Genomic DNA, 57671 nt, shown 5'->3' on the forward strand with positions numbered 1-57671 from the left:
TGGACAATTTCATGATGGGCCAATGCCTGACCTGCCAGTTCTTCCGCCGTGCGGCGATAGACGATTTTTCCCAGCAGCGTATCCAGATCGGTATGTCTCCCATCGGAACGGTCCGGTGTGGCGGTGAGGCCAAGCCGGTAGGGTGCAATGGCGTATTCGGCGATCACTCGGTTAAAGTCGCTGGGTAGATGATGGCATTCGTCGCAGATCAGCAGTGCATAGCGATTGCCCAAGGATTCGACATGAATCGCCGCACTGTCGTAGGTGGCCACTAAAATCGGCGTCCGGTCCCGCGAGCCTCCTCCCAGCAACCCCACTTCCGCATCGGGAAAGGCTGCCAGCAGATGGGCATACCACTGATGCATCAAATCCAGCGTGGGTACGGTAATCAAGGTACTGCACGAGGCCACCTGCATCGCCATCTGGGCCAGATAGGTTTTTCCAGCCGCCGTCGGCAACACAACAACGCCTCGCTGTCCCGCGAGCTGCCAAGCTTCTAGCGCCTCCTGCTGATGTGGATAGGGCTGTCGCGCTAGGGTGACGTCTAGATCCACTGGGGCAAAGTCAGAGGCTTCGTCTTTAAACGAGTTACCTTCCTGTTCCAGGGTCTGCTTCAGCGCCCGATACTGACTGGCCGGAATCCGAAACCGCTCAATCCGATCATCCCAAGTAGCATAGTCGATCCACGCTTTCCCTTTGGGAGGTGGATGCAAAATCAGCGTACCGCGATCGAACTTGAGGGTAGGAGTGCGACCCATGAGCAGGAAAGGAACGACTGTTGATTAGTATAGAGGCAGACAGGAGCTAGGAGTTTTCGATCATAGGAGCATTGCTTTTTGCACCATGAATTTTATCCTGACGACTGAACGCCTCCACCTACAACCCTGCGGCGCTGACGACTTGATGCGTCTGCATAGGCTATGGACAAATCAGCATATTCGCTATTTCTTGTTTGATGACCGCATCATTTCTGAGGATGAAGCACGCTCATTCATTCAGGCAAGCCTGGACAGCTTCAATCGATATAATTATGGGTTATGGCTTGTCTATTGTCAGAATCAGTGTATTGGTTTTGCTGGCTTCCTGGATGCTGAGGAAGCACCTAACCTAATTTACGGTATTCATCCCGACTGCTGGGGGCAAGGATATGCAACTGAAGCTGCTAGAGCTGTTTTAACTTACGGTTTAGAAACGTTGAGCCTGCCTAGAGTGAATGCAGATGTAGATGAACCAAATACAGCGTCTATACGGGTGCTGCAAAAACTAGGCATGAAGCAAGTGGGTCATGCCATTGTCAATCATCATCCGCTACTGTATTTCACCACCTATTCGTAGCCAATTTGAAACATAGAATTGCAACCAATTACTGGTTGATAGAATGTGGAGTGTCTGGTGAACGTTTGAGCCAAGTTCCACGTCGTAGCTTCGATGTCCAATTGGAATAATTCCGATTGGAATCATAATTGGAATCATAAGGCTATGGCGGGGATTATTGGCTTCAGGGAGATTGGGCCATGAATTGCGGTAATCAGCAAGAATACCTTCCAACCCGATCGGAAGCTGTTGAATAGGGTTTTTTCGAGAATTTTAACATCGTTTGTATAGCAGCGATGGCTCTACGAATCGCTTTAGGATCTGCACCGTCCCCTAGCCCATCCCCATTCCTCAACTCCAACCGAAACTTCAGAACCGGGCTGCACATTCCCGCCCGACAGATCGATCAGCGTGACGGCGGTTGCAGCCTGGAAACTTCCCCTATAGATCGGTTGTCCTTGAGCGTTAGTGCCACTGCTGCTCAGATTCGTCGTTTGCGGCGGTTGCCCAGAGCGTTGCCAGCGGATCAGGCTAAATCGTCTATCGGTATATTCGGCAGTGTAAGCCCAACCGTTCTTCATACGTCCATCGCAGAAGAGTTGTTGGGGAGGCTGGGGAGACGGCGCACTTCCACCTGAAGAGAGACCGCAGGTTCCCGTTGAGGTTCCCCACTCTTCGACACTGACAGAAATCTGTGAACCGGGATTTACATTGCCACCAGAGAGATCGGTCAGAGTGACTGTGGTTGCGGCTTGAAAAGCGCCGGTATAAATCGGTTGTCCTTGAGCGTTGGTATTGCTAAAGGTCAGATTTGTGGTTTGCGGTGGTTGCCCAGAGCGCTGCCAGCGAATCTGAGTGAAGCGCCCATCCAGAAACTCAGCCGTATAAGCCCAACCGTTATTCATGCTGCCATTACAGAAGAGTTGCTGGGCCGCATGGGCAGATTGTTGGTCTACCACCAGCAACCCGAGCGTGATTAACCCGGTTGCCAAAGCGGTCGTGCAGCCTTGCAGGTTCTTCAAACCGATGCTCATTGCTTTTTCGCCTTTTACTAACTTTTACTAATTTGACTCATATAGACGACGAACATCTCAGTATACAGAATAAATCTATGAAAATAATAGGATTTGAGAGTGGTGTAATAGTAATCTTTTATACGTAGACCATCAATATACTGATCAAAACGAAGTGGTTGAGAAGAATGTAATTCCAGATTCTACAGCGTTTTTCACTCATGTTTTCACTCATGTGAGGTATGGATGGTATGTGGGCGAAGCCCTGACGCAGGGGCACTGCACCCCGTTTTTCGTACTTCACTAGCCTGAAAAAGGCTGTATGTCAAAAGTATCCGACCGGACACCATGCTTGGACAGAGCAAAGAACAGAGCAAGGAAATGAAGAAGTGGGCCAACATCGTCGAGTTTGGTCGGAGTGTGATGTGAGCAACTCGTGGCATGGAGAGGTGGCATGGAGAGTCAGATCTGGAGTTGACGATGCTGGATCTTCAGTACTTCGTTTCGCCTATTTGCAAAAACTTAATCGCTGCTGCGAGAATCTCATTCCGTCCTTCAATACTCATTGTGATTGCACAACTCCTGCTTTGGGCCGCGACTGCTCTAGCTTCTGAAGCAATTGATTGTTGTTCAATCCTATCCCGGCATTGCTAGCTAGTTGGCCTAGGGGTAGCAGCATTAACTGAACACACTCAACTGCAAGTCTTGCGAGAGTTGCTGGACTAATGCTAAAGCGGCAACCGGATTGCCTATATCATCGAGGGCAGGACTGTAACAGGCGATTGCACCTTGGCGCGGCACTACGGCCAGCAAGGCACCGCTAATCCCCGATTTCAGCGGCAAGCCAATTTCAACGGCATACCGTCCAGAGGTGGCATAGAGTCCGCAGGTCAGCATCACGGCATTGACGATCTGCCGATGCTGGGGCAAAAGAGGCTGAGCAGGCTGGGCAGTTCCGGCTAGCAACTGGCCGAGTTGGACTAAATCTGCCACCTGACCGGATAAGCAGCAAATTTGTTCGTAGGTGTCTAGTGCCAGAGACGGGTTGTGCAGAACGTTGCAGGCAGCCAAATAATCGACCAAAGCAAGATTGGCCGATCGGTCGCTCTGGCGCACGGCGGTTAGCACCGTTGCATCGAGACGGAGTGTGACATTGGCCTGCTGATTTAGCCATTGGCAGAGGGCGGTACAGCGTTCGGTAGCGGTGGTTCCCGGCAGTTTGTCGGCTAGGGCAATGGCTCCGCTATTAATCATGGGATTGCGAGGAAACCCTTGGTCGGCCCTGAGTTGCTCTAGCGAATTGAAGGGCATATCCGAGGGCTGCATTCCTACCCACTGCCGCACCGAGTCGGTGCCGCAGTGGTGCAGCAAAAACAGCAGCGAAAACGGCTTGATCACGCTCATCAAGGGAAAGCGACAGGCCGTATTGCCGTAGCTGGAGGAGTGGTGTTCGCTGCAAATATACACCGCTAACTCATTGGGATTTGCACTCGCTAGTGGATCAATTCTGCCAATCACTTTGCCCTTGATGGCTTGGGCTTGCGCGATCTGGGCGTAGGTTGCGAGTTGGGTGGCGCTGAGGGAGGTGAGGGGGGGCATGGGGGTGAGGGGAAGGGGGGGTGAATTGAAACTTTTAATAGCTTGCTGAGAGCGAAGATTTTGTAGCGGGTTTAGCGGACAAATGGAGCGTCTTAACCTGTAAAGCAGGAATCATTAAAGTTCTCATAGCCAAACCTTTAACTGTCAGTGTTACCTTGCTTGGCAGGGTGTAAATCATGTCGAGAAACAAACGAAAGATTCCGCAGTTTTTCTTAACACTTTTTGGATTGCTTTTGGATCGCTGCGTTCACCACAACGTTTTTTAATTTGTCCTTTTCAGGAGTGCATTGCTGTTGCGTTGGTTTTTAGATGCGGATCCAGGGAGATAGATTCGGCCCTTGGTTCTCTGTTTTCAGCGATTTGAATACCAACTTGATATCAGTTCTCTTACTTGAGCTGTATTTACCGTCATCACCCGCCCTATCCAAACCCTGGGGAGTTTGCATGTCTACCGAATCCATTCGTTTTGCTCAGTTCAATGCCTCGCTCAACCGTCGGGCCGAGGGGCAACTCGTGACTGATCTGTCTGATCCCAATGCGGCGACACCCGGTACGGCCCAAGCAAAAGCAATTGCGGAAATTATTCAGCGTACCAATCCGGATGTGGTGCTGATCAATGAGTTTGATTATTTTGCCACCGATCCGAGCTTGGCAGTGAAGCTGTTTCTGCAAAACTATCTGGCGGTGGGGCAAAATGAAGCGTCGCCAGTCGAGTATCCCTATTTCTACATCGCGCCTTCCAATACGGGAATTCCGTCAGGCTTTGATTTAGATAATAATGGCAGCATTGTGACGACACCAGGTCAGGCCGGATACGGTAACGATGCTTTTGGGTTCGGCAACTATCCCGGTCAGTTTGGCATGTTGCTGCTCTCAAAGTATCCGATTGATACGGCGAATGTGCGCACGTTTCAGAAGTTTCTCTGGCAGGATATGCCCGGTTCGCTGCTGCCAACGATTGCTCTTCCCGATGCGGCTGAGCCTTGGTATTCGCCAGAAGAGCAGGCGGCGCTACGGCTTTCCTCGAAGAGCCACTGGGATGTGCCGATTCAGGTCAATGGGAAAACCGTGCATGCCTTGGTCAGTCACCCGACACCCCCCGTATTTGATGGAGCAGAAGACCGCAACGGCAAACGCAACCACGATGAGATTCGCTTTTGGGCTGACTACGTTACACCCGGTCAAGGCAGCTACATCTACGACGATCAGGGGCGCAAGGGCGGGCTGACGCCGGAAGCTAGCTTTGTGATCATGGGCGATCAGAATGCCGATCCGTTCGATGGCGATAGTTTTCAGCAGGCGATTCTGCAATTGCTCGATAATTCCCGTATCAATACATCCGTGACGCCTACAAGTGCCGGAGGTCCCGATGCGGCTCAGCGCCAGCACCGAATTAATAACCAGCATCGAGGCAATCCAGCCTTTGATACGGCAGATTTTAACGACACTGCACCAGGCAATTTACGTGTTGATTATGTCCTGCCTTCACAGGATCTGGCGATTACTGATGCTCAAGTGTTCTGGCCTGCTCAGGATGATCCGCTGTTCCGCTTGGTGGGTGATTTTGATCCGAACTTTCCGCCCGAAGGGTTTCCCAGTTCCGATCACCGCTTGGTTTGGGTGGATGTGCACGATCCGCGTCGGCCTCTGCCAAACTCGCTGCTTGGGGTTGCCAGCGGGGATACAAACCAAACCTCGACGGTGCTATGGGCATGGAGCACTTTTACTGGAAATGTCAAGTTTGAGTTCTCGATCTTCCCCGATTTCCAATATATTTTTGGCTACAACACGGTGAACGTCACCGATCCAACGGTTCCAGTCAAAGTGAGCTTTGGCGGCCTGACGCCGGGACAGACCTACTACTACCGCGTCACCGATGCAGCAGGTGCCGTTGCCACTGGACAATTTCAAACGCCCAATCCCCTCGATGTCCAGGCTGGTTTACGGTTTGGCGTCACAGGGGACTGGCAGCAGGCTCCTCCATTTCCATCGCTCTCGAATGCGGACGAACGCGATCTGGCCTTCTTCCTGAAACTGGGCGATACCATCTATGCCGATACCGAAACGCCAGCACTGCCGGGAGTGACTCAGTCCCGCACCTTGTCAGAATTTCGCACCAAACAGGCAGAAAACGTCAGCGAGCGGTTTGGCTTAAACACGCTAAAGGATCTGTACGCTTCTACCTCGATTTTTGCCACGATTGACGACCATGAACTGGTCGATAACTTTGCTGGCGGTGCCGCCCCCGGAGAATCCCCCGATGCGCCGGATATCGGTTCTTCTCCCGATCCGTTGTTTACCGATGCAGTCCGCTATGTCAACGACACTCGCGCTTACGAAGAGGCACTGCAAGCCTTTCAGGAATACCATCCAATCAACGATCGATTCTATGGTGAAACGGGCGATGATCGCACTGCTGGTGAACGTCAGCTATACCGTTACACGACTTACGGTAAAGATGCGGCGATGATGGTTCTGGATACGCGCTCGTTCCGAGATGCCCAACTCGCACCTGCCGATCTGAATAATCCCTTACCCTTCTTGGCCCAGACGTTTGACCCATCCCGTACCCTATTGGGCAAGGCCCAGTTGAACGACCTGAAGCGAGATTTGCTGACAGCAGAGCAGAACGGCATCACCTGGAAGTTTGTAGCCGTCCCGGAACCGATCCAGAACTTTGGCATCGTCAATGCGGAAGATCGGTTTGAGGGCTACGCAGCTGAGCGCACCGAGTTGCTCAAATTTATCGACGACAACAATATCGATAATGTCATCTTCTTGGCTGGTGACTTCCACGGTACGCTAGTGAACAACCTCACCTATCAGCTCGCGCCCGGTCAACCCCAGATCGCCACGAACGCCTTTGAGGTGGTGACGGGACCCGCCGCCTTTTTTGACGGGGTGTTTGGTCGCGCCGTGGTGGACATCTCTACCCGCACGGGACTGATCACCGCCGAGCAACGCGCCTTCTACAACCAACTGCCGATTGCGCCCGACAGCGATAGTTTAATGAACGATCGGGATGATTTTATTAAGCAGCTCTTGGTCGAGCAAACCAACCTACTCGGCTACGACCCCATCGGCTTAAACAACAACCTGCCCCAAGCTGATGGGCTAATCCAGGCCAATCTACTCCAGGGTGACTATGTCTCGGTGCATACCTACGGCTGGACTGAATTCGATATCGACCCCCAAACCCAAAAACTCACAGTCACAACCTATGGCATCAACAACTACAGCGAAACCGAGCTGTTGCAGGATCCGGGTGCAATTACTGGCCTGACACCGAGGGTGGTGAGTCAGTTTGAGGTGACGCCGGTGGTGTGAGTGGATGGGTGGATGGGCTTCGCCGTGAGCGGCTCAGCCGAACGGTGGATGGGTGGATGAGATACCGAAACAGTTGAACCGCTCATTCACCCAACTGCTCCTACCTAGAGCGACGCTGCGCATAGACAATGCCTATCTGCAGGACATCCCCAGAAGGCAGCTAGGGGCAGTGCGCTCGCGTCGAAGCCCCCTACCCCTCACCCCTCACCCCTTACCCCCCACCCCTCACCCCCCACCCATCCACCCATTTCACTTGAAAGGAGCTATTTCATGTCTGCATTTCGCCCAATCGATCCCAATACCCAGAATTTCACAAACCTCAGCCAGACTGATGCTGCGCTGAAAAAGATTGGCAGCTTCACCGGACCGGGCGCGGAAATCTCGGCCTATGATCCGGACACAAAGCGGCTGTTTGTGGTGTCAGGGGGCGCGGAAATTCAGGTCTTGGATCTGAGCGACCCTAGCCAGCCCAAACTGTTGCAAACGTTGGATTTGTCTCAGTATGGTGGGGCGGCTAATAGCGTCGCGGTTAGTCATGGCATTGTGGCCGTAGCGATGGCAGCAGATCCCAGCACGGATCCAGGGCAGGTTGTATTTCTGGATGCTAACGGTACTGTTCAGAAGACTGTGGAGGTAGGAGCACTGCCAGACATGCTCACCTTTACGCCCGATGGTCAGAAAGTGCTGGTAGCCAACGAAGGGGAACCGAGCAGCTACAATCAACCCGATTCCATCGATCCGGTCGGTTCTGTTAGCGTTATTGATTTAACGAAGGGCGTGACCAATGCCACCGTCGCCACGGCTGGATTTGAGAGTTTTAATGCCCAGAAAGCCGATCTGCAAGCCAAGGGTGTGCGGATTTTTGGTCCCAATGCCACAGTGGCGCAAGACTTGGAGCCAGAATACATCACGGTGACAGCAGATGGCAAAACCGCCTATGTAACGCTACAAGAAAATAATGCGTTAGCCGTGGTCGATATTGCCACCGCTCAAGTAACAGCAATCGTGCCTCTAGGCTTGAAAGACTTCAGCAAAGGGTTGCCTACTGTCAAAACCTACGACTGGAACGAGCGTCCGCTGCTGGGCCAAACTCCTGCCGGACAGGAAATTTTGCTAGGCGGATTCTCTGGCCTGTTTTTTGAGGGCAAGGCAGCAAACGGCAATCTCCGATTCATCACCCATACCGATCGCGGCCCCAATGCCGAACCCACTGACCTGCTGCCCGATGTCCCCGGCAACGAGCGTCCCTTTGCTCTGCCCGAATTCCAGCCGCGCCTGATCCGGTTTGAACTTAACCCCAGCACTGGCCAGATCAGCCTCACCGAACAAATTGGCCTCAGTCGAGCCGATGGCACACCCCTGACCGGATTGCCCAACCTGCAAAGCGGTGCGACTGGAACCGCCTACACCGACGAAGTGCCGGTAGACCTGAACGGCAAACGCCTGATCAACGATCCGCTGGGCGGCGACTTTGAGGGAATTGTAGTGGCCCCAGACGGCACTTTCTGGCTGGTGGATGAATATCGTCCGGCGATTTACCACTTTGATGCGCAGGGCAAACTCATTGACCGTTTCATTCCTCAAGGCGAACCGACCGCCGACGGCAGTTTTGGCACACCCGTTCTGCCCGCAGTCTACGCCCAGCGACGCGCCAATCGCGGCTTTGAGGCTGTGGCGCTAGAAGGGAACAAGCTCTACGCCTTTATCCAGAGCGCCCTCGACAACCCCGATACCGCCAACGATGCCACTTCCCGCGCCTCTCGCAATCTGCGAATTCTAGAATTCGATGTGGTCAGCAAACAGGTGACGGGCGAGTATCTGTATATCCTGAACGACATCAGCGGTAGCGGCAATGCCAGAACCGACAAAATCGGCGATGCCGTTTCCTTGGGCAACGGTAAGTTTCTGGTGGTGGAGCGGGATGATCGCAGCGGAGTCAACGCCAACAAGCTAATCTACGAAATTGATCTTCAGGGTGCATCGAACATTAGCGGTCAAGCGCCTACCGACAAAACCATCGAGCAGCTCTCGGTGGCAGAGTTGGCGGCTTTGGGGCTAAATCCGGTTGAAAAGCGGCTCGTCACCAATGCGGCAGCAATTGGCTATACCGGCGTCGAGAAGCTGGAAGGCTTAGCGCTAGTCGATCAAAATACAATCGCGATTATTAACGATAATGATTTTGGTATCGGAGGCGCAGAAACCAAAGGAGACGGAACGCTGACGAATCCAACCGTGCCGGATGCCATCAAGTTGGGCTTGGTGCAATTCAACCAAAGCAACGGACTCGACCCCAGCGACCGCGATGGAACCGACGGCAAAGGTGCAATCAATATCCAGTTCCATCCCGTGTTTGGTATTTACCAACCGGACGCTATCGCCAGTTTCAGCATCAATGGTCAGACCTATCTAGTGACGGCCAACGAAGGCGATACGCGCGACTATGAAGGCTTTAACGAAGAAATTCGCGTTGGCAGTGATGAGTACAAACTAGATGCGACGGTTTTTCCCAATGCAGCCGAGCTGAAAAAAGACGCGGTGCTGGGTCGCCTTACCGTCACAAACGCTTCTGGCGATATGGATGGGGATGGCGAATTTGAACGCATTGAGATGCCGGGTGCCCGCTCTTTCTCGGTGTGGGACAGCAGCGGTAATCTGATTTTCGACAGCGGCAATCAGTTCGAGCAGATTACGGCCAAAGCCGTTCCGATGCTATTCAACTCTAACGGTACGGCTGATACGTTTGACACCCGCAGCGACAATAAAGGTCCCGAACCCGAAGGCATCGTGGTTGGAGCCGTCAACGGACGCACCTATGCCTTTATTGGACTGGAACGCACTGGTGGCGTCATGGTGTACGAGGTAACGAATCCCAACAAACCCGTGTTCGTCGAATATGTGAATACAGAGGGAGATGTCAGCCCAGAGGGATTAACCTTTATCAGTGCAGCCGATAGTCCTAATGGCAAACCCCTACTGATCACCACCAATGAAGTCAGCCAAACAGTCGCGATTTTTGAATTCACGCCTCCGACGCGGATCAGCGATGTGCAGGGAGCCAGTCAGGTTTCGCCGCTACTCGGACAGACCGTCAGCGTCGCCGGAGTCGTTACGGCAGTCACGTCCAATGGTTTCTATCTGCAAGACCCCAATCCAGATGCCAATCCAGCCACATCTGAGGGCATTTTTGTCTTCCGAGGTGGGTCGGGCAGCAAGCCTGCCGTGGGCGATTCGGTGCGGGTTAACGGCAAGGTCGAAGAGTTTCGTGGTATTCCGGCTCGCAACAACGATCTATCGGTGACGCAACTCAATGCCAGCAGTGATACTGCCGGATTCACGGTGCTCTCTAGCGGCAATCCCTTACCCGCCGCAACTGTCATCGGCCAAGGCGGGCGGGTTCCTCCCAACCAAATTATTAGCAACGATGCGGTGAATGGCAGTGTGGAAGGCAGCCCGTTTGATCCGGACGAAGACGGCATCGACTTCTACGAAAGCCTAGAAGGAATGCGGGTGCAGGTGAACAACGCGGTTGCGGTCGGTCCGACTAACAACTTTGGCGAAATTCCGGTGCTAGCCGATAATGGTGCCAACGCCGGAGAACGCACCAGTCGCGGTGGGATTTATATTCGCCCCGATGACTTCAATCCAGAACGGATTATCATCGATGATCTGATTATTAGAGATGAACCGAAAGTGAATGTTGGCGATCGCTTCACCAGCCCGATTGTCGGTGTGTTGGACTATAGCTTTAGCAACTTCAAATTGTTGAATAGCGAAGCACTTCAAGTCGCATCGGGCAACCTAGAACGGGAAGTCACCAACCTTACCGGCACAGAAAATCAGCTCACGGTTGCCACCTTCAATGTCGAAAACCTTGATCCGAAAAAAGAAGACCGCGCGAAGGTGGATCGACAGAGCGCGAGCAATGTGGATGATGATCTGGGAGATGGCAAGTTTACAGCCCTAGCCAAACAAATTGTCGAGAATCTAAAATCGCCGGACATCATTTCTCTACAAGAGATCCAGGACAATACGGGAGCTGAAATCAATGATGGGGTAGTAGATGCTTCAGAAACCTATCAAATTCTGATTCAGGCAATCAAAGCAGCCGGTGGACCTACTTACGAATTCCGGGATGTGAGTCCAGTCGAGGGGCAGGACGGCGGCCAGCCGGGTGGCAATATCCGCGTTGGTTTTCTGTTCAATCCAGATCGGGTCAGCTTTGTCGACCGTCCGGGCGGAGGAGCCACCGTCAACACCACCGTGACGAAAGACGGTATTTCCGTCAGTCCCGGTCGCCTGATCGACACCGATCTGAGTGACGGAGATGCCTTTGAAGACAGCCGTAAGCCAGTGGTGGGCGAGTTTCTGTTTCAGGGAAACCGGGTGTTTGTGATTGGCAATCACTTCAACTCAAAGGGAGGTGATCAGCCGTTGTTTGGCCGCTTCCAGCCGCCTGCCCTCAGCAGCGCAGCGCAGCGGCTCCAGCAAACTCAAATTGTCCGCCAGTTCGTTGATGATTTGCTGGGCATCAACCCCAACGCGAATGTAATTGTTGCCGGAGATTTAAATGACTTCCAGTTCTCTAAGCCACTGGATGTTCTGACGCAAGGCGGTGCGTTGACTAATTTGATCAACACTCTGCCCGCGAACGAGCAGTACAACTACAACTTCGAGGGCAATGCACAGGTACTGGATCACATTCTGGTCAGCCAAAACCTGCGTCCGCTAGCTGAAATCGATGTGGTGCACACCAACTCGGAATTCGCCCAGCAGGACAGCGACCATGACCCGATTGTGGCCCGCTTTAGCTTCAGTGCTCCAATTGCTCCATCAAACCTATAATTAGCAACACAAGCTGGATAGTGCGGCAAAAAATCAATCGGGCAGAACGTGATTATAAAATTAAGATCGGCAAGGAGTTTGTTCTCAAAAAGATGAACGAGCGACCTTTTCGATAGGTATCCGATTGTCGGAGATGATTTCAAATGTCAAAACTGCTTGAACGGATCACGGTCAATCCTAGACAGTGCGGTGGTCGCCCTTGTATTCGCGGTATGAGAATTCGAGTGTCTGATGTTTTGGATCTGTTTGCAGCAGGGCTGACTGCTGAACAGATCTTGGAGGAACTACCCGATCTGGAAATGGAGGATTTGAAGGCAGTATTTACCTATGCTGCACGTAAACTCAATCATCCTGTGTTGGTTGCATGACAACTATCTGGATTGATGCACACTTGTCACCTGCGATTGCGACTTGGATTACAAGTACGTTTGAAGTTACAGCAATAGCTTTACGGGATCTTGGGTTAAGAGATGCTGAAGATCCTGAAATTTTTGAGGCAGCAAAATCTCAAGGAGTAATATTTATGACTAAAGATAGTGACTTCGTTGATTTGGTTGAACGTCTCGAAGCACCACCACAAATTATTTGGCTGACATGTGGAAATACATCGAATGCTCGACTACGTGAAATTTTACTGGCAACCTTGCCAAGGGCATTGGAACTCCTCAGTTCAGGAGAGAAACTGGTAGAGATTCGAGGAGATTAGCACAGCAACACAACACTCAATAACCAGCAAATGGCTTCAGCATTCCCCAAAACTCTGATTCGTCTGCACAAGCACACTGCAACCCATACAGTTGAGAGTACTGCTAAGCCACGGCTGCAACGGCTTCCTGGCCATGCTTTCGCAGCAGATCCATCAGCTCATCGCGGTAGTCGTGGAAAACTGAGTTGCGTTTAACAGTATGGGAGCGGTTCGGCAGATTGATCGTCATCACCTTGCGCACTGTACCCGGACGAGCACCCAAGGCAAAGATACGATTCGAGAGGAACACCGCTTCTTCCACATCATGCGTGATCATAAAAATCGTGATGCCCGTGCGCTGCCATAAATCCAGCATAAATTCATGCATCGATTCTTTGGTATGAATATCGAGCGCACCAAACGGCTCATCCATTAGCAGCACTTTCGGTTCTGAAGCCAGAGCACGCGCAATTGCCACTCGCTGCTTCATTCCACCCGACAGTTCCTTCGGCAACGATTGAGCAAATCGGGTCAACCCCACTACATTCAGGTAGTAGCTAGCCTGCTCTCGCCGTACATGCTTGGGAACGCCTTGCAGTTTCAGACCAAATTCGGTGTTTTCCTGCACCGTCATCCAGGGATAGAGCGTGTAGTGCTGGAACACCATACCCCGATCCGGCCCCGGTCCATGCACAGGTTTACCGTCAATTGTTACTTCGCCGCTGGTTGGAGTATCCAATCCGGCAATTTGGCGCAGCAGCGTAGATTTACCTGAGCCAGAAGCCCCAACAGCACAGACAAACTCACCCTGCTCGATGTTCATGGTGATATCTTTGAGAACAACTAGTGTACCTTTGGATGTCGTAAAATTCTTATTCAGGTTATTAATTTGTAGAAACATAGTTGAAGCCTCTGGATAGGGAAGGAATAACGAACAGTCAATCTCGATCGGCAACTAGCGCTTTTGACTAGCCCACTTACAGGACACCCGCAGTAGATACTGGAACAGCAAATCGAACATCAAACCAATCACGCCAATCACAATCAATCCGACAAAAATCTCATCGGTGCGCAGAAAACGACCGGCCACGCTGATTCGTCGTCCCAACCCCTCGGTAGCCGCAATTAGCTCCGAGACAATCACCAACTGCCATGCCGCAGCCAAGTTGATCCGACAGGCATCGATAATTCCCGGCAACACATGGGGCAGAATGACTTGCGTCAGCGTTTCCCAACGATTGCCCCCCAGCATGTAGGTCGCTTCAATCAAATCCTTGGGTACAAATTTGACCGTATCCATCACCATCAGCGAATTAAAGAAGAACACGCCGATGAAAATTAGGGCAATCTTCGGTTCCTCCCCGATCCCAAGATAAAGAATCAGCAGCGGAATAAAGGCCGGAGCTGGCATATACCGCATCAAGCCAAACAGTGGCTCCAGCAGCGCGCGAATACTGGGAAAACTGCCCATCAACACGCCCACTGGAATCGACAGCAAGGCGGCCCAGAAAAACCCAACCCCCACCCGCCAGAGACTCGCGACCGTATCCTTCAGCAGTTCACGAGTGCTCCACAATCGGCCAAACGCGGCCAGAACATCAGCCGGTGAGGGCAAAAATTTTGGATCAATATTACCGAAGGTCGTCACCAGCCACCACAACAGCAGCGGAGCCGCAATCGAAGTAATAGTTAGGGCCGTATAGAGGGATTTGGGAATATCTTCAGCTAATCGCCAAAATACCGTAGGCCGCATAGTCTTTGGCTTGATATAGGACTGAATGGAGCGATGGGGGGAGGTGGTTTGGTTCATGGGTTTATAGGGGGTAGGGGGTAGGGGGTAGGGGGTGAGCGCACTGCCCCCATGGGGCCAGAAAAATCAGCCGAGCGGTGGGGGGTGGAGGGTGCTGATTGATAGTTCTTAAGTTGTGTAAGCTTTTTGGACTGGCTCTGTGATGCAGGTACTATTGCCGTGGGAGGGTTCTAAGGTTTGGTGTGAAACTTGATTGGAGTTGTAAGGTTTGCAATTATTGCCTCTTAACCAAATCATCTTTTACTAAACCAAAGTGCTTTACTAGTAAACATCACCCACCCCTCACCCCTCACTCCTCACCCCCTACCCAATCATTTACCGCTCCTGTTCTAAGCTTTCTCGGCCTTCTCGGCATAAGCTTTGACAAAGCGGTCGTCGAATAGGCGACTGGTGTCGGGCTTCTGGGCGGCCAAGCCAGTTTCGATCAGGAAGTCGCTCATTTCTTCAGCCGCGAAGATGAGCGATGACATATCGTTGGCCGGTTGAAATGCTTTCAGGTTTTCTTCAATCGTGAATATTTTGGTACCGTCTGCGTAGGCTTTGTATTCCTCAACGCTGACACCGGCTCGTTTCGCCATAATGTCATAGGATTTGTCGGGATTCTGCTGCATAAAATCCAGCGTGGCGAACCAGGAATCGACAACCGCCTGCACCTTATCGGGATTTTGCTCCACAAACTTGCGTGAAAAAACTAGGTGGTCAGAAATCGCTCCCGGAAAATCTCTAGAGCTAAACAGCTCCTTGCTGCCCGGACGCTTCAACGCCTGCGTCGTGAAGGGGGCAAACACCGCCACACCATCCACCTGTCCTGCCACAAAAGCAGCTGCCGCTTTCCCTGTCTCTAGGGGCACAAACTGGATATCCTGAGCAGTGAGTCCAGCTTTCTTCAAGCCCAGCAGCAGCAAGAAATGATCTACCGTACCTTCCTCAGCGGCAATCTTCTTGCCTTTCAGATCGGTAATTGAATTGATATTCTCGTTGACAATTACCTTGTCGTTTCCGGTAGAGTTATCGTTGACTAGCACAATCACCTGATCGGCACCACCCGAAACCGAGTTGACCGTATCGCCGAGGGTTTGGCTATTGGCATCGATCTGGCCTGCCGTCAGGGTGCTAATCGACTCCAGGTAGCCATCAAACCACTTCAGATCTACCGGCACATTATGGGCAGCAAAGATGCCTTCCTCTTGAGCCACCTGCCAGGGAAACCAACCGGGCCAAGCGCTAAACCCAAGCCGCACCGCTCCCACCTCGGCTGAGCTGGTTGCATTGGTTTCATTGGTAGTTTTGATGTAAACGGCTGGATTCGTACAGCCCACGACAAACGAGAGCGTGATCAGAAACAGCAGGCAGCACGAGAAGAATGAACTGAGCTTAGAAAACCTGAAGAAAGGCAGCTTCATAACAGCTCCTATTGACAATGGCGACTTGACAATGGCAACGGCAGATAATTGGCATCCTTTTTGTACCTGCTATGGGTGTAAGGGATAGGGGAACCTATAATCTGTTGTGTGCGCTACATAACTGCAAGGCAAAGCATTCGCGTACAGGATATGTGCTTTGTTTAAAGCGATTTGGCGAATGCTTTGCCCCTACTGTGTGCCCGCACCCAATCAAACCATACATTCAGACCCTCGCCGGTTTTGGCAGAAACGGGAATGATTGCGACATGGGGATTCATTTGCCGCACATTCGCAATAATCTGATTCAAATCCACATCGAGATGCGGAGCTAGATCCATTTTGGTGATCAGCAAACAGTCCGCTTCCTGAAACATCACCGGATATTTCAGCGGTTTATCTTCGCCTTCGGTGATGCTCAGCAGCGCCACCTTGGCATGTTCCCCCACTTCAAACTCGGCTGGACAGACCAGATTACCCACATTTTCGACCAGCACTAGATCAAACTCGGTTGGATCATATTCATGGGCCAGCCGGTGAATACCACCAGCCACCATCTTGGCGTCCAAATGGCAGGAGCGGCCTGTGTTAATCGCAATCACCGGCACGTTATAGCGCCGCAGGCGATCGGCATCTAATTCGGTGGTCATATCGCCTTCAATCACAGCAATCTTCAAATCGGGCGTCAAACCGGCTAACGTGCGCTCCAGCAGGGCCGTCTTACCCGCCCCCGGACTGCTCATCACGTTGAAGCAGGTAATCCCCCATTCATCGAAATGTGTCCGATTGTGATCTGCGCCCGCCTGATTCGCGTGCAGTAGATCGATTCCCAAGGCCGCATCAAAGGTTTGGTGCATAGTACTGAGTTTTGAGTTTTGAGTTTTGAGTTTTGAGTTTTGAGTTTTGAGTTTTGAGTTTTGAGTTTTGAGTTTTGAGTTTTGAGTTACGAAAGCTGGTGCTGTAGCCTGCTGTAGTCTCTCGTCCCAGAGGGAAAAGGGATTAGCTCATATAGTTGAACTGTTCATATTCAATCCGCTCGATTTTCAGCTCTCGCCCAGAGCGAATATCCTCCATTGGCGAGCCACAGGTGGGGCAGGCGTACTGAATCCCGATTTCCGGCTGATACTCCTGCTGGCAGCGGTGGCAAAAAGCAATCAACGGCGTTTCCCGAATCACCAGTTTGGCTCCCTGCAAAAAACTATTTTGCGTCTGCACCTCAAAGGCAAACTGCAAGCTAGCCGGCTCTACACAGGTAAACCGCCCCACCGTCAGGTGAATCTGAGAAATCTGTGGCCGTTCCGGCTGCGCCTCCCACCAATCCCGCACTGTCAAAATCAACGCCTTCGTCATATCCGTCTCATGCATCGCCTACCTCTCCCTCACCTTCCCCATCTTCCCTCGTTCGGCGAGGCTCACGAGCCGCCATCTCCCTGCTCAAACCCAAGCCACATCCACCGCCATATTCACCTCCGAACTGATATAAGCAGGCTTCTCCCGGCGTGGCAGTTGGCCCGACAGCACCAAGTGGGCCATCGTGTCGCAAATCACGCGAGTTGCCATCAGGGCGGTAATATCGCTGATATCGTAGGGCGGCGAAACTTCCACCACTTCTAGGCCGCAAATCGGGGCACGCTGGACAATTTTGCCCAACAGGGACAGAGCTTCGCGAGGCAGGAGGCCACCCGGTTCGGGCCAACCAGTACCGGGGACAAAGCCAGCATCGATGCAGTCAATATCAAAGCTGATCCAAACGCAGTCGGTGCCATCGAGGGCACGCTCTAGAGCAAACTCCGCGGCTGCCTCCAGTCCCATTTCCGTGATGTCAGTAACCGTGAGAATATTGGTAGCCCGCTCGCGACAGACCTTGACGCCTTGCCGAGGCACCTGCCAGCCGCCGATGCCCAACTGCACCAGGTTTTTCGCCGGCGCGTTCGCCATATTGGTGGCATGGAACCAGGGACAGGTATGCATCCGCTCATCCAGGTCAGTCTCCTGGGTATCGACATGGCGATCAAAGTGGATGATGCCGACTTTTTTATCGCCCAAATGCCGACAGACGCCCCGCACCGTAGGAAAGCCAATCGAGTGGTCGCCGCCCAGCACAATCGGAAACGCGCCGGAACTAAAAACATGGGCAATTCCCTTCGAGATTTGGTCAAACGACTTCTCGTTATTACCCGGAATTGTAAACACATCCCCCACATCGCAGAGGGTAATTTGCTCGCGCAGATCCACGCCTAACTCAAAATTGTAGGGCGTGTAGAGGGCCGAAATCCGTCGGATGCCTTGCGGGCCAAACCGGGTGCCGGGACGATAGGTAGTGCCCGAATCGTGCGGCACGCCAACAATCGCCACATCATAGCTGCCCACCTGTCGCACATCTTCCAGATAGGGAGCCTTGAGAAACGTATTGATGCCGGCATAGTGGGGCAGTTCCCCCCGCGAGAAGGTGGAAATGGTGCGGTCACGGATGCTGTCTGCCGCCTCTAGCCCATACTCCAGCCCTTTGGACACTTCCTGCTGCCATCCGGTTAGGGGCAAGCGCGTTTCCAAATCGAGCGCCCGCTGCGCTTCTGACGGCACATGCCCATTCGAGTCGGGGCTTTGAAAAACTTCAGAAGGGTCAGTCGTCATTTAAACACCCTCAATGTACAAGTGAACCGTAACTAGTGAACCGTAACTAGTGAACATGAAAGCGAGAATCATAAAGAGAAACCCGGAAGAAACCAGTTGGATTAATCAACTGACGTTCCTCCCGGGCTTTTCTCCCGCCGTGTGGCTAGCGATTGCTTCAATCTGAAAAACTTGCGCCTAAACACTAGCCTGCCTCTCTTGGACCAGCCATTCAGCCTAACGGAGATCAGCCGAATCGGAACCCTAGAGGCAATAAATTGTTAAACCTAACCCAGAAATACCAGCGGAATCTAATTAAAGATGTATCAGGAGCTACGAAACTCTAGTTTTTTCCTATTGGTAACAGAAGTTTAAGTTGCTTGGCTTAACCCTTAACAATGATTGTGAGCCGTAATTCTCCTAATTGTCGCCGGATTGAATAGAGTAGTCGTAGGATTTCCTGCTTGCTGATACCGAGAACTATATGAAAAGAACAGTGCAACGTGGTCATGAAGAGGAGCGAACTAACCTGCTGCATGGAAAAATGTACTATATCGTTAATCTCATATCACTCATCAAGCAGCAGAAGATGTCATCATGGGCAGCTCTACCTTCAGTACATGAGTTAGGACCAGAGAAGTTTGACAACAATATCAAACCCAGCCTGAAGCTGGTCAGCCGCCGCAATCGCTATTGAGAGGCGTAGGACATGACTCAAACAACAGCAATCACCAAAGCAATTCTGAGTTTCCGTGATGTGGAAGCAAAGCTCAATTTGCAGCAGAGTACCGATCCTCACCTGTTCTACGAGTGGAATGAAAGCCTTCCGGAGCTATCCAACGCCGAAGAAATATCTCTGGAGCGACTTTCTGCCCGGTATCTTCGCTATTTGGAAGAGGGGGAGGTCAACGAAGGCACGCTAAATATCATTCTGCTATCGCCTTTATTGGATGCATTGGGGTTGTGTGATCCGCCTTACCGCATTCGGGGAGAAGCCTGGGTCGAAGTGCAAACAACCATAGATGCAGAAGAAGGGATGACGCTGCTGGAAGGTCGCATCGATGCACTGACGCTCCAGGAGCAGTTTTGGCTTGTCATTATCGAGGGAAAGCGTGGAGGGTTCAACGTCTTGCAGGCTGTCCCACAGACATTAGCGTATATGGCAGCAACCCCCCATCCCGATCGTCCCGTCTTTGGTTTGGTCACGAATGGGTACGACTATTTGTTTGTAAAGCTGGTGAGAGAGAATCGGCGTGAGTTTGCCTTGTCTCATAATTTCACGCTGCTATCAGACGAGCAGAGCAACCTGTTTCGAGTGGCGCGGGTGCTAAAGCATCTAGTTAGCATTGCTGGAACCAATATGGGCAACGGAAAACTAGGCAGTATTCTGGAACGGTAACGATCGCCGTTGCAAACCCAGTGATTTGGCTAATGAACAGGTTACAGGAGGAGCATTATAGACGTATCTCAGCCCTTTCATTGCCTGGCTTCAAGCCTCTACCGACTGGCTTGCCTACAGAATCACAAAAGCTGCTACAGATTGATTCAGTGTCAACCTCAGATAGAGGCAGGCTGCTACCGAGGCTAGCAAACTAAAAGAGAGTAACCTGCAAAGCACCATGTCCTATCCTCCTGCGCCTTGGCACCTAAAGGGATTTTCCCTGCAAACGCTGCATCTTCTCGATATCGAGCGCGTGCGTCCCCTGATTCCGTCTGAGCTGAATATCGTTTCGGTGCTGCCTGGAAAAACCGTGGGTGGAGTTTATATCGCCTCCTATGGTGCCGGTTCAACGATGCCGTACAACGAGCTGATTGTCGTGAGCGGGCTGCTGCATTGGCAGGGCAAAGTCGGAGCCTGGATTTCTCATATCTACGTGGATCATCCTGATTCGGTGGTTGGAGGACGAGAAATTTGGGGCTTACCGAAACAGCTAGCCCAATTTACCTGGAATGTCGGTAAGATGCCATCGGTTCAGGTCAACCACAGTGGGCAGACCCTCTGTACCCTGAGTAGCAGTTGGCAACTTCCAGGCTGGCCGCAGCCCGTTTCGGGGCCTGTGTTTAGCTTGCAACACACTCAACTGTTGCAGTTTAACGGACAAGGCACGTTGCAGTTGCAGTTGGCTGGAGTAGATTTGACCATTGATTCCACAAGCCCTCTAGCAGAGCTGAATTTAGGCCGCCCCTGGCTTGGGTTTTACAGTAATTCGCTGGATTTAATCGTCAATCCGCCCATACCCATGCACAAATAACCAACCGAACTGTTTCTCAAGTTTCTAAAAATGGCGCATAATTGCTGCATGAAATAGTCCTGTATGAGCTATGGCAATAGCGTATAGGGTGCTTTTCCGTATGTAGTCTTTTGTGCGTTAACGAACTATGCCAGAAATCAATCTACCCGCAGTGGTCGCTGAAGTAAAATCTGCATTCGAGCGCTATGAGGCCGCCCTTGTCAGTAACGATGTCGCTGTATTAGATGAATTGTTCTGGTCAAGTCCTCATACCGTTCGCTATGGCGCCGCCGAAAATCTCTATGGCTATGAGGCGATTGCCGCATTTCGCTCGGCCCGTTCTCCGGCAGGGCTAGCCCGGACTCTCAGCCATACCATAATCACCACCTATGGCACTGATTTCGCTACGGTTAACACCGAGTTTCAGCGTTCCGGGCAATCGGGGCGACAAAGCCAAACCTGGTTACGCACAGATCAGGGCTGGCGAGTTGTTTCTGCCCATGTGTCGCTGTTGGCCAATTAGCCAATTAGTTGGTGGTTTCTGAGGATGCAGCAAACCGCTGATTCTAATCTAGCAGTCGCCGCACAGCAATAGACGCATCGGGAAATGCGAGGGGATAAATTGTCCCTTCAGTCAGGGTAATGCGAGATTGATAGTTACCATTGACCGGATCGCGCATCACGACTAGCGCCCTTGCTTGAAGATTGACCACCCAGTATTCCGGAATACCTGCCGTAGCGTAGATTTTGGCTTTTGGTTCTAAATCCTTTCTCAAGCTGGAATCTGAGAACTCGATGATCCAGAAAATATTTTCTGGGTAGGGGTGATGGCGCAGATATTCTCGTCCCAACGGTTGCACCACAGCAATATCCGGCTCCGGCTCTGAGTTGCTGCTGGGAATTGTAATGGGTTTACCCTGCCGCACCGTGACCCGATCCTCACCTAATAAATGCTCGATGTATTTAGCAACATCATGGCTATAAAAAGCGTGCGGCTCTCCTTCCGGCGGCATCTCAACAATTTCTCCATTCAACAATTCCACCGGCTGCCCATCCAAAATTCCGGCTACAATCATTTGGTGATACTGCTCAAGTGTCCATTTTGCTGTAGTCAGGCTATGGGTCATTTGAGTGGCTCCTGATCTTGCCCTGTGTTGCGTATTGTATCTCCTAACACAGAGAATTGGCAGAAGTCGAAGCATGAGGAAAAATCAGTTTCATCTCGCTATCCCTGTTGCTATCCTCTCTAGCTCTCCTGCCCTTCCATTCTCCCTAATCACGGAATAGTCCACTAATTCGTTCACCTTTTGTAGCTTTGTCTGTATTTCTGTAAACTTACACGGAACAGGTAGATCTGCCTTTGTAGAAAGGGAATATCCGCTACTACGAGGATGAGGACGATGCGTTTCGGGCAGATAATCGCGGGATTGGGAATCGGAGTTGGCTTAACCGCAGGTGCGTTGGGAGGATGGGCTGCATTCCAGCAATGGCAGAATCAGGCACCCCAGCCGATTAATTACAGTAATGCCAGCCAGTCAGTGCCTCAACCGGAACGGGCTGTTCCCGCGAGCCAACCGGCACCCATTGTAACCCTCAGCCAAGCCGAGAATGATTACCTCTACGATCTGTCCCAGGCGCTACAGTCAGTCGAGCATCGCCGCCTCACGGATGCCGAACGATTAGCGATTGGACGGCAAATTGCGGGCTGGTTACAAACGGGCAGCCGCTATTGGGATGTGCGCTCTCAGTTTGATCAGGTTTATAAAACGGCAGTAGCAGGCGACTATGCCTACAACCGAGATGTATATATCAAGTTTGCCACTGAGCGACTGGCTCCGGGATTTGTATCGACCCTGACTCCACCTCAGCCAAAGCCGCAGGTGATCCTAAAAACCAGAACCGAATATGTTGAATCTCCAGGCCGCACGAAGGTGATCACGATTCCAGAACCCTTCCCTGTTCCCGTCCCCTATCCGGTTCCTGGCGATGACTCATCGCATGTGCCGGATTATCCGGATCATCCTGGTCATCCAGATCATCCTAGTCATCCGGGTCATCCCGAAGAACCCAGTCATCCCAGCCACCCCGGTGATCCTGAGGAACCCGATCATCCCGCCGATCCCCATGATCCTGATGCGCCCGTTGGCTCCGAGCCTCCCGGTCAGGTCGATCCAGGTGCCGGACAACCCGCCGAACCGGATGTAATTGTGACCGATCCCGTACCGGAACAGCCGCCCACCCAGCCCGCACCCGAACAGCCACCCGCAACCGGAGAAGCCCAGCCCAGTGATCCGGCTCCCTCGCAGCCCGAAGCACCGAATAGCATTGGGTCAGGCTCGGTCCCCACGTCGGAGGTGAGCTATTAAGTAGGTCAACCAACTTAGATAGAGTGCGAGCATCTTGCCCTCGCCAGCGAGACGATGACACTATCGAATCTTCAAACGCTCTTAGACAGCGACGATCAACAAATTGTGGCGTTGCTGAATAGAGGTATGAATCGTGGAGTTGCTGTAACGTTGGTAGCCCTCCAATCACCCAATTCTAGGGGACTTTGAAAGATCTTCCCTCAGAATTGGCTACGATGTCCACACAAGTCGAGGATCCCCCCTATCCCCCCTTACGAAGGGGGGAACCGGAGGCGCAGCCTGTGCGCAGCACCTACCAATCAGGGATTAAGTCCCCCTTATCAAGGGGGATTTAGGGGGATCACCCCTTGCATTGAGTCGCGATCAAGATCTGTGTACACGGTAGCCCAGAATTGGGGGGCTGGGGGGCAATTCATACCTCAATTCAGCAACGCCCAAATTGCCTATCATTTGGTGCGCGAAAGCCAGTTCTTTATCGAGTGGACTGTACCGACAATTGATCTAAATACGGATTTAGCAATCGCAACGGAACTGGTTGATTTGCAGCGTCAGCTCAGCGCTTGGAAGCTGGATTGGTCTGCATTCTGGGAATCAACGGAACGGCAGACGGCTGTGGCTCAAATTGAAACCTGGATTGCTCGGTTGCAGGCTCAGGCGCGAAGCATTTCAGCAGCATAGGCGATGGCGGCTCGGTGGCAACATAGCTTTGTAGCTTCGCAATATTTCACCCGCGAGTAAACTGCGGGCTAATAGGATAAAGTCTGCTTTAGCAGACTACATCAGCCTTTCAGTGCCCTTCAGGGTACTTTCTCCATTAGCCCGTGCTTTAGCGACGGGCGGGCGATGCGGCAAACGAACCCTACGAAATTGATAGACTCGCTGCCATCCTGTTTTGATGTCTATCGTCGTTACCGTAACCAACCATTTGTCAGGGTGTTCTACCCTTCAGATCGATAATGCGAAGCCCTTCATGATTCCTCTGCTCTCAGCGTTTGCAATAGATTCTGCGTCAGCGGATGGTTGGAGAGTTCGGCAGTGCGGTTGGCGGCGATCATTTGGCGCAGAAATGCTGTAAATCTCTTGATCATCTCTTGGGTGTAGGGATGCTGATCATCAAAACGAGCTTGAAAGATTTGCAGTGCCCGTACATAAAGCGATTCGACCTCTGCATAGCGTTCTAGATTAACGTACAACAAACCGAGATTGCCGAGACTGATGGCGACATCGGGATGGTCTGCTCCTAACTGCCGTTCTCAGATCTCGAGTGCTCTGAGGTGGAGCGGTTCTGCTTCTGAGTAGCGCCCTTGGGACTCGTACAGTCCTGCCAGGTTGTTGAGGCTGGTGGCCAAATCCAGTGGTAGCTCTAGTTCTGTTTGCAGTTCAATTGCTTTTTCAAAACACTCAATCGCTTTTGCTAATTCTGTTGGGTAGTCAGCAAATTCACCTCGATCAAGACGATTACGGTAAACCTGCCCCAGTTGAGCATAGAGCGAAGCCAGCAGAGCGGTTTTGGGGCTTTGGGTTTCAGTATGCTGAATCAACGCCTGCAAATCTGCTAGGGGCAACAGGGTTTCTTCGGTGACTTGCTCCAGTCCGAGTTCAAAAATTGCCCTCATCTCACCTGCCGGAATTGCCGCTTTGGTACGCGAAACAAAGCGAAACACGCCTTTGCGCCAGCCCCAGAAGTCGGGCGATTTGCGGCTGAGCCGATTCAAGATCTGATACGTCACCCAAATTACAATTGGGAAACGGAACTCGCGCAGTGCCTCTCTTGTCCACTGCAAATAACCAAGAAATTGATCCTGCTGCGATTGTTCTTCATCCCAACCTAAAAACGACAGCCGCTCAATATCAACCACCGTAATCACCGCCCGATCGCCCTGCTGCAATGATTCCATTTCCAAAAGTTCTTGAATTGCTAGCTTGAGGCTGGGCTGACTACGAGCCATGCTGAGCCGATAGGTGCGATGCGAAGGCGCTAGCTCTGTTTCATAGCGTTGGATAATCTCCTGTCGCTGCATTGGGTTATCGCAAACGGCAATCAATAGCGCTAACTGATCAGTGCTGGTTTCAATCGCTGTCAGCAGATCATCATAGGCATCTTGATTTAGATCATCGGGTAGCGTCTCTAGCATTATCTAAAAGTTAGTTTAGAGATTGTCAACAAGATCAACTAATCAGTCCTTTCAGCTTGAGCAAATCAATCACGATTGGATGCAAATCATACCAAACCTGATCGTTACGGTATTCCAACACATGCAGCCCATGCAGCAAATCGAGAAAGTCTTGCGCTTTAGGATCATCGGGAGTAAATCGTTCGTAGGTAGTTTGCAGCGTCGCATAGTCAGCCTTGCTCAGTGTCGTCTCAAAATCGAGGCGAATTTCTTTCACCGCTTGCGCCAGCACCGTCCCATCAATCACGCTGTCTTGACCACGTCGCACCTGCCGTAGACAGATTCGACAGCAGATATTGACCAGCCGCACCAGTTCTCGCAATACGCCACCGCTGTAGAGCGTAATCTGAGTTGCAATATCAGGCGGCAACAACTCCGTCGAAATTCGCTTGTGTAAAATCTCGCAGAGCGGCTGCATCATCTGGTCAATTGGAACGGGATTGGACGAACGCCGCTCACCTCTGGCAAACAGCTTGCTGACTGGCATTGTGACGATCTGGTCATTTGATTCACTCACCAGCGTTGATTGCAGCACTGCATCTCGCAGCGAGGCAATTGGAATCGTGTAGATAATCCGGAAGGCTGGCTGAAAAAGGGCTTTAATATGGTTTTTGAAAATCTTCTCGACATCCCCCAAATCGAGCTTATCGAGATCATCGATTATCACTAATACATTCTGTCCCGTGTGGGTTTGAATTTCGGCAACGAGCAAGTTCAACCTATTCAATAGATCGCAAATCATGTTGAGATCCCCCCTAGCCCCCCTTACCAAAGGGGGGAAAACAGGCCAACCGTAGCTTGAAGTCCCCCTTATGAAGGGGGATTTAGGGGGATCATACCTAAGTTTAGTCATCAAAACGCATTCATTTTCGATCTACCGATATTCGCTGATTTTCTTAGAAAAAGACGAAAGGTCGCTGCTAGAAGCAGTGCACTGAGTTCGGGACAAACAACACCCACGTTCATTCAAGCGCAACTTTCCACTTAAACTTATTCCACCGATCACCCGATCGGGTGAAATTGGGTGAAATCATCTCCTGCCTTCGATTTCTATCCTGAGGCTTAAATTCATCAGCCGTAGACACAGATAGAAAACTGACTCTGTGAACGTTACTTCAGGACGCCCCAACCGCATCCCGCTATAAACGATTGGATGCAAATAACCCTGTTTTTAAGAATCAAGGTGGAAACAATGTCACACATTCCAGGTTATGTATTTATTGGTACCCCCGCTAACGATTGGATCGAAGGCTCACCCTACGACGACTTACTCGATGGATTAGCAGGAGATGACGTTTTATTGGGGGGTGCTGGCAATGACGATATGTACGGCGGCAATGGCGCAGATTGGATAGAAGGGCAGTCAGGTCATGATCTGTTAGTCGGCGGCTACGGCAATGATGTCTTACTGGGTGGAGACGGCGATGATCTGCTCGCTACCGGCAACCCCCAAGCTTTCTCTCCTTCAGGACCCATCCCAACGAACGAGGTTGATCAGCTCTATGGCGGTAGAGGACGCGATCTATTTGTGATTGAGTCCGACTATATCGGCAGCGGTCGGTTTATAATTCACGATTTGCAATATGGCGAACGAATCGACTTGCTGGGTCCCAGGAGTGCGTACACCCTATCGCTAGGAGACGCCTACGGCAGCTCTCGGCCCGATACTTTCATTCGGCTGTATGGTGATGTGGTTGGTGTCGTGGTTGATCAGCAGATCAGTCGCTCTGTGTTGGTTTAATCGGGTTATCCCATTTCCCTTTGATTGAGCTACAGATCACCAAGCCCAACCGGCTAGATTGTGCAGGGTCCGTAACTCAAAACTACGCGCTCCGCGCAGGCTACGCCAACAAAACTCAAAACTCAAAACTCAAAACTCAAAACTCAAAACTGTATTAAACGCGATATCTAGGGTAGGCAGTTGAGATAACCTGTCTACCCTATCTTGCTATCGTGTCAGGCAAATTATGCCCCTTCGCGCAATTTATCCAGCACTGACCGATCTTCCAAAGTGGAGGTATCGCCCGAAACCTCCTGACCGGCAGCCAACGAGCGCAGCAATCGCCGCATGATTTTGCCCGATCGGGTTTTGGGCAGCGCATCGCTAAAGCGAATTTCCGCCGGACGCGCCAGAGCACCAATTTCTTGGACCACATGCTGCTTCAGGGACTTATCGAGGTCTTCGCTGGGCGTGTAATGACCTTCTAGCGTCACAAAGGCAACGATTTCTTCACCCTTGAGTTCGTCCGGACGGCCCACTACTGCCGCTTCTGCCACCGCCGGATGAGACACCAGCGCCGATTCGATTTCCATCGTGCCCAAACGGTGGCCCGAAACGCTGATCACGTCATCCACGCGGCCCATCACCCAGAAGTAGCCGTCTTCGTCTTTGCGCGCCCCATCGCCCGCGAAGTAAACATAGTTGCCATCTCGGGGCGGAATATGCTCCCAGTAGGTGCGCCGGAACCGTTCATCATCGCCATACACGGTTCGCATCATGCTGGGCCAGGGATACCGCACCACCAGATAGCCACCTTCTCCTTCCTTGACCGGATTGCCCTCCAGGTCTACCACATCGGCCAAGATGCCAGGGAAGGGACGAGTCGCTGAGCCTGGCTTAGTGGGAATCGCTCCCGGCAGTGGGGTAATCATGATGCCGCCGGTCTCGGTTTGCCACCAGGTATCGACAATCGGGCAGCGTTCATTGCCAATCACCCGGTAGTACCACATCCAGGCTTCTGGGTTAATCGGTTCACCCACCGTGCCCAGCAGCCGCAGCGACGACAAGTTCCTGGCTTTTGGCAAATGTTCGCCCATTTTGATAAAGGCCCGAATTGCCGTCGGTGCCGTATAGAAAATATTCACGCCATACTTTTCGATCACGTCCCAGAAGCAGCCCGGATTCGAGCTACGCGGCGCACCTTCATACATCAGCGTTGTAGCCCCGTTCGACAAAGGCCCGTAGACAATGTAGCTGTGGCCGGTAATCCAACCCACGTCCGCCGTACACCAGTAGACATCCGTGTCTTGCAAATCAAAGATCCACTTGGTGGTCATGTGGGTATAGAGGTTGTAGCCGCCGGTGGTGTGGACAACTCCCTTGGGTTTGCCGGTGCTGCCGCTGGTGTAGAGAATGAACAGCATATCTTCGCTATCCATTGGCTCGGCTGGACAGTCAGCAGACACCCCCTGCCGCAGGTCATGCCACCAGTGATCGCGGCCCGGTTCCATGCGTACCGCCTGCTGGGTGCGCTGCACAACTAGCACGTTTTCTACCGTCGGCGCGGCGTTGTTGTCCAGTGCCCTATCCACCTGCTCCTTGAGCGGCACAATTGCATCTTTGCGCCAGCCGCCATCTGCGGTGATCACTAGCTTGGCTTTGCCATCGTTCAGCCGGTCCCGCAAGGCTTCCGCGCTGAATCCACCAAACACGACCGTATGAGGCGCACCGATCCGAGCACAGGCCAGCATGGCAATCGCGGCTTCGGGAATCATCGGCATATAGATTCCGACTACATCGCCCTTTTTGACGCCGAGTTGCTTCAACACATTGGCAAACTGGCAGACCTCACGGTGGAGTTGGGCATAGGTGAGGGTGCGCGAGTCGCCAGGTTCGCCTTCCCAGATCAGAGCTGCTTTATTGCGCCGCCAGGTTGTCAGGTGCCGATCAATGCAGTTATAGGAAATATTGAGCTTGCCATTGACGAACCATTTGGCAAAGGGCGGCTGCCAGTCGAGCACCCGGTCCCACTTCTGAAACCAGTGCAGCTCCAGTTCGGCTAACTCGGCCCAAAACGCTTCTGGATCAGCCTTAGCGCGTTCGTAAAGCTGTTCGTAGTCTGGCAGAGATTGGATCTGCGCTTGCTGAGAAAACTCAGGCGATGGCGCAAACAAACGGTTTTCGTGCAGGATGGATTCAATCGTCGGTGCTGTCATAAGCAGATATTATCGACTCGAAACAGAGCATTGCCACAGTGGCCCTGATTAAAACCATACGGGTTTGTCGTGCCTTTCCCACGAAACTTTAGATTTTGTATGGAACCAGTACCCCGATCCTACAGCTCCAACCTCCAACAAAAAATCAGAACTGCAATCAGCAGCACCGGAACAAACCGCTTTCTAACCCAGTGATACCAGTTCTTAGTTTTGAGTTTTGAGTTTTGAGTTTTGTTGGCGTAGCCTGCGCGGAGCGCGTAGTTTTGAGTTACGGAACCTGCACAATGTAACCTGTTGAGCTGGGTGATTTGTAGCTCAATTAAAGAGAAATGGTATGGCCTTTGCCGACCGAGCTAAAACTACGCATGAAAAATGGAGCCAACAGGGGATAGCAACTTGTACCGACTCTCCTCCTGCTGGCCCCAAGGATTGGGATGATGGGTAATAAAACCGCACTTTAGCCCGTGGGCAACACGCCGTACTGAGCCACCCAGGCGTCATATTTACCAGCACCGGCCAACCCTGACAAGACTCCCTGGGTTTGACCAGCCAGATAGACATTGCCTGCTGCATCCACCACGATACCGTAGGCTTCATCGGCCTGATTCGTACCAAATTGCGCACTGCCACTGCGATTGCCGCTACTGTCGTACTGGGCTACCCAGATATCGGTTTTGCCGGAAGCACCGCCGAATAGCGCCTTATCAGTTTCGCCTGTGATGTAGATCTTGCCGGCACTGTCAATGGCTATTCCCTGCGACTCTTCAATCCCGTTGCTGCCAAACTGTCTTACCCACTGCGGAGTTCCGGTTTGGGCATTGTATTTGGCTAAGAAGGCATCTGACCTGCCGCCCGCCGAAGTATTGCCGGGAAGGCTGCCGCTGGTTTGGCCGGTTATATACAAATCGGAACCAAACAAGGCAATTCCGCGAGCATAGTCCTGGCTGGTGCCGTTGCTAGCCAGGGTTTGACTCCACAACGTTGCGCCAGAGACGCCATCAAAGGCGCTAACAAAGGCATCGCCTCCCGCCGGTCTAATCCCACTTCCGCTCAGGGCTACGGCCGCTCCGGTAATGCCGGTGGTGTACAGGACACCATTACTGACGACCAGATCCACTGCGGCTGAGGCATCTGCCACACCAAACTCGACCCGTCCTGTTCCAGCCCCACCAAAGGCAGAATCGACTGCGCCGGTTGTGGCATCATATTTCGCGATGAACGCCTTGCCCAAGCTGGGGAGCGGAAACGCCCCGACCAAGCCGGAAATGTAGAGATTATTGCCATTTAACGCGAGGCTCAACCCGGCATCCAGACCGTTACGAATGGTGCCAGAGACATCCACCGTTGTGGCGATGGTTTTAATCCACTGCTGGAGACCGTCACTGTTGTATTTAGTGACAAACACATCGCTGTTCGTGGCAGAGCCAGATCCCGTTACCGTCGCACCTGTGACATAGTAATTGCCAGCGTCGTCCACAGCCACATCAAACGCCACATCAGCTCCAGGCGTATCAATCGAGCGTCGCCACAGCTGGGTGCCATCCACCGCGTATTTAGCGATAAACCCATCTCCGGCGGGACCGCTGCCCGCGTTGGCCACACCTGCCATATAGAGATTACCGCTGCGATCTACCGCTGTGCCGTAGGTGTAATCGTTGCCAGAGGTGCCAAACTGTTGCAACCAACGACGGCTAAACGTATTCAAAGCCGTGGGCACAGGCTGGGGTGTGGAATTACCGGGAGTATTAGGAGCCGATGATGCCAGAGGTTGGGCTGCTAGCTTAGCTCCGTAGCTGCTGCGGCCTCGACGCTGGTGAAACCGCAGATAAAACTCACCGGCTGGTAGATTGAGTGTGAGCGTGCCATCCTTGCCGTTGGCAAAAGTTTGGTTGGCAATGGGCTGGAGGAATTTTTTGATATCGCTCGGTTTGAGTGTGCTAAACGCCTTACGGCCAATCGCCCGCAGGACTCGTTTTTTTGCGCCCTTCAGCGAGAAAACCTGCACACCCAGCACTCCCCCTTTGTCGGTTGCTAAGTCAAGATTGAAGGAGCTGGCTCGATCAAAGCGAAAGCGAAACAAATCATCTCGGTTGGAGGCTCCCAATCCCCCTTTGAATGCATCGAGGCTGGTACTTAAATTTAGCGGTTTTGCGGCGGCTAACGTGCTCTTAGCAATATCTCGTGGCATGGTTCGATTGCAATGGTTGATCTAATCAACCGCAGTATTCCCAGGCCAAGTCACCAAAGCACGGCCAGATCCATCAGTTTTTACCTTAGGTTTAAGAATGCTAGAGCCACTTGTTGAATCCACGTAGAAACGGCATCAGCTTTAGGCTCAATTTAGTTTATCCGTTGCGATGATATGTACGTCAATATTTTTCAATAGTCGCAGCAGCTTATGAGTCAGTGATCCCCGCAGCATCAGCTTCCAGCGCGACCGTTGGCTTTCGCCGATGACAATTTGAGTGATGCGATAGTTGCTTGCCACCCCCGCAATCGCCCTAGCTTTATCCTGATCTCGCACGCGAATAAATTCGCCATCAAACTCGTTACAGAGCCGTTCACAGGTTTCGATGTGCAAACTTTCTGTCTTAGTCAGAAACCGATCTGGATCATCCACAAATAAACAATAGAAGGGGGCGTGCATATAGCCAGCGATGCGTGCCCCGCGGCGAATCAGTTGAACCGCATTTGGATAGGTAGAAACACAAACCAAAACCCGTTCATGAATATTGCAATAGGGGGCAGCGGGCTGGTGACTGTTGGCAGTTTCAGCGAGAGCATCTTCCTCAATGTTGTCAGCAACTTCTCGTAGAGCTAACTCCCTCAAGGCAATTAAATTTCGCCGCTGAAAGAAGTTTTGCAGCGATTGATCTACTTTCTCTAGGGCGTAGATTTTACCATCCTTTAAGCGTTCTTCCAGCGTTTCCGGCGTGACATCAATCACCACGACCTGATCGGCTTCTTCGAGCAGGCGATCGGGAATTCGTTCTCGCACCACTACGCCGGTAATTCGAGCTACGAGATCATTCAGACTCTCTAAATGCTGAATATTGACCGTGGAGTAAACGTTGATCCCCGCTGCCAAAATCACTTCCACATCCTGATAGCGTTTTTCGCGCTGAGATCCAGGTACATTCGTGTGGGCCAGTTCATCAATTAGAACCAGCTGCGGTTGACGAGCCAGAATTGCCTCGGTATCCATCTCAGACAAAAACACACCAGAACAATTGATTTGCCGTCGAGGCACTATTTCCAACCCTTCTGCTCGTTGGGCAGTCTCCTGACGATTGTGGGTTTCGAGCAGGCCGATTACCACATCCATGCCTTCCTGCCGCAGCCGATGCCCTTCTTCCAGCATGCGGTAGGTTTTACCCACGCCGGGTGCCATGCCAATAAAGATTTTGTGCTTACCGCGATGGGCAGGACGAATGTAGGAGCTATCGGGGGAAGGCTTGGATGAGTGATACATGGCCGAATTAGATGCTTGTGTAAGGCATCTAGCTGCTGAGTGCGTCCAGAGCTAGGTTGAGCTTTAATACATTCACTCCCGGTTCACCAAAGATGCCTAGAAACCGGCCATTGGTATTTAGATTGATCAAATCCTCCAGTTGATTCGGTTGAAGTCCTCGTGCTCTTGCCACTCGCGTGATTTGCGCCCTTGCCGCTTCTGGGCTGATGTGCGGGTCGAGGCTAGAACCAGAAGTGTAGACCAAATCGGCAGTTGGTGTAATACCTGCTTCCCGCAATCTGGGGATTTCTCCTTCGATCGCTTGGTCGGGGTCAGGATCGGGTTTACCTTTAATGCGATCGATCAGGGCAGGGTTGCTGGGAGCCAGATTGCTCGCGCCGGAAACTCCGGTTTGCAAAATATTGGATGTATCGGCAGTCGGATCGGCGGTGCTGTAGCCTGTGGTACTGGGGCGACTGTTGAAGTAACGGTCACTGGTAAAGGGTTGCCCAATCAAGGCTGAGCCAATCGGTTGACCTTGAGCATCGGTAATGATGCTGCCGTTTGCCTGAAAGGGAAAAACCAGTTGCCCCACTGCAAGCATCACAAATGGATAAATTATTGCCGTTAGGATCCAGAGAATTAAGGTAGAACGAACGGCTCTACTAGCTTCGCGTGCAAAACTCATTAGAATTTCTCCGGTACAAACATGACAAAAAAGAGATAGATAGCAAGCGCAACAGTCAGTAGAATTAATGCTGCCAACCAGTAGGATTGGGTTCGCGACAAGCCTCCGCCTGTTGTAGCAAAGACGGCAGGCGCAATAATCAAGTTAGCGCACAGGCCCAGAAATAGATACAGCGGCAGCTTTTGCCGACGCCACTCAGCCCAAACTCCGGTGACGCTTTCAAACATCTGGGCAGTTGCCTGTGGAACGTTGCGTTGTAAATGAGTCAGTTTCATGGCAGCAATGGTGTATAAATGAGTGAAGAAGCGAGAGAGAGGCGGCCTGAGGGAGGGGAAGAGTGTGTGCCATAGCTCATTTGCCCGCTTAAGAGAATGGCAGAATCACATCAATCAACTTGATCGCAACAAATGGTGCAATCACACCGCCCACACCGTAGATCAGAATATTGCGCCGCAATAGTTGATCGGCAGTCAGGGGTCTAAACTGCACGCCGCGAAGAGCGAGCGGAATCAACACTAAAATAATCAGCGCATTGTAGATCAGGGCGGAAATGATTGCAGAGTTGGCACTCTTTAATCCCATAATGTTGAGCGCTCCGATTCCTGCAGCGGCAAAGATAGTTGGAATGATGGCAAAGTATTTGGCGATGTCGTTAGCAACCGAGAAAGTGGTAAGAGCACCGCGAGTAATCAATAGCTGTTTGCCGATCGTCACCAGATCGATCAACTTGGTGGGATCCGAGTCTAGATCGACCATGTTGGCCGCTTCTTTGGCCGCCTGAGTTCCAGAGTTCATCGCCAAACCGACGTTCGCCTGTGCTAGAGCTGGAGCGTCATTGGTGCCGTCTCCAGTCATGGCCACCAGTTTGCCTTGAGCCTGTTCAGTGCGGATGACATCAATCTTGTCTTCCGGAGTAGCTTCGGCAATAAAGTCATCCACTCCTGCCTCTTGCGCAATCACCGCTGCGGTGATGCGGTTGTCGCCAGTCAGCATAATGGTGCGAACACCCATGCGCCGCAGTTGATCAAACCGTTCGCGTAGCCCGGGTTTCACCGTATCCTTGAGATAGATCACGCCATAGATGTCATCGTTTTGGCAGATGGCAAGCGGTGTGCCACCCAAGCGAGATACTCGTTCGTAAGCTTCATCTAACGCATTCGGGACGTAACCGCCTCTGGAGCGCACAAATCCTTTGATCGCATCTACCGCGCCTTTGCGAATCTCTTGGCTATCCAGATCGGTACCGCTCATGCGGGTGCGGGCAGAAAATTCGATGCCTTCAGCCAGATTGGGATCGAAACTCGGCTTCGCACCCGATCGCTCTGCCAAGGTCACAATCGAGCGACCTTCCGGCGTTTCATCAAACACGCTAGCATTCAGCGCCGCCTGAGCTACTTCTTCCAGGGTATGGCCGTTGACCGGGATGAATTCAGCCGCTAAGCGGTTGCCCAATGTAATCGTGCCGGTCTTATCCAGAACCAGTGTATTGATATCGCCACAGGCTTCTACAGCTCGTCCAGAGGTGGCAATTACATTGAACTGAGCCACCCGATCCATCCCAGCAATGCCGATGGCGCTCAGCAATCCCCCAATTGTGGTAGGAATCAGGGCTACCAGCAGCGAGATCATAATGGCAACGCTGGCTCCGTTTCTCAGATCTGCTCCGGCTTGTGCTCCAATCGTTTCAGTTAAAAAGCCAGCAATGTAGTTAGCTAGCGGTGGAATATTGGCTACCACAATTAGAAACACCAGCGTCAGCACGGCCAGCAGTACTGTTAGGGCAATTTCGTTGGGCGTTTTGGTGCGTTCTGCCCCTTCGACCAAGGCAATCATGCGGTCGATAAAGCCCTGTCCTGGATCGGCTGTAATTCTGATTGTTAATTCATCAGACAGCAAGCGAGTTCCACCCGTAACTGAACTGGCAATATCCGTGCCTGGTTGTTTCAGAACCGGAGCCGATTCCCCGGTGATGGCCGATTCATCGACCGAACCAAGTCCGCTAATCACCTCCCCATCAGCAGGAATCATGTCTCCAGCAACGACCCTCACCTGATCGCCCCGCCGCAGTTCGGTTGAGTTGATTTCTTGAATCGAACCATTGGGCAGAATTTTCTTGGCGATCGTATCAGTTCGGGTTGAGCGGAGCGCATCGGCTTGAGCCTTACCTCGTCCTTCTGCAACCGCTTCTGCAAAGTTTGCGAAGACAATTGTGAAAAACAAAATAAACGTGATCAATCCATTCAGTAGTCGTTGCTGGTTAACATCAGCTTGTAGCGGACCGAATAAATTTGGATCAATGGTCAGTAGCAATGTAACGATCGTGCCCACCCAGACCACAAACATGACGGGATTTCTGACCTGAATCCGGGGGTCAAGTTTGACAAACGCTGCCTTAATTGCCCGCTGATATAGCCCTTGCATTTCGACTTTAGGGGTGTGGCGGCGTGAATCTCGGGTTCCTGATGGGACCCGATAGGCTCGTTCGCGTACTCTGCCGTCCGGCTTAGGAGAATGATTCATCGATGTCATAAATTACCCAATTCCTCTAGCAATTTGAAAGGCTTCTGCAATCGGCCCCAAGGCCAAGGCTGGAAAAAACTCCAAGGCACCTAGGATCAAAATCACGCCAGCCGTCACCCAAGTGAACAGGCCAGTATCGGTTCGTAGGGTCCCTGTTGTAGGTGGAACGGGCTGTTTGCGCGACATACTATCTGCCAACAGCAGCAACGCCACGATCGGCACATAACGTCCTGCCAGCAGACTAAAGCTAGCCGTTAAGTTCCACCAGAGTGTGGCATCTCCCAAGCCCTCGAAGCCAGAACCATTGTTGGCCGCCGCAGAAGTATACTCGTAAATCACCTGAGACAAGCCGTGAAAGCCCGGATTACTGATTCCTGAAAGCTCAGGCATCGCCAGGGTGAACGCACTGGGAATCAAAATAGCAATCGGATGCACCAGTAAAATTAGAAAACTGGCAAGCACCACTTCCCGTTTCTCGATTTTGCGTCCTAGAAATTCGGGCGTTCGTCCGACCATCAAACCTGTGACAAACACCGCCAGGATCAGGTAGGCAAATAGATAGGCCGTTCCCGTTCCCTGTCCACCAAATACAATTTGCAGGAACATATTAGACAAGGTGGCAAAACCGCCATTCGGCATGAACGAATCATGCATACTATTGACTGCACCACACATACTAGCCGTTGTAAACACAGCATAGAGAGCCGACTGCGCCCAACCAAACCGGACTTCTTTCCCTTCTAAATTGGGAGCCTGCTCCACGCTCAGCAATGCGTTCACTGCGGGATTACCCTGATATTCGCCCATTGCCGTCAGGATGATAAATCCCACCAAAATTGCAAACGGAATACAGTAGATTAACCAAGCTTGTTTGAGATTATTCGCAAAGATGCCATAGGTGATGATCAGCGACGAGGGAATCGAAAGTATGGCAACGAGCTGGATTAAATTGGTTAGTCCGTTTGGGTTTTCCAATGGATGGGCAGAATTAATTCCAAAGAAACCGCCACCATTCTCACCTAGCTCTTTGATAATCTCGTAGTGAGCTACTGGACCGCGTGCGATCGCCTGACTAATTCCTGGATCGTCTAGCGTGGGAACCACCACTGGACCGGCTAAGGTTTCTGGAATACCAGCCGCCATGAAAATCATCGCCCCCACCAGACTAATTGGCAGCAAAATTCGCGTAATCGATTGGGTTAGATCCACGTAAAAGTTACCCAGAGGTCTGCCAGTCAGGCCGCGAATAAAGGCAATCGCTACCGCAATCCCGGTTGCAGCCGAAGTGAACATCATAAATCCCAAGGCCGCAAACTGACTGAAATAGCTAAAGGTAACTTCGCCCGAATAATGCTGCTGATTCGTATTCGTAACAAACGAGATGGCCGTATGCAGAGCCAAATCCCAGCTAGGAGCGCCTAAACCGGTAGGGTTAAACGGAAGCACTCCCTGCAGCATAAAAATCAGGAAAATAAACACCAGCATAACCGCATTGCTGTAAAGCACGGCCCGCGCATACTGCCAGCCCGTCATGTCCTCCTTGGCCCGCACTCCCATCGAGGCATAGAGAAATCGCTCAATCGGGTTCAAAACTGGATCGAGGATGGTGCTCTGTCCCAGAAACACGCGAGCTATGTATCGACCAAAGAAAGGCGTAATTGCTACCACAATCAGTAGCGTCAGTGCAATTTGAATCCATCCTTGCAACATAGTTTTTGTTGAATTCTAATACCTGATCATTGGTGATTGAGTATTGGTTAGCGAGGGTTAGCGATTCATAACTAGAAATCACAGACGGCTAATCAAAAATGGTACATAACCAATGACAAGTAACTACTACCTTTTGATAGTGAAACTTTAATTTAGGAATAACAAGGTATACAGCGGCGTTTATCCAACTTTCTGGATGATGAATATAATCCTTCAGAGGTATGTTTACGAAATGTTTAGGGAGTGTTTAGGCAGGTTCTATACCTGCAGCTATAAATCTGCATCTAAACCGCTTGACAGACTATAGTTTAAGGTAGGTTAGTTGGTCCGTCGTTTGTTATTTACCATGCATGGATGGCTGCCCCTACCACCAACTAACAATCAGTAACTCATGACCCATGATTAATGATTAATGACCAATGACTAGGGACCAGCAAAAAACTTGGCGTTCGAGAATATTCTGGTTAGTGGTAGGACTCTTTGCCGTCGTGTTCTCCCTGGAATTCTCAACTCCACCTGATTATGTATTTGGCTATCTCTACATTGGTCCAATTTTGCTAGCGAGTGCTCACCTCAGCCGAAAAATCACTTTTCAAGCCACCTGGGTTGCCTGTATTCTCACCCTGCTGAATGTCTGGCTGCCGGGAATTGAAACCGTTAAAGCACCGACGATTGCCAGTCGCGTCATTGCAACATTAGCTCTGATTGTGACGGGAGTGCTGAGCGATCGCAATCGGCTATATCAACAAACCGTACTACAGCAACAAGCTAAATTAGAAGCACAGGAAAAGTTGGCAAATGTACGAGAAGACTTTACTTCCACCCTCACCCATGATCTAAAAACTCCTCTACTAGGAGCCATTGAAACCCTAAAAGCTTTTCAACAAGGCAGCTTCGGCGTGGTTCAGTCTACCCAGGAAACCGTTCTGGCAACCATAATTCGCAGTCATAAAAATACGCTGCAAATGGTAGAAACAATTTTGGACGTTTACCGGAACGACAACGAGGGACTCCCGCTGCATCTCGCACCTGTTGATTTAGTCAGAGTTGTAGAAGAAGTCGCCAAAACCTTGATCGATCTGGCTGCAGGTCGGCGAGTTCATATTTCTTGCCATTATGGAGCATCAGATTTTCGTAAGTTTCTCTGGGTATACGGAGATGAATTTCAGCTTCAGCGCGTTTTGGCAAACCTCCTGACTAATGCGATCAACCATTCACCTCGTGGTGGAAAAGTTGATGTGATTATGGAAACTGGCTCCTCCTATCAAACAATCAAAGTCGCAGATGATGGCGCAGGCATCAGACCAGAGGAACTCTCGCATCTATTTGAACGGTTTTATCAAGGACAAAGCGATCGTCAGGCCAAAGGATCTGGCTTGGGGCTTTATCTATCTCGGCAGATAGTTGAAGCACACGGCGGTACAATTTGGGCAGAGAATCGTCACCCGACTGGCGCGATTTTCGCGTTTCGCCTTCCATCTCTTCCCTACTCTGGATCAAATTTGCAAGTACCTCCCAACTCTTGACTCCCGACTCCCGACTCCTGACTCCTACCCCATGCTCCACGACCAACCCCTAAAAATTTTGCTCGTCGAGGACGATGAACTTTTTCGTCTCGGTCTGCATGTCCGGTTGGAAAAGGAAAATGGACTAGAAGTTGTAGCCGAAGCTGAAGATGGGGAAACAGCCATCGAAATGGTCAAACGTCATGCGCTTAACATTGTGATTTTGGATATTGGTTTACCGGGACTGGGTGGCGTCGAAGCCTGTCGGCAGATCCGGCAGTTGTGCCCGACTCTACCGATTCTAGTGCTGACCTCCCATACGCAAAAAGCCTTGATCAACCGCATCATTGAGGTGGGTGCCCAGGGCTATTGTCTGAAAGGTGCCCCCTCGCAAACCCTGATTCTCGCAATCCAATCCGTGGCGGCTGGAGCTTCCTGGTGGGATGCCACGGCCACAACTGAAATTCGGGCCGCCTTTGAAGCCAATTCCGGTGCGACGAGCAAAGCAGATCAACCGACGGTCGTTCTCACCCGCCGCGAACAGGAAATCCTGGCCCTGATTGCCGCCGGTAAAACGAATCAAGAAATTGCCCAGATGCTTTACATTGCCCCAGGAACCGTGCGAGTTCATGTCCATGCCATCCTGCAAAAACTAGAGGTTCGCGACCGAACGCAGGCCGCCGTCATCGCGCTTCAAAACCATCTGATCGACCAACAGTTACTTCCCAACTCCCAATCAGAGTACTGACTATCAACATCACTTTCAAGCAACCGCTTCGATCTGCTCCATCATTACAATTTATTACTACCACTTGATACATTAGTACTGAGGAGGCCAGAGCACAAGCGCACTAGGACATCCTTTTAACCGTTCGACTAGCGCTATAGATAGAGGTCAATTTGCAAAATTAGCCGCGAATCATCTAGATATAGTAGACAGAATCCGCTACTCTAAATCTCAGCCGTTTGGTTTGGGAATCATCATGTCCTTTGTCGGTCTACATATTCATAGCGACTACAGCCTGCTGGATGGAGCTAGCCAACTGCCCCAGCTGATCGATCGGGCGGTGGAACTGGGGATGCCAGCCATTGCCCTGACGGATCATGGCGTCATGTATGGGGCGATCGAGCTGCTGAAGGTATGTGAGGCCAAAGGCGTCAAGCCGATCATCGGCAACGAAATGTACATCATCAATGGCGACATCACCAAGCAAGAGCGCCGACCCCGCTACCATCAGATCGTGCTGGCTAAAAATACCCAAGGCTACAAGAACTTGGTGAAGCTGACCACGATTTCCCATCTGCAAGGCGTCCAGGGCAAAGGGATTTTTTCACGGCCCTGCATCAACAAAGAGCTGATCGAGCAGTACCATGACGGCTTGATTGTCACCAGCGGCTGTCTGGCCGGAGAAGTCCCGCAGGCGATCATGCAGGGTAAGCCGGAAATCGCCCGCCGGGTGGCCCAGTGGTATAAGGATTTGTTCGGCGAAGACTACTACATCGAACTGCAAGACCACGGCTCCCAAGAAGACCGCATCGTCAATGTGGAGCTAGTGCGGATCGCCAGAGAGCTAGACATCCAGATTATTTGCACCAACGATTCCCACTACATTTCCTGTTACGACGTAGAAGCCCACGATGCCCTGCTTTGCATCCAGACCGGCAAGCTGATTACCGAAGACAAACGCCTGCGCTACAGCGGCACCGAATACCTCAAGTCCGCTGAAGAAATGAGCTGGTTGTTCCGCGACCACCTGACTGACGATGTGATCCAGGAAGCAATTGCCAACACGCTAGCCGTGGCCGACAAAGTAGAGCCATACCAGATTCTGGGCGAACCGCGCATTCCCGATTATCCGGTGCCGGAGGGATACACCCTGTCCAGCTATCTGGAGGCCGTAACGCGCCAGGGCTTAATTGAACGCTTTAATCTTCAGTCCTACGAAGAAGTAGAACCCCGCTATCGGGAACGGCTAGAGTACGAGCTGGAAATGATGCACCAGATGGGCTTTGATGCCTACTTTCTGGTGGTGTGGGACTACATCAAGTTCGCCAGGGACAATGGCATTCCGGTGGGTCCGGGGCGCGGTTCGGCGGCGGGTTCGCTGGTGGCCTATGCCCTGCGCATCACCAACATTGACCCAGTGCACCATGGGCTGCTGTTCGAGCGGTTCTTGAATCCGGAACGCAAGTCGATGCCTGATATTGACACCGACTTCTGCATCGAGCGGCGAGAGGAAGTAATTCAGTATGTCACCGAAAAGTACGGCAATGACCGGGTGGCGCAGATCATCACTTACAACCGTATGACCTCAAAGGCGGTGCTGAAAGATGTGGCGCGGGTGCTGGATATTCCCTATGCCGAATCGGACCGGATGGCGAAACTGATCCCGGTGGTGCGCGGTAAACCCACGAAGCTGGCGGTGATGGTGTCGGAGCAAACGCCTGCCCCGGAGTTCAAGGAAAAATACGACAATGACCCGAAGGTACGCCACTGGATGGATATGGCAATGCGGATCGAAGGCACCAACAAGAGTGTAGGCATTCACGCTGCCGGGGTGGTGATTTCGGCTCAGCCATTGGATGAGGTGGTTCCCTTGCAGCGCAACGCGGACGGAGCGGTGTTTACCCAGTACTTTATGGAGGACATCGAATCGCTGGGTTTGCTGAAGATGGACTTTCTGGGCCTGAAAAACCTGACGATGATCCAGAAAACTGTGGATCTGGTGGCACAAACTCATCAAATCAAGCTGGATTTAGATCGATTGCCGTTAGACGATCCCAAGTCCTATGAACTGCTGGCCAGAGGCGAACTCGAAGGTATCTTCCAGCTTGAATCATCCGGAATGCGGCAAATTGTGCGGGAGTTGAAGCCGTCTAACTTAGAAGATATTTCTTCAATTCTGGCGCTGTATCGACCGGGGCCGCTTGATGCAGGATTGATTCCGCTGTTTATCAATCGAAAGCACGGACGAGAAAGGATCGAGTTTCAGCATCCGTTGCTAGAACCAATTCTTCAAGAAACCTATGGTGTATTGTGCTATCAAGAGCAGATTATGCGAATGGCGCAAGACTTGGCAGGATATTCGCTGGGCCAAGCCGATTTATTGCGCCGTGCCATGGGTAAGAAGAAACCAGAAGAGATGAAAAAACATCAGGCAATCTTTGTTGAAGGTTCTGCCAAAAATGGTATCAAAGCCAAGATTGCTGAAGAATTGTTTGATCAGATGCTTAAGTTCGCTGAATATTGCTTCAACAAATCCCATTCCACTGCCTATGGCTATGTCACCTACCAAACCGCTTATCTGAAAGCCAACTACCCAGTCGAATACATGGCGGCCTTGCTGACGGCCAACAGCGGGGATCAGGATAAAGTGCAGAAATACATTGCTACCTGTATGAGCATGGGCATCCAAGTTGAACCGCCCGACATCAACCGCTCCGGGGTAGACTTTACGCCGCTGCAAGACAGCATTTTGTTCGGATTATCGGCAGTGCGCAACGTCGGTGAAGGCGCGATTGAGAATATTTTGGCAGCGCGAGAAACCGGCGGCAAATTCACCTCACTAGCCGACCTGTGCGACCGGATTGACCCCCGCACCGTCAACCGGCGTGCCCTAGAAGCCTTGATTCAGTGCGGTGCCCTTGATGGCCTCGACCCCAACCGTAACCAGTTGATGCATGACCTAGAACCCGTGCTGGAATGGGCACAGTCCCGCGCCAGAGACCGGGCAGTTGGGCAGGGCAGCTTATTTGATTTATTTGGCAGCAGCGATAACGCCAGCTCCGACACCAACGGCTTTGAAACTGCTCCCAAAACGCCTCCGGTTCCCGACTATCCGCCTCAGGAAAAACTGAAGCTGGAAAAAGACCTGCTGGGATTCTATATTTCCGATCACCCGCTCAAAACCGTCCAGTCCGTGGCTCGCATGTTGGCCCCGATCAACCTCAGCGACTTGGCCGACAAGCCCGACAACATGACCCTGAGCGCGATTGTCATGATCAACAGCATCAAGCCGATTGTCACCAAACGGGGCGACCGGATGGCGGTGGTGCAAATCGAAGACCTGACCGGACAAGCCGAAGCGGTGATTTTTCCCAAGTTCTACGAGCGCATCAGCCAGCACATTCAGGTAGATACGCGGCTGATGATTTGGGGCAAGGTGGACCGGCGGGATGATCGCAGCCAGTTTGTGATCGAAGATGCGGAACCGATCGAAGCCGTGCGCATGGTGCTGGTAGAACTCGATGCCCGGACTGCGGGTGACATTACCAAACAGCATGGTTTACGCACGATTCTGCTAGAGCAACGCGGCGAGGATGAAAGCGGCAAAATTCCGGTGATTGCCGTTGTATCGGGTCAAAATCGGCGGGAAATCGTGCGGTTGGGTGCTCAGTTTCGGGTGCAGAACGATCAGACTGCCGTTAACGCTCTGCTGCGAGCTGGGTTTGAGGCGAAGGCGACTTCGTTGATTGGAGGATAGGGTTGGCAAGCCTTGCTTCAGCTTAGCGCAGGTGATGGCGATACCTCGAATGCTTCGCTCTTCTTGTCCCTACCGCTTAATTCCCTTAAAACGTTCTTTCGCCGTCTGAAATGACTCGCGCATTACCTGCTGAATTTGCTGCGGATCGGGATTCTTGCCGCCTAGCAGATCGCCAAAATAAACACAGGCGGCTTCTCCAAGTGCCCAAGTGTAGGCCGCGGCCCAAGATGCTGCGATCACACTGCCAAATCCAGGCAGAAACTTGATCAGCTCTCGACCGATCGCTTGAGCCAGGAAGCCCCCGGCGATCGCGCTGACAATGCCTCCTGCTTGAGAAGGCGACAGCGTCTGGCCGTAGAGTTTCCCCAGCAGACCCACCATCGAGACTTGTAATGCTGTCAAAACGGGCATCGTAGCAAATGGCAAAGGCACGGCTGCTAATGTTGCGGCCATCACAGAAAACGCCGTCATATAGCGCCGTCCCACATCTCGATACAGGTTGCCCAACTGCTTACCCACACCTTCATCCAAGAGCTGATGAATCGCGCGGGCTTCGGCCTCTGGCAGCAACTCGGCGAGATTGTCCCGCAATGCTTCTAGGCCATAAAAAACCGGGTGGTAGTCGTCCTCTTCTAACGTAAAGTCGATTAACACTGCTCGATCATAGAGTCCGGCAAAGGCTTGTTGCTGCGCCGCAAAGGCACGCTCGACGTCGGGCAAATCGGGCGGATACGCTGGGTGATCAACCATGCTGCTGGGGTAAACCTCATGCAAACAGGTGACGGCCAGCAAACAGGGAATCTGGGGATATTGCCGCCGCAGTTGTTGAGCAATGTGACGCAACGTATCGACCGCAAAGTCGTTAATTTTCACCGTTAGAATCAACACTCTAGCCCGCTGGCTAGACTGCTTCAGGTCGCCAATTAACTCTTGGATGATTGCCTCTGTTTCCTGAGTGACATCCCCCAAACCCACCGTATCGGTGAACACGAGCAGCGGCAAATCTTCAGACGGATAGGCATAGCGCTGCATGTGCTGGGTGTGGGGACGAAAGCCCTGACCGACAATCTCTGCCGAAACGCCGGTTAGCCCCCGCACAATCGAGCTTTTACCGGCCTGCGGTTTACCGATCAGCAGCGCTTCAGTGGTGGGCAGTTCAGCTCGGACCGTAGCCAGAATATTAGCCACCTGAGCTTCATCAATGCTGAGCCACCCAGTGATAGTCTTCGCCATTGGTTCCAGCGGCAGCGCTTTGCGTAAACCACTAGAGGCGTCTTTGAGTAAGCTCGTAATCTGCTGTTTCCAATCGGGATGCGGTTGGGAATTCGGTTCAGCGTTGTGAGGCTCAGGCATGGATCTGTTCCTCGTCAGGGACGTTTGTATTGTAAAAGATTAATCTGCTTGCCCTAAAGTGCAGATGCCCGCACAGGACGCCTGTCGCTAAGTTACTTTCCAGACTGTTTAAAACGCAAAAATCCCCCCAATCGGGGGGATTCACCTAGACTAAAGCTGAGACAGAATTAGCCATTGATAGCAGGAGCCGTCAGGGCTACCGGAGTCGCTTCACCTGCTGCCAAATCCAACGGGAAGTTGTGCGCATTCCGCTCATGCATCACTTCCATCCCCAGGTTCGCACGGTTCAGCACATCCGCCCACGTGTTCACCACTCGCCCTTGACTATCCAACACACTCTGGTTGAAGTTGAACCCATTCAGGTTGAACGCCATCGTGCTGATGCCCAGCGCCGTGAACCAGATGCCCACTACCGGCCACGCTCCCAAGAGGAAGTGCAAGCTGCGGCTGTTGTTGAAGCTGGCATATTGGAAGATCAACCGCCCAAAGTAGCCGTGCGCTGCCACGATGTTGTAGGTCTCTTCCTCTTGACCAAACTTGTAGCCATAGTTCTGCGACTCGGTCTCGGTCGTCTCACGCACCAGCGACGACGTCACCAAGCTACCGTGCATCGCCGAGAACAGCGAACCACCGAACACACCAGCCACACCCAGCATGTGGAACGGGTGCATCAGAATGTTGTGCTCTGCCTGGAACACGAACATGAAGTTGAAGGTGCCGCTGATGCCCAGAGGCATGCCATCCGAGAAGGACCCTTGTCCAATCGGGTAGATCAGGAATACTGCAGTCGCTGCAGCTACCGGAGCCGAGTAGGCCACGCAGATCCAAGGCCGCATGCCCAAGCGGTAGCTCAACTCCCACTCCCGACCCATGTAGCAGAACACGCCAATCAGGAAGTGGAACACAATCAGCTGGTAAGGACCGCCATTGTAGAGCCACTCATCCAGCGAAGCAGCTTCCCAGATCGGGTAGAAGTGCAGACCAATCGCATTGCTGCTGGGTACCACAGCGCCGGAGATGATGTTGTTGCCATACATCAAGGAGCCAGCCACGGGTTCGCGGATGCCATCGATGTCTACCGGAGGGGCGGCGATGAAGGCGATGATGTAGCAGATGGTAGCAGTCAAGAGGGTGGGGACCATCAGCACGCCGAACCAGCCGATGTAGAGGCGGTTGTCGGTGGAGGTGACCCAGTTGCAAAACTGCTCCCACAGGTTGGCGCTTTCGCGCCGCTGTAGTGTTGTTGTCATAATTCCGATGAGTGCTTAATAAACTTCAGAATTTACTTGGCAGTAAGTTGATTAACTTACCGTAATAGTTATATTAGACACTTCGTTGACTTTTGTAAAGAATAATGAAAGCAAATGCTCATAGAAATATTGCTAAATATTAATTTTCATCTGAGTAAAAACTTATGGTTCTGGATAGAGGGGATGGAAGTAGGGGGTGAGGAGAAAAGTCTGGACTGGGATTTGAGAGCCATTGCATGGATGAATCAGCAAAAGGTGGGTCAGCCATATAGCCAATCCACCTATGTGCTGGAACCGATTCAGTTTCTAGCTTGACTAGTAGCCTAGTACTTGCGCTCCTGAGGTTGAAACTGGGTGATTGTAACAGGCAAATAGCGAATCTCGATGCCGGCGGGTGAGTAGTAGGCCAGCGTGTGCTTCAGGAAATCGGTATCGTCCCGGTCAGGGAAGTCTTCGCGAGAATGGGCACCCCGGCTCTCTTTGCGGTTCAGAGCGCTAGTTAGGATAATTTCCCCCACCGTCAGCAAACTTTGCAGTTCAAAGGCTTCGATTAGCTCGGTGTTGAAGATCTGGCCTTTGTCATCGAGATAGATTTGCTGGGCCTGCTGCCGGATCGCTTGCAGTTGGGCTAAGCCTTGCTGCATCAGCTCCTCGGTGCGAAACACGCCGCAATATTCAGTCATGCAGTCTTGAAACGCTTGGCGAACTTTGGCGATCCGGTATTGTCCGGGCTGGTCGATCAGGGACTGCACCTGCTGTTTCGCCTGGTTGAGATACTGCTGCTCGTTAATTTCCGGAAACTTGCGATTTTGCACATAGTGGGCAATTGTGGCTCCGGTGCGGCGTCCGTATACCACACATTCCAGCAGCGAATTACTGCCGAGGCGATTGGCTCCATGCACTGAGACACAGGCCGTTTCCCCTGCGGCAAAAAAGCCTTCCACCAACCCCTCTGGACTGCTGCGCACCTGCCCGTCGGTATTCACCGGAATGCCGCCCATCGAGTAATGCACTGTGGGACGAACCGGAATCGGCTCATGTACTGCATCCACCCCCGCCAAGCGATGGGATTCCTCCCAGGCAAAGGGAATTCGGCTCATAATTTTCTCCCGTCCCAAGTGGCGCACGTCTAGATAGACAAACGATCCACCCGCAGTGCCATCGGGGTGAATTCCGCGTCCGGCCCGAATTTCCCGCGCAATTGCTCTAGAGGTGATGTCGCGTGGTGCCAACTCCATCCGGCTTGGGGCATAGCGTTCCATAAACCGTTCGCCTTCGCTGTTGATTAAATAGGCCCCTTCGCCCCGCACGGCTTCTGAGATCAGCACCCCTGCCGGATACAAACCCGTAGGGTGAAACTGGACAAATTCCATGTCTTCTAGGGGCAAGCCTGCCGCTGCCGTCATTGCCAGGCCATCGCCGGTCGAGGCAAAGTCGTTGGAGGTGGTATTGTAAACTCGCCCATAGCCGCCGGTGGCAAACATGATCGCCTTGGCTCGCACGACCTGCATTTCGCCATCCCGAATACGGAACATCACCAGTCCCTTGGCTTGGCCGTCTTCCAGAATCAGCCGCATCACGTACCATTCGTCGTAGATCTGCACGCCGTAGCGCCGTAGGTTATTCACCAGTTCGTGCAGAATCGCGTGTCCGGTCTTGTCTGCCGCGTAGCAGGTGCGCTTGTGGGAATGGCCGCCAAAGGCACGTTGAGCAATCCGGCCATCGGGCAAGCGGGAAAACAGCACGCCCATATGCTCCAGATCGATCACCACATCCGGGGCTTCTTTCGTGAGGATTTCCACCGCATCCTGATCGGCCAAATAATCTGAGCCTTTCACCGTATCAAACGCATGGGCTTCCCAAGAATCCTCTGCATCCACGTTTTTTAGCGTCGCTGCCATGCCGCCCTGGGCCGCTACCGAGTGGGACCGAATTGGGTGGGTTTTGGCAACAACTGCCACACTCAGGCGCGGATCGATCCGGGCAATCTCCACCGCGGCTCGCGTACCGGCCAAGCCACCGCCCACAATTACAACATCATGCTGAATCATGATTCGCCTTCTTTTGTGTTCTCCGATGTTTCTATCCTGACGTAGATGACAGGGGAGTTGCTGGAAAGCGGGGAACTTCTTTAGAAAGGGTGGAGGGGTGAGGGGTGAGGGGTGAGGGGGTTCGATAAAGCTCAGCCGAGTCGCCGACTGGGTTAGATCGCAGCGGTTACTCAAGCAGCTGCTACGCGTCTACAACCGCCACAGTAAAAGATTTGTCAGTCGAGTAGGGCTGTGATTTAGCTGGATGCTTGCTTAGCTTTCGACCTTAGGGGAGGGTAGGACTGGAGCGGCGCTGAAAGCTGTGGTAGCGGCTGCCTTGGTAGGTGAGGATGCCTTTGTCGCCTTCGGCTAGCTGGCCGTATTCTTGTCCGGAGAGGCGAAACTCGCGTCGGATACCGGTTTGATCTTCAAAGGTGCCGTAGTAGTAGGTGCGGGTTAGACCGCTATCGGCGGAGCCTCTACCTCGGACATCGGTTCGTTTGGCGACGACCTCAGCAGCTACGGAAACTACCGGCTGCTGATTATTGGCCTGCCACTCCAGCAAGCTTCTGCTGAGGGCAAACCCGGCCAGCCCAATCATCAGGGCCACAATTAAGACAGGAAATGGCTTCATGGATTCTCTCGCCGATTGTTCTGTGAATCCGTACCGATCTTCTCAGTTCACAGCTGAAAATCTAGATTTTTAGACTTCAGCGAACTCTTAAGCATAAGGTATTTTAGTTTCTAAAAGTCCCCCAGAATGGGGATTTAGGGGGCTGAAAGAGTTTCAATTTCTGGGACTCCGGCGGCATTCACCCAGGCAATCTGCTTGATTTGGCGATGGCGGGCATAGGCGCAAATTTCGTCTGGACTGGTTCGAGTGAGTTCTACCTCAACCCGCACCAGATGGGCCGAATCGCGAATCGTTTGGGCATAGGTGAAGGCGGCAGCGTGGGCTTCTGGGCTGGTGGGCACCACAAGCCAATCGCTCGGCGGAGTTTGGGCGGGCAGGCGTCCGGTGGGTAGCAGCACCTGATGCAGTTCTTCGATATTGAGCACGAATCCAATTCCAGGCTGACTTTCCCCCTTGGGGTGATACAGTCCCAAAAGCTGGTCATAGCGGCCTCCCTGCCCCAATACCCGCTGCCCGCTGGCACTAACCGCCTCAAACACAATCCCGGTGTAGTAGTCAAAGGTTTGGATCAGGCTCAGATCCAGCACTAGCGTCGGGAACGGCCAGTGTTGCTGCGCTTGGCTGGTTTGGAGCAGGTCAATCAACGCCTTGAGGCGGTTCACCGTGGCGCGTTGCTCGTCCTCCAATTCCAGTTGAGCCACCTGTTGCAGCACATCCATCGGCTGACCGCGCAGATCCAGCAGTATCAGAGCTAAATCCCGCAGGTCAGAGGACAGTGGCAAACTTTCTAGGGCAATCCGGTCGAGATGGGCAATCGCCTGCCGGACTGCCGAGCGTATAGCTGCCGGAAACGCTGACAGCAATGACCGGGTCAGGCCCGCTTCGCCTAGAATTACGGCACTGTCGTCCAGTCCCAAACTATGCAAGCAATTAAATAACAGCAGCAAAATTTCCGCATCTGCCGCCACGCTGCCGGCCCCCAACAGTTCCACCCCGGCCTGATAGAACTCGTGCTGGCGCGTATCCCGCTCGGCTCGACGAAACACATTGGCATTGTAGTAGAGCCGCTGCGGATAGGAAGCATTGGCTAAGCGAGTCACCGCCGCTCTAGCAATCGAGGCCGTTAACTCCGGGCGCAGTCCCAAAAACTCGCCTTCTCGGTCTTGCAGTTGAATCACCGTTGCGGGCTGAATCGCGCCTCCAGCCATTAAGGTATCGAGTCGTTCCAGGGTTGACGTGATGATGCGATGATAGCCCCAACCGTGAAACACCTGCTGTAGGCGTTCCTCGATCCAACGCTTTTGAGCTACATCTAACGGAAATAGATCTCTTGCCCCAACGGGAGGTTGGTAAACCATTACTTCTTCTTGTTGCCAAACAGGCCAAACAGCCCGCCGCCCTTGGTGTCAGACTGGCCGCCTCTAGAAGCCGCTTTGCCGCCTTTGCCATCGGGTTTACTGGCTGCCTTAGCGTTTGGACCCTCTACTCTGCGTTTACCTTCCAAGGCTACCGCATCTTGGGGATTCAACTCCAACGCTTTGTTGAAATGGATTTTCGCCATCGTCGCCTGATTGGTTTTGAGATAGATCACGCCCAAGCGGCTATGGCAGGTACTGTTGGTAGGGTCCATCTTCAGCGCATCCCGCAGTTCCAGGATCGCTCTGGGAAAGTCTTGCTTCGTCTCAAATTCTTGCGCCCGCCGTAGATAAGCCGCAACCAACGTTTCTCGAGAAGGTGGAGGCGACGGGTTTGGCGCTTTGGGAGCTGTCGGACGAGTCGGACTCCCCGATGCTGGTCCAGAAGCTGGCTTGCGAGCTGCCCCCACAGCCTCACCCCGGCTTTCCTTCCGCATCAGGTAGACCAAATTCAGCTCGCTAATCAAGCCAATAATTTCTAAGGTTTTGTCGAGCTGCTGATACTGTTGCTCGCTGAGCTGCTTCAGGGCAATTCTGTAGCTATTCTCAACATCACTCGCGGCTGCGACCTGACGGGCCGAATCGCTAGTCAGGACCACGGTTTCCTGCTGTTTGAGGGCTTGCTGCCCCTTCAGGCGCAATAGCAAGGTATACTCGCTGTAGTTTTTCTCCTGAGACAGCTTTTCATAGGCCGGATTCACCAGCTTCGACAGATATTCGGCAGCCCGCTGGCGATCGGCTTCATTGTCGGCAGAACCGCTATCGGGATGGAGACGACGGGCAATTCCCAAATAGCGCTTGCGAATATCCTTGATTTCAGCATCAACCGGCACACCTAAAATGGCGTGGTAGTCGGTGAAGTCTAAGTTAAACAACCCTTGCTCAATCTTGAAAGACATGCTGCTCTTATTCCCACGCGCTCCACGTCTGGAGGATTCCCTCTAGTCTACTCTGCCTAACTGAAAAATTAAGTATTTTTACCAACCTAACCTGAATGGCCAGGTAAACTATCGTTTGGCAACGGTTTAACCCGTAGCAGTTCCCGGCTCAGCGCCGAGTGAATCAGGCCATTCGTGGCTAAAATCCGCCCAGAGCCAATCTCAAACGCACCCTGATCGTAAGCCGTCACCCTGCCGCCAGCCTCTTCGACTATAACAACTCCGGCGGCCATATCCCAAGCCGAGAGTCCCCGCTCCCAATATCCGTCCAGCCGCCCACAGGCGACATAGGCCAAATCCACTGACGCTGCCCCGCCCCGCCGCACTCCCTGGGTCAGGTGAGTTAGATGACAAAACTCAGCGTAGTTATTATCTGGCGTTTCGCGCCGGTCATAGGCAAATCCAGTCACCAGTAAGCTTTGAGCCAGTGCCGCCGTCTGAGACACCCGAATCGGCTGGCGGTTGCGCGTTGCCCCCAACCCATGCGCCGCTCGAAATAACTCCTGCAAAAACGGCACAAACACCACGCCCACACAGGGCACACCATGCACTAGCAGCCCCACCGAGGTGGCGTAAAACGGATACTGATGGGCGTAATTCGTGGTGCCATCCAGAGGATCAATTGCCCAGACAAATTCACTCGCTGTTGCACCCATTCGCCCCGACTCTTCTGCCAACACCCCATGCTCTGGGAAATGCCGCCGAATCACTGCCAAAATCGCCGCTTCTGCCGCCTGGTCGGCCTCGGTCAGCAAATCTCCGGGCCGCCCCTTCTCAATCGCCTCGACCTTACCAGCATAAGCCTGCAACACTCCGCCTCCGGCCAGAGCCGCTTCGGTAGCAATATCTAGAAAACGCTGAAGTTCGTGAGCAGCAGGAAGCATGAAAATTCTCTACTGAATTTACTCCTCATCCAACGGCAAGCCCTGCCGCACCTTGCCTTTGCCAAAGTGGCGGCCAAACTGGAGTTCGTACACTTCGTCTTCGTCCTGAGTTTCCACTGCCAGATCAGAGCAGGCATAGCTGACGCATAGAAGTGCGTAGCCGGCATCGCGCAGTTTGGGCGATAGCCCCATTGCTTCCGGCTGGTCAATTTTGCCCGACAGCACGCGCACCGCGCAGGTTGTACAAGCCCCATTCCGACAGGCAAACGGCAACTCTACCCCCTGACTTTCGGCACTGTGCAGAACATAGCGGTCGTCGGGAACCTGGATGACATGGTGCGTCGCTTTTTGGCGATTGTGAATTTGAACTGTATAAACCTGCGTCATTGCGTTTTATCGAGCTACTTCTAACTCAAACTTACTCAAACTTTTAGTTACTCAAATTACTTAAACAACCCAAAGCCTATGATAGAACCTTGAGGAGCCTGATTTGAGCTGCTCAGTGGAAAAACTCAATAATTTTAGCTAGATGAAATTGCTGTTGTTGCTATCCTGAGTGATATAATTGGCAAGACGCATTTGTACTTTTGCGTTATCTAGAGCGGCGGCATAGCCAAGTGGTAAGGCAGAGGTCTGCAAAACCTCCATTCCCCAGTTCGAATCTGGGTGCCGCCTTTTTCTGTTTGTGTACTGTACTGTTGTACAGTCGCACGATAAATGTCGCTCGTCGCACGATCATGTCGTTTTCGGCGTTTTTTTGACTAACATGTCGAGAGTCGCACGTTAGTGTCGCTAAAATCATCTTTTACTGCTTTTCGCACGCTAATGTCGCTAATTGCTTATCTTTGATTACTCTTAGCAGCAGAGCAGAATTGCTAGCGGCGTGTTAAACGGGACTTTCAGCAAAACGTAATACGTCTAGTTTAAGCATCTCGCAATCCACAAAAAAGTGCGCTCAAGACCAAACTTAAGCGCTGAATGCTTCTAAATCAGCCTTTGTTATTTCGTTTCTAGACATTTACAGAGATTTGCAGACCCCTGCCTCTTTCATCCTTCTCGATGAGTCTAATTGTAGCGAGATTATTTAACTTCACGCCAAATCGGGCATTACAACAATGTTCATCAGAGGTTGAGACAGAAGACATCTCCGCTCTTTCATTCCGTCTCAATGCTAAACCCGACATTGTAACCAGAAGCAACCTACGAAGAACTAATATCCCGACCGGTTCTTTCATTCCATTCCAAGCCAAACTTGGTATTGCAACTCCTTAGAGAATAACGGTTCCAGCTTAGGCTTCTCGCTCTTTCATTCTATCCCGCGCCAAGTCGGGCATTGCGACGTCCCATTTGATGACGCGATCGCGTGGATTCCACTAACTTTCATTCTGTCCCGTGCCAAATCGGGTATTGCGACTCCAATCTGTTCCTTGCCTTGATAGAACGTGATGCAACTTTCATTCTGTCCCGTGCCAAATCGGGTATTGCGACTTTTGCGATCCGCACGCGCACCAAAACCTGGAAAATCCTTTCATTCTGTCCCGTGCCAAATCGGGTATTGCGACCCCTTGACAACTAAAACCATTAGCGCACAACAGTTTCAGACTTTGTTTTGGCAAAGCTGCGTTTTTGCGTCATTTTTGCCCCTAAATAAAGGGTTAAATAAGCAGCAACGATCGTGAAACCTACAGCGACTCAGGAATTAGGAATTGGCAAAGGTACTGGGAATATAACTCCCGCTCCGATTTGCCAAAATATCGAGAAGAATTCGTAGCCACCTTGGAGAACCATGCCCTACCCTTAACAACTCGGAAGAACCGTTCTGCTAAAGGTGTTTAGCTCCTTGCGGATCATACTCACTTATCTGGGTTGCACAGACTATGATTGAAGTAGGTCGTGAACCTGTTACCCTAATCTTCTCTCATTAGCCCAGACAGTCATTACATTGATGTAATGAGGCGGGTGTCAGGGCACCCTACCAAGAGCGGGCAGCTACAGGGGGTCGAAAGTATCCCTTGCGGGAAAAGCTCCCCATACTTTAGTATCTAAACACTGACTTCAACATCCAGATACTAACTTCAGCATAGAGACACTAAAAAGCGTAAATCACTTATAGTGCATATGCATCGGCGCACTATATTCAGTGTAATGTATTGCAGCAGAAACCTGGCTACGTCTCGCTCGGATTTAACGAATCGTAAGCTGCGATCGCAAGATTCGCTGCTTGCTGAAAGGCATCTTCTTCATACACAGTATTTTGCCGCATCACCTTCAACCCATCCGCTATGGCACGATCGATAATTGCTTGGCTCAATCGGCTGTAATCCCATTGGTGTAGCTTCTCACCATGCTTTTTGGTGTACACCGCCATCGCTTTTTTAACACCTTTGCACTTAATTGCAGCTCTCGCTACTAGTTGGCTGTATAAGCGATCGCGCCATCCATCCGTTTCCGGTATCACGATCGTGCTGGCTTTGTACTTTTGTGCTAACTCAACTATCCCTTTAGCAAACAGGCGAGCTACGTGCTGACCCAAATTGGATTCCGTCTGGTGGACAGGCCGATGTGCTTTCTGGTCTATTTGTCGTTGCTTGGAATGTTCTCGCCGCTGATGAAAATAGCTTTGTAGTAGATCGTATCCCTCCTTTGAAATACTGCTAGCATTCCGAATCGCTAGGATTTTACGGCGCATTGCATCTACAACAGTAACGACTAAGTGTTTATCGAGATCCAGAAGAACACCGACAAAGATATTGGGAACACCTTCATAAAGTGGGCGATCGGGACGATCAAACAAGAGGGAATTTTGTAGGCAGTCTAGCTTTGGACGCGGTTTTGCCAAATCATCTTGAAGCTCCTGAATTGCCTTTGTTAGAGATCTCATCTTTTTGGACTGGGCTTTACTTCTAAGGGCTTCCGGTACTTCCTCTATGCTCTGTAAAAGTTGCTGCTTTTCCTCTAATTCCTCTTGTTTCTTTCTCAACTTCTCCAATTGAGGCTCCAGTTTGCGCTGTCGAATTTTTTCTAAGCCCTGCTTGGATAGAGCATCGGAATCATAGGACCAATGAATTGACAGTTTGCACTCGTTCCAGAATCCCTTGCCTGAGTACTGCTGAAATACCTCACACTGAGAGCACAATTGAGTATCATTCTGTTTGTTAACCGGTTTAGGTTTCCAAACCAATTCGATGGATCTTAGTAGCATCAGGCTTCCTGAGTACTGATCTCCCTCTTGGCACTGCTCCTTGGTCTGCTAGTCTTTGAGAAAGGATTTGATTAATGGCAATTGGCGGCGATGGCAACGCACCTCAAAAATCAAATCTCCCCAACCATTGAGTTTGAAGAAGAGTTTCCCTGCTTGATTGATCTGCCATGCTCGAACATCTTCATAACCGAAGCTGATTGGGTACGGTAAAGACTTAGGCTCCCTTAAAAACTTTGACAATTTGAATGTGATTGACTCATGCCAATCGTAAAACTGAGATTCAACCCGCTCTACCTCAACTTGGATGACTCGAAGTAGATGATGACCAAACTGAAGATACTTCTGAGTGGATATGGCGTAGAACAAAAAGGAAAAAATCAGAATACGATAATAGCAAAGGCTATTTGGCTTCTCCCATAAAAGGTTCATCGATTTGAGCAAATGCGATTGAAACTGAGTATTCTGCTCAAGACTCTCCTCATGAATGAGAAGTGAGAATACCAAGAAATAGTATTGGTTATGTCTCTCCAAGTCTGGATCTGGCAACGTGAGCAGAGCCTGTAGCGATTCTTCAAATGCTATATCAGGGAAAAGATTTCTGGCTCTGGGCAATTGGCTTAACAACTGTTTCTCCAAACGAGCAATCTCTATTCGCTTCGCTGCGAGGCGTTCTTCAAGCGTCATAGGATTGGAAGAATGCTTTTGACTTTTGCGATTTCTAGATTTCTTCGGTTCCCATCGAACTTTTCCACCATTTTTGAGAAGGTGAATAATTGCCCGACGGCTTAATATGTCTTCGGTCGCGTCGAACTTATCGAATAAGATGTTAAATACTCTACGATGATTATTAACTGATTCATCTTTAGACTCGTTGTCTGCTTCTATCTCGGCCAAAATCTGTTTAGCTTGATCTTCAATTTCAGATTGATTAAAGTTATTGGTCTCAGCTAACTCGGCATCACTTTCTACAACTGTTAGCCAATGTTGTTTTCCTTTGATTTGGCAAATCAATTTCTGGTGATTAGCAAACCATCCTTTGAAGTTTTCTTCTACACGATCGGTAGCTGAGGTGTAGGCACGCCCAGACATACCTTCAAATTGAGGAGTATTTTTGAGGAGAGCGCATAATCCGCTGATCAACCCATCTGGCAGCCAACTGTATCCTTGTTCAGTGTCTGTTTCGGTATCCATATCCGCAGAATTTTGGTCTTCAGCGTTTTGTGCTGCGTATATCCAGATAAGGACATCAGGATTCTGTTTAATTTGCTCGCTGATTCGATCGATGAGGAGCGCATGCTGATATGCTCGTTCACACAAACGACACCAAGCAACTGCATCAAATTTAGGTAGATCATCCAAGTTCTTTTTTCCACTCCTTGGATTTGGATCAAGGTGCACAATCAAATCAGATTGAATTGTTTTCATAGACATGGCAAAATGACCTCAAGCACATAGAATGGATTGCTTAGGCAAAACAATTGAATTAATGAACATGCAAAGTACTGCTGTGTAGGGAATACAGCACTTCACTTGCAAACTCTTAAACTAATAGAAGTGGCTTTCCTACAGATATTTCTGTTTGTGTGAGAACCTAGAAATAGACATTTTGTATCTAGTGCGATCTGCGCTTCTGACGGCGGCGCAGAATTGCCTTAGCATCAGCAAGTGAAAGGCTTTCTTCATGGAAATTCTGGATACAAGCCCGTGCAAGAAAATGTTCCTCATACCCTTGCTCTTGATAAACAAGAACAGACGTAATGTTAGAAGGGTTAAAGCGGAGGAATACGCTCTCCCCAGCATGTGACGATAAATAGTCGTCACGGTAACTCTGCCCCTCAAACCGAAGCTGACCACCTTTTTGAATAATGCGATTAAGTGTTCTAGGAAGACAGATGTCAAGCGATCGCTCTGGCGGAACATCTGGTGGAAATTTAACTAACCCAGCTTCCCAACGTTCAGTTCGAGTGTGATGTAGGTCCTTTGAAAAACTCTGTTGATTATACAGCCATCCTAGATAGGAGATGAACAGTAGCCGTACATAAACGCCTTGGCGAAAGCAAAGGTTTGACAATGCGTGACCAATTGAAACAGAAACTTGACCGACCCAAATCTTCTACACATTCGTGCATACTTGCGAATAAACTGCTTCGCTTGTAACCAAACATCCTCAACTGGATTCTGCTCAGGTGCATTAGGGGCTAAGCGAATACAGGTAATCTTCCACGCCTCAGTCGGTAAGCCTCCATTGGTCTGCTCCAGAAATTCCTGCACCACCTTTGAGCGGTGGTAGCTCACCC

The 57671-nt window shown here is 51.6% G+C and carries 44 protein-coding genes, 1 tRNA gene, 2 pseudogenes and 1 riboswitch (2 of these 48 running past the window's edge); of the genes and pseudogenes, 17 read left to right on the forward strand and 30 right to left on the reverse strand.

The window, feature by feature from the left end:
- Positions 1 to 758, reverse strand: partial view of a DEAD/DEAH box helicase family protein gene (locus HJG54_RS24725; protein WP_316431883.1) — the 5' portion only. 718 nt of this gene lie to the left of the window's left edge; the window shows 758 of its 1476 coding nt (coding positions 1–758); the start codon lies at positions 756 to 758; its stop codon lies off the left edge, out of view.
- 85 nt (positions 759 to 843) lie between these two features.
- Between HJG54_RS24725 and HJG54_RS24730 the strand changes: the two genes are divergently transcribed.
- Entirely contained in the window at positions 844 to 1335 is a 492-nt protein-coding gene (locus HJG54_RS24730) for a GNAT family N-acetyltransferase (protein WP_316431884.1), read from the forward strand.
- Positions 1336 to 1628: 293 nt separating this feature from the next.
- Here the strand turns inward: HJG54_RS24730 and HJG54_RS24735 are convergent, their stop codons facing one another.
- Complete coding sequence (locus HJG54_RS24735; protein ID WP_316431885.1) at positions 1629 to 2348, reverse strand: hypothetical protein; 720 nt, start codon at positions 2346 to 2348, stop codon at positions 1629 to 1631.
- A 657-nt stretch (positions 2349 to 3005) separates the two neighbouring features.
- The gene (locus tag HJG54_RS24740) at positions 3006 to 3926 is read right to left on the reverse strand and encodes a glutaminase (protein WP_316431886.1); all 921 of its coding nucleotides are present in this window, start codon (positions 3924 to 3926) and stop codon (positions 3006 to 3008) included.
- Between the two features lie 444 nt (positions 3927 to 4370).
- Between HJG54_RS24740 and HJG54_RS24745 the strand changes: the two genes are divergently transcribed.
- The 4 genes from HJG54_RS24745 to HJG54_RS24760 all read left to right on the forward strand — a co-directional run bounded on the left by HJG54_RS24745 (position 4371) and on the right by HJG54_RS24760 (position 12801).
- Entirely contained in the window at positions 4371 to 7253 is a 2883-nt protein-coding gene (locus tag HJG54_RS24745; RefSeq protein ID WP_316431887.1) for an alkaline phosphatase D family protein, read from the forward strand.
- Between the two features lie 270 nt (positions 7254 to 7523).
- Positions 7524 to 12095, forward strand: a complete 4572-nt coding sequence (locus HJG54_RS24750) for a choice-of-anchor I family protein (protein WP_316431888.1) — start codon at positions 7524 to 7526, stop codon at positions 12093 to 12095.
- A gap of 143 nt (positions 12096 to 12238) precedes the next feature.
- Positions 12239 to 12463: a DUF433 domain-containing protein gene (locus HJG54_RS24755; protein ID WP_316431889.1), complete on the forward strand. Its 225-nt coding sequence runs from the start codon at positions 12239 to 12241 to the stop codon at positions 12461 to 12463.
- Complete coding sequence (locus HJG54_RS24760) at positions 12460 to 12801, forward strand: DUF5615 family PIN-like protein (RefSeq protein WP_316431890.1); 342 nt, start codon at positions 12460 to 12462, stop codon at positions 12799 to 12801. The genes HJG54_RS24755 and HJG54_RS24760 overlap by 4 nt, the downstream gene beginning before the upstream one ends.
- A 103-nt stretch (positions 12802 to 12904) precedes the next feature.
- On the opposite strand, the gene HJG54_RS24765 is transcribed toward HJG54_RS24760, so the two are convergent.
- The 6 genes from HJG54_RS24765 to speB all read right to left on the reverse strand — a co-directional run bounded on the left by HJG54_RS24765 (position 12905) and on the right by speB (position 18624).
- Entirely contained in the window at positions 12905 to 13681 is a 777-nt protein-coding gene (locus HJG54_RS24765; protein ID WP_316431891.1) for an ABC transporter ATP-binding protein, read from the reverse strand.
- Positions 13682 to 13735: 54 nt separating this feature from the next.
- A complete protein-coding gene (locus HJG54_RS24770) occupies positions 13736 to 14590 on the reverse strand; it encodes an ABC transporter permease (protein WP_035999532.1) in 855 nt (284 codons plus the stop codon).
- 329 nt (positions 14591 to 14919) lie between these two features.
- On the reverse strand, positions 14920 to 15993 hold the full coding sequence (locus HJG54_RS24775; RefSeq protein WP_316431892.1) for an ABC transporter substrate-binding protein: 1074 nt from the start codon (positions 15991 to 15993) through the stop codon (positions 14920 to 14922).
- 161 nt (positions 15994 to 16154) lie between these two features.
- Positions 16155 to 16847, reverse strand: coding sequence for a hydrogenase nickel incorporation protein HypB (hypB, locus tag HJG54_RS24780; protein ID WP_316431893.1), 693 nt, complete (start codon positions 16845 to 16847; stop codon positions 16155 to 16157).
- A 142-nt stretch (positions 16848 to 16989) separates the two neighbouring features.
- The gene (gene hypA / locus HJG54_RS24785; protein ID WP_316431894.1) at positions 16990 to 17355 is read right to left on the reverse strand and encodes a hydrogenase maturation nickel metallochaperone HypA; all 366 of its coding nucleotides are present in this window, start codon (positions 17353 to 17355) and stop codon (positions 16990 to 16992) included.
- Between the two features lie 69 nt (positions 17356 to 17424).
- Complete coding sequence (gene speB, locus HJG54_RS24790; protein WP_316431895.1) at positions 17425 to 18624, reverse strand: agmatinase; 1200 nt, start codon at positions 18622 to 18624, stop codon at positions 17425 to 17427.
- Between the two features lie 116 nt (positions 18625 to 18740).
- Positions 18741 to 18882: riboswitch (guanidine-I (ykkC/yxkD leader) on the reverse strand.
- A gap of 205 nt (positions 18883 to 19087) precedes the next feature.
- Between speB and HJG54_RS24795 the strand changes: the two genes are divergently transcribed.
- The 4 genes from HJG54_RS24795 (at position 19088) to hpxZ (ending at position 21357) form a co-directional block, all read left to right on the forward strand.
- Positions 19088 to 19300 carry a hypothetical protein gene (locus HJG54_RS24795; protein WP_316431896.1) on the forward strand — a complete coding sequence of 71 codons (213 nt, stop codon included), beginning with the start codon at positions 19088 to 19090 and terminating at the stop codon, positions 19298 to 19300.
- 12 nt (positions 19301 to 19312) lie between these two features.
- Entirely contained in the window at positions 19313 to 20002 is a 690-nt protein-coding gene (locus tag HJG54_RS24800; protein WP_316431897.1) for a restriction endonuclease subunit R, read from the forward strand.
- Between the two features lie 220 nt (positions 20003 to 20222).
- Positions 20223 to 20855: an acetoacetate decarboxylase family protein gene (locus tag HJG54_RS24805; RefSeq protein ID WP_316431898.1), complete on the forward strand. Its 633-nt coding sequence runs from the start codon at positions 20223 to 20225 to the stop codon at positions 20853 to 20855.
- Positions 20856 to 20982: 127 nt separating this feature from the next.
- A complete protein-coding gene (gene hpxZ, locus HJG54_RS24810; protein WP_316431899.1) occupies positions 20983 to 21357 on the forward strand; it encodes an oxalurate catabolism protein HpxZ in 375 nt (124 codons plus the stop codon).
- 43 nt (positions 21358 to 21400) lie between these two features.
- On the opposite strand, the gene HJG54_RS24815 is transcribed toward hpxZ, so the two are convergent.
- Complete coding sequence (locus HJG54_RS24815) at positions 21401 to 21961, reverse strand: Uma2 family endonuclease (protein WP_316431900.1); 561 nt, start codon at positions 21959 to 21961, stop codon at positions 21401 to 21403.
- Positions 21962 to 22234: 273 nt separating this feature from the next.
- Between HJG54_RS24815 and HJG54_RS24820 the strand changes: the two genes are divergently transcribed.
- Both HJG54_RS24820 and HJG54_RS24825 read left to right on the forward strand, forming a co-directional pair.
- Positions 22235 to 23200, forward strand: coding sequence for a hypothetical protein (locus HJG54_RS24820; protein ID WP_316431901.1), 966 nt, complete (start codon positions 22235 to 22237; stop codon positions 23198 to 23200).
- Positions 23201 to 23572: 372 nt separating this feature from the next.
- Positions 23573 to 23878: a hypothetical protein gene (locus HJG54_RS24825; protein ID WP_316431902.1), complete on the forward strand. Its 306-nt coding sequence runs from the start codon at positions 23573 to 23575 to the stop codon at positions 23876 to 23878.
- 290 nt (positions 23879 to 24168) lie between these two features.
- Here HJG54_RS24825 and HJG54_RS24835 read toward each other — a convergent pair.
- Both HJG54_RS24835 and HJG54_RS24840 read right to left on the reverse strand, forming a co-directional pair.
- A pseudogene (locus tag HJG54_RS24835) lies at positions 24169 to 25335 on the reverse strand (tetratricopeptide repeat protein).
- A gap of 34 nt (positions 25336 to 25369) precedes the next feature.
- Positions 25370 to 26092, reverse strand: coding sequence for a hypothetical protein (locus HJG54_RS24840; RefSeq protein WP_316431904.1), 723 nt, complete (start codon positions 26090 to 26092; stop codon positions 25370 to 25372).
- 474 nt (positions 26093 to 26566) lie between these two features.
- On the opposite strand from HJG54_RS24840, the gene HJG54_RS24845 reads away from it, so the two are divergent.
- Entirely contained in the window at positions 26567 to 27115 is a 549-nt protein-coding gene (locus tag HJG54_RS24845) for a hypothetical protein (RefSeq protein WP_316431905.1), read from the forward strand.
- A 224-nt stretch (positions 27116 to 27339) separates the two neighbouring features.
- Here HJG54_RS24845 and acs read toward each other — a convergent pair whose 3' ends face one another.
- The 7 genes from acs to kdpA form a co-directional block, all read right to left on the reverse strand.
- The gene (gene acs, locus HJG54_RS24850) at positions 27340 to 29310 is read right to left on the reverse strand and encodes an acetate--CoA ligase (protein WP_316431906.1); all 1971 of its coding nucleotides are present in this window, start codon (positions 29308 to 29310) and stop codon (positions 27340 to 27342) included.
- Positions 29311 to 29767: 457 nt separating this feature from the next.
- The gene (locus HJG54_RS24855; protein ID WP_316431907.1) at positions 29768 to 31498 is read right to left on the reverse strand and encodes an SBBP repeat-containing protein; all 1731 of its coding nucleotides are present in this window, start codon (positions 31496 to 31498) and stop codon (positions 29768 to 29770) included.
- A gap of 147 nt (positions 31499 to 31645) precedes the next feature.
- Positions 31646 to 32782, reverse strand: coding sequence for a universal stress protein (locus HJG54_RS24860; RefSeq protein WP_316431908.1), 1137 nt, complete (start codon positions 32780 to 32782; stop codon positions 31646 to 31648).
- Between the two features lie 28 nt (positions 32783 to 32810).
- A complete protein-coding gene (kdpC, locus tag HJG54_RS24865) occupies positions 32811 to 33449 on the reverse strand; it encodes a K(+)-transporting ATPase subunit C (RefSeq protein WP_316431909.1) in 639 nt (212 codons plus the stop codon).
- Positions 33449 to 33724: a potassium-transporting ATPase subunit F gene (locus HJG54_RS24870; RefSeq protein WP_316431910.1), complete on the reverse strand. Its 276-nt coding sequence runs from the start codon at positions 33722 to 33724 to the stop codon at positions 33449 to 33451. The genes kdpC and HJG54_RS24870 overlap by 1 nt, the downstream gene beginning before the upstream one ends.
- A gap of 88 nt (positions 33725 to 33812) precedes the next feature.
- Complete coding sequence (gene kdpB, locus HJG54_RS24875) at positions 33813 to 35870, reverse strand: potassium-transporting ATPase subunit KdpB (protein ID WP_420717399.1); 2058 nt, start codon at positions 35868 to 35870, stop codon at positions 33813 to 33815.
- Between the two features lie 111 nt (positions 35871 to 35981).
- Positions 35982 to 37679 carry a potassium-transporting ATPase subunit KdpA gene (kdpA, locus tag HJG54_RS24880; RefSeq protein WP_316431912.1) on the reverse strand — a complete coding sequence of 566 codons (1698 nt, stop codon included), beginning with the start codon at positions 37677 to 37679 and terminating at the stop codon, positions 35982 to 35984.
- A gap of 419 nt (positions 37680 to 38098) precedes the next feature.
- Between kdpA and HJG54_RS24885 the strand changes: the two genes are divergently transcribed.
- The 3 genes from HJG54_RS24885 (at position 38099) to HJG54_RS24895 (ending at position 43668) form a co-directional block, all read left to right on the forward strand.
- Positions 38099 to 39205, forward strand: a complete 1107-nt coding sequence (locus tag HJG54_RS24885; RefSeq protein WP_316431913.1) for a sensor histidine kinase — start codon at positions 38099 to 38101, stop codon at positions 39203 to 39205.
- 31 nt (positions 39206 to 39236) lie between these two features.
- Complete coding sequence (locus tag HJG54_RS24890; RefSeq protein ID WP_316431914.1) at positions 39237 to 39932, forward strand: response regulator transcription factor; 696 nt, start codon at positions 39237 to 39239, stop codon at positions 39930 to 39932.
- A gap of 235 nt (positions 39933 to 40167) precedes the next feature.
- The gene (locus tag HJG54_RS24895) at positions 40168 to 43668 is read left to right on the forward strand and encodes a DNA polymerase III subunit alpha (protein WP_316431915.1); all 3501 of its coding nucleotides are present in this window, start codon (positions 40168 to 40170) and stop codon (positions 43666 to 43668) included.
- A gap of 69 nt (positions 43669 to 43737) precedes the next feature.
- Here the strand turns inward: HJG54_RS24895 and HJG54_RS24900 are convergent, their stop codons facing one another.
- Together HJG54_RS24900 and psbA are read right to left on the reverse strand one after the other, a co-directional pair.
- Positions 43738 to 45021: a YcjF family protein gene (locus HJG54_RS24900; protein ID WP_316431916.1), complete on the reverse strand. Its 1284-nt coding sequence runs from the start codon at positions 45019 to 45021 to the stop codon at positions 43738 to 43740.
- Positions 45022 to 45188: 167 nt separating this feature from the next.
- Positions 45189 to 46271: a photosystem II q(b) protein gene (psbA, locus tag HJG54_RS24905; protein ID WP_316431917.1), complete on the reverse strand. Its 1083-nt coding sequence runs from the start codon at positions 46269 to 46271 to the stop codon at positions 45189 to 45191.
- Positions 46272 to 46454: 183 nt separating this feature from the next.
- Between psbA and HJG54_RS24910 the strand changes: the two genes are divergently transcribed.
- Positions 46455 to 46586, forward strand: coding sequence for a hypothetical protein (locus tag HJG54_RS24910; RefSeq protein ID WP_316431918.1), 132 nt, complete (start codon positions 46455 to 46457; stop codon positions 46584 to 46586).
- An 8-nt stretch (positions 46587 to 46594) separates the two neighbouring features.
- Here the strand turns inward: HJG54_RS24910 and HJG54_RS24915 are convergent, their stop codons facing one another.
- From HJG54_RS24915 to HJG54_RS24940, 6 genes are all read right to left on the reverse strand, one after another.
- Complete coding sequence (locus HJG54_RS24915) at positions 46595 to 48322, reverse strand: succinate dehydrogenase/fumarate reductase flavoprotein subunit (protein ID WP_316431919.1); 1728 nt, start codon at positions 48320 to 48322, stop codon at positions 46595 to 46597.
- Positions 48323 to 48587: 265 nt separating this feature from the next.
- Positions 48588 to 48935, reverse strand: coding sequence for a DUF2500 domain-containing protein (locus tag HJG54_RS24920; RefSeq protein WP_316431920.1), 348 nt, complete (start codon positions 48933 to 48935; stop codon positions 48588 to 48590).
- Between the two features lie 134 nt (positions 48936 to 49069).
- Positions 49070 to 50293 carry an ATP phosphoribosyltransferase regulatory subunit gene (locus HJG54_RS24925; protein ID WP_316431921.1) on the reverse strand — a complete coding sequence of 408 codons (1224 nt, stop codon included), beginning with the start codon at positions 50291 to 50293 and terminating at the stop codon, positions 49070 to 49072.
- Positions 50293 to 51249 (reverse strand): J domain-containing protein, encoded by a 957-nt coding sequence (locus HJG54_RS24930; RefSeq protein ID WP_316431922.1) that lies wholly within the window; start codon positions 51247 to 51249, stop codon positions 50293 to 50295. Before HJG54_RS24930 ends, HJG54_RS24925 begins: the two co-directional genes overlap by 1 nt.
- An 86-nt stretch (positions 51250 to 51335) precedes the next feature.
- Positions 51336 to 52172: an inositol monophosphatase family protein gene (locus HJG54_RS24935; protein WP_316431923.1), complete on the reverse strand. Its 837-nt coding sequence runs from the start codon at positions 52170 to 52172 to the stop codon at positions 51336 to 51338.
- A gap of 18 nt (positions 52173 to 52190) precedes the next feature.
- Positions 52191 to 52559, reverse strand: a complete 369-nt coding sequence (locus tag HJG54_RS24940) for a 2Fe-2S iron-sulfur cluster-binding protein (RefSeq protein WP_035999470.1) — start codon at positions 52557 to 52559, stop codon at positions 52191 to 52193.
- A gap of 216 nt (positions 52560 to 52775) precedes the next feature.
- Between HJG54_RS24940 and HJG54_RS24945 the strand changes: the two genes are divergently transcribed.
- A tRNA-Cys gene (locus HJG54_RS24945) sits at positions 52776 to 52847 on the forward strand.
- Positions 52848 to 54339: 1492 nt separating this feature from the next.
- Here the strand turns inward: HJG54_RS24945 and cas12k are convergent.
- The 3 genes and pseudogenes from cas12k to HJG54_RS24955 form a co-directional block, all read right to left on the reverse strand.
- A pseudogene (cas12k, locus tag HJG54_RS24950) lies at positions 54340 to 56805 on the reverse strand (type V CRISPR-associated protein Cas12k).
- Positions 56806 to 56986: 181 nt separating this feature from the next.
- The gene (locus tag HJG54_RS35560; RefSeq protein WP_420717290.1) at positions 56987 to 57445 is read right to left on the reverse strand and encodes a Mu transposase C-terminal domain-containing protein; all 459 of its coding nucleotides are present in this window, start codon (positions 57443 to 57445) and stop codon (positions 56987 to 56989) included.
- A protein-coding gene (locus HJG54_RS24955) for an IS630 family transposase (protein ID WP_316435597.1) crosses the window boundary here: on the reverse strand, positions 57385 to 57671 show its end. The gene runs 298 nt beyond the window's last position; the window shows 287 of its 585 coding nt (coding positions 299–585); the start codon falls outside the window, past its right edge — the gene reads right to left on this strand; its stop codon occupies positions 57385 to 57387. Before HJG54_RS24955 ends, HJG54_RS35560 begins: the two co-directional genes overlap by 61 nt.

It is taken from the genome of Leptolyngbya sp. NK1-12 (genome assembly GCF_032598965.1).
Classification (GTDB): Bacteria; Cyanobacteriota; Cyanobacteriia; order Elainellales; family Elainellaceae; genus Elainella.

Coding starts and splice junctions, on each gene's coding strand:
- HJG54_RS24845 (WP_316431905.1), top strand. CDS start 26,567: ATGTCACACATTCCAGGTTATGTATTTATTGGTACCCCCGCTAACGAT.
- HJG54_RS24900 (WP_316431916.1), bottom strand. CDS start 45,021: ATGCCTGAGCCTCACAACGCTGAACCGAATTCCCAACCGCATCCCGAT.
- HJG54_RS24855 (WP_316431907.1), bottom strand. CDS start 31,498: ATGCCACGAGATATTGCTAAGAGCACGTTAGCCGCCGCAAAACCGCTA.
- HJG54_RS24775 (WP_316431892.1), bottom strand. CDS start 15,993: ATGAAGCTGCCTTTCTTCAGGTTTTCTAAGCTCAGTTCATTCTTCTCG.
- HJG54_RS24860 (WP_316431908.1), bottom strand. CDS start 32,782: ATGTATCACTCATCCAAGCCTTCCCCCGATAGCTCCTACATTCGTCCT.
- HJG54_RS24925 (WP_316431921.1), bottom strand. CDS start 50,293: ATGGTTTACCAACCTCCCGTTGGGGCAAGAGATCTATTTCCGTTAGAT.
- hypB (WP_316431893.1), bottom strand. CDS start 16,847: ATGCACCAAACCTTTGATGCGGCCTTGGGAATCGATCTACTGCACGCG.
- psbA (WP_316431917.1), bottom strand. CDS start 46,271: ATGACAACAACACTACAGCGGCGCGAAAGCGCCAACCTGTGGGAGCAG.
- kdpC (WP_316431909.1), bottom strand. CDS start 33,449: ATGAGTTTTGCACGCGAAGCTAGTAGAGCCGTTCGTTCTACCTTAATT.
- HJG54_RS24735 (WP_316431885.1), bottom strand. CDS start 2,348: ATGAGCATCGGTTTGAAGAACCTGCAAGGCTGCACGACCGCTTTGGCA.
- hpxZ (WP_316431899.1), top strand. CDS start 20,983: ATGCCAGAAATCAATCTACCCGCAGTGGTCGCTGAAGTAAAATCTGCA.
- HJG54_RS24815 (WP_316431900.1), bottom strand. CDS start 21,961: ATGACCCATAGCCTGACTACAGCAAAATGGACACTTGAGCAGTATCAC.
- HJG54_RS24755 (WP_316431889.1), top strand. CDS start 12,239: ATGTCAAAACTGCTTGAACGGATCACGGTCAATCCTAGACAGTGCGGT.
- HJG54_RS24770 (WP_035999532.1), bottom strand. CDS start 14,590: ATGAACCAAACCACCTCCCCCCATCGCTCCATTCAGTCCTATATCAAG.
- HJG54_RS24745 (WP_316431887.1), top strand. CDS start 4,371: ATGTCTACCGAATCCATTCGTTTTGCTCAGTTCAATGCCTCGCTCAAC.
- kdpA (WP_316431912.1), bottom strand. CDS start 37,679: ATGTTGCAAGGATGGATTCAAATTGCACTGACGCTACTGATTGTGGTA.
- kdpB (WP_420717399.1), bottom strand. CDS start 35,870: ATGCAAGGGCTATATCAGCGGGCAATTAAGGCAGCGTTTGTCAAACTT.
- HJG54_RS24920 (WP_316431920.1), bottom strand. CDS start 48,935: ATGAAGCCATTTCCTGTCTTAATTGTGGCCCTGATGATTGGGCTGGCC.
- HJG54_RS24935 (WP_316431923.1), bottom strand. CDS start 52,172: ATGCTTCCTGCTGCTCACGAACTTCAGCGTTTTCTAGATATTGCTACC.
- HJG54_RS24765 (WP_316431891.1), bottom strand. CDS start 13,681: ATGTTTCTACAAATTAATAACCTGAATAAGAATTTTACGACATCCAAA.
- HJG54_RS24740 (WP_316431886.1), bottom strand. CDS start 3,926: ATGCCCCCCCTCACCTCCCTCAGCGCCACCCAACTCGCAACCTACGCC.
- HJG54_RS24800 (WP_316431897.1), top strand. CDS start 19,313: ATGACTCAAACAACAGCAATCACCAAAGCAATTCTGAGTTTCCGTGAT.
- HJG54_RS24750 (WP_316431888.1), top strand. CDS start 7,524: ATGTCTGCATTTCGCCCAATCGATCCCAATACCCAGAATTTCACAAAC.
- HJG54_RS24805 (WP_316431898.1), top strand. CDS start 20,223: ATGTCCTATCCTCCTGCGCCTTGGCACCTAAAGGGATTTTCCCTGCAA.
- speB (WP_316431895.1), bottom strand. CDS start 18,624: ATGACGACTGACCCTTCTGAAGTTTTTCAAAGCCCCGACTCGAATGGG.
- HJG54_RS24795 (WP_316431896.1), top strand. CDS start 19,088: ATGAAAAGAACAGTGCAACGTGGTCATGAAGAGGAGCGAACTAACCTG.
- HJG54_RS24820 (WP_316431901.1), top strand. CDS start 22,235: ATGCGTTTCGGGCAGATAATCGCGGGATTGGGAATCGGAGTTGGCTTA.
- HJG54_RS24760 (WP_316431890.1), top strand. CDS start 12,460: ATGACAACTATCTGGATTGATGCACACTTGTCACCTGCGATTGCGACT.
- HJG54_RS24930 (WP_316431922.1), bottom strand. CDS start 51,249: ATGTCTTTCAAGATTGAGCAAGGGTTGTTTAACTTAGACTTCACCGAC.
- hypA (WP_316431894.1), bottom strand. CDS start 17,355: ATGCATGAGACGGATATGACGAAGGCGTTGATTTTGACAGTGCGGGAT.
- HJG54_RS24730 (WP_316431884.1), top strand. CDS start 844: ATGAATTTTATCCTGACGACTGAACGCCTCCACCTACAACCCTGCGGC.
- HJG54_RS24910 (WP_316431918.1), top strand. CDS start 46,455: ATGGAAGTAGGGGGTGAGGAGAAAAGTCTGGACTGGGATTTGAGAGCC.
- HJG54_RS24895 (WP_316431915.1), top strand. CDS start 40,168: ATGTCCTTTGTCGGTCTACATATTCATAGCGACTACAGCCTGCTGGAT.
- acs (WP_316431906.1), bottom strand. CDS start 29,310: ATGACAGCACCGACGATTGAATCCATCCTGCACGAAAACCGTTTGTTT.
- HJG54_RS24890 (WP_316431914.1), top strand. CDS start 39,237: ATGCTCCACGACCAACCCCTAAAAATTTTGCTCGTCGAGGACGATGAA.
- HJG54_RS24885 (WP_316431913.1), top strand. CDS start 38,099: ATGACTAGGGACCAGCAAAAAACTTGGCGTTCGAGAATATTCTGGTTA.
- HJG54_RS24870 (WP_316431910.1), bottom strand. CDS start 33,724: ATGAAACTGACTCATTTACAACGCAACGTTCCACAGGCAACTGCCCAG.
- HJG54_RS24915 (WP_316431919.1), bottom strand. CDS start 48,322: ATGATTCAGCATGATGTTGTAATTGTGGGCGGTGGCTTGGCCGGTACG.
- HJG54_RS24940 (WP_035999470.1), bottom strand. CDS start 52,559: ATGACGCAGGTTTATACAGTTCAAATTCACAATCGCCAAAAAGCGACG.